We start from the raw sequence: 56,280 nt of genomic DNA on the forward strand, positions 1-56,280 counted from the left end.
AATCGCAGGTCGCTTCCAGCGGTGTGCGCTTAGGCGTTACGCTGTCGATTTCACCGGAAGTGGCTTCTCAAATGCCGAAGAACGGCAGTGTGCTGATTACGGTAACCGACGGGGAGTCGACGGTTCCGGTGGTTGTAAAGCAGGTGTCGGCAGGGGAGTTCCCTATGCGCGTTGAGCTGGATGACGGTAGCGCGATGATGCCATCGCGTTTGCTTTCCAGCCTAAAACAGGTAAAGATAACGGCCACTATCACCAGCAGTGATAAAATGGACAAGCTGCGGATGACAGGAGAAAGCCGCGTGTATCCGTTCACCGGGCAAGAGACTGTGGACGTGACAATTGAAAAAATTGAACAGTAAGCATCGCGGTGATAACGCCGAGATTTAAGGGAGAAGAACATGAAGCGCCGATTAGTCAGTTGTATATTCGCTGCGGCAATGCTGACCGGCTGTGCTAACAGCGGCAGCGTGAACGAAGACGGAACGAGGCCAGATCCTTTAGAAGGCTTCAACCGTACGATGTTTAACTTCAACTATAACTACATGGATCCGTACGTTGTGCGGCCAGTGGCGGTGGTTTGGCGCGACTATATGCCGCAGCCAGCGCGTACTGGGTTAAGCAACTTTACCAGCAACCTGGGTGAGCCGGCCTCAATGGTCAACAACTTCCTTCAGGGCAATATTTATGACGGCTTCCGCCACTTTAACCGCTTCTTTGTCAACACGCTGTTGGGAATGGGCGGTTTTATGGATGTCGCAGGCATGTCTAACGACAAGCTGAAAAAAGACTACAACAAAGAGTTTGGTCAGGTGCTTGGCCACTACGATGTGCCCTACGGCCCGTATGCCGTGCTTCCAGCCTACGGCTCAGCGACGCTGCGTGATGAAGGTGGCGGCTACGTTGACTATGTTTATCCGGTGTTAAGCTGGATAACCTTCTGGGGTTCTGTCGGCAAGTGGACCGTTGAAGGCATTGAAGGGCGAGCGCAGCTACTCGATCAGGATCAGATGTTGGCGAACTCGCCGGATCCCTATATTTTTGTGCGTGAAGCCTACTTCCAGCGCCATGACTTTTTGGCTAATGGCGGTAAACTGGATACAGAACAAAATCCAAACGCCGAAGCGCTTAAGGATCAGCTGGACGATATCGACTGATATCTACATAGACATATGTGTAAGAAATATAGCCGGTCTAGCGACTGGCTATTTTTTTGCTTTTTTAAACCGTTATTAAATGTGTCATCAGTGCAGGCCATAATAAAAAAACCGCCTGAGTATCTCAGACGGTTTTATCGGTTTCTACAGTCGAACGACTTAGAACGTATAGTTAAAGTTCACGCCGTACAGCCATGCTTTACCTTTTGATTCAAACTGGTACACCGGGCTATTGGGTGAGTTGTTTTGCTTTTCGTTAATTTTAACTTTCTGGCCGTGCATATAGGACAGGCCAACGTCAACTGAAGCGTCTGGCGTAAAGTTATAGGTTGTACCTGCACTCAACCAAAGGCGATCCTGATCTGGGATTGAGATAGAGCGGTTGCTGGCAGGAACTGCGCTATCGTCAAAGGCGATGCCTGCGCGCCATGTCCAGTTTTCATTGTGGTAGTAGGTTGTACCCAGAGCCATGCGATAGGCATCACGGAAGCCTTCATGCTTGTGGAACATGGTGTCGCCGTTGCTGTCTTTCGCCGTAAGCTCTTCAAACTCGCTCCAGCTGGTGTAGCTCAGGGTGTAGTGCATGGCCCACTTTGGCGCGACTTTATGGTAACCAGACAGCTCCCAAATTTCAGGTAGCGTGAGCGTCAGCTTGCCTGAACGAGTATTGCCATCGGTTCCCCAAGGGAGACCCGTCATAGACTGGTAGCCGTTCAGGCCGCTGCTCAGGTCGCTTTTATATTTTCCTTTAAAATCGATATCGACTTTTGAGCGGTAGCTCAGGCCGATGCGGTTGTCCCTGTCGATTTCATACAGCATCCCGGCGTTCCAGCCGTAGCCCCATTCATCGCCGTGAAGATAGGCTACGGTCGAGTTTGACTGAAGAGAGCCAGTGGCGCTTTCGCCCGCATAGCGTCTGATTTTTGCCTTGGCATAAACGGCGTTAGTGCCAAGACCCAGACTGAAGTGTTCATTAAAGCGGTACGCAGCACTCAGGTTAAAGTTCATGGTCTCCAGCTTGGTGGTTCCCGCCAGAGGGCCAGCTGCGTATTCATCGTTAAAATGTGTCGATAAACCGTAGTTAGTGGTGGCAAATGCCCCAGCGACCAGTTTTCGTTAACCGGAAGAATAAAGTGCAGATTGGGCACCCACTCGTTAGGGGTGACGTCATTAGCGTGAAGGTCGTTGCCCTTCGGAGACGTGCCAGTGATTTCTACTTCTGGCTGAACGTAAATCGCCCCACCTGAAACGGTGGCGCGGTTAAACATCGTCATTGATGCTGGGTTGCGGTTGCCGGAGGAGGCGTTATCAGCAATCGCACCTTCCCCTGAGAACGCCCGGCCAAGGCCGGATGCGGAAGACTCTTGCAGTTGGAATCCAGATGCGTACACATTGCTCGAAAGGGCGGCCACAGTGAAGGCCAATAGGGACTTTTTAAAATTCTTTTTTAAAAACATACAAATCTCAATGAGGCACAGGAATTATTACGAACTGTAATAATTGAAGGCCGCATTTTAAAAAGGAAAAGGTGCCCGACAGATTAGACCAGTTGTCTAAAAAGCGTGTTCTTAACGGCACGATCGGGATTATTCCCATAAAAATATGGAGTATTCACTCACTATGCAGTTAACGCTATTGCGAGGTGTTTAACAGTTAAATATATAAATCATATTTAAATCAGTGTGATAGATTTTATTTTTATCAAGAGAAACCGCCAACCTGTAGCCTCGGTTTAAGGATCGGTGGTAAAATTTATGCATGGCGCGAGAGGAAAGCGTAGTATAAAGAAAATCGCGAATTTTTGAGCTAGATCTCATAACAGCTTGGCCGTAAAGCGGAGATTATTCCGCCTTACCTTAGAGGAGAAAAAGAATGTCAGATTCATTAAAGTGCAATGCTCAGGAAACTGCTGCCTGCTGCTGTGTTGACGTTGGAACCGTGATGGATAATACCGACCTGACTGCGTCCTATAAGCGCGTATTTGATTCCCGCGCTGAAGCAGAAAGTATGCTGAATGCACTGACGGAAAAAGCGCGCGCGACAGAGTCAGATCCCTGTGACATTAAAAGCACTCTGGTTGATGTCGCTGGCGGCGTTGAGCTGACCATTGATTTTACTTTCTGCTGTCAGGCAGAAACGCTGATTTTTCAACTTGGGCTGCGCTAATCTTCCCTAGTGTTTGATGAGTGAGTTAACGCCGGTTTTTCCGGCGTTACTTTTTATTGCCAGCGCATTTATCCGGAGGCGTTAATGCGGGTGTTTATTATGCGGCATGGAGAGGCCAGTTTTCACGCTGAGAGCGACCCCGCTCGTCCGCTGACTGAACGCGGAGTAGAGGAGACATCGCAAATGGCACTGCGCCTGCACCAGATGGTGGGAGACATCTCGTGCGTTCTTGTGAGTCCTTATCTGCGCGCCCAGCAAACGCTGGAGACTATCCGCCGTGCGTTTCCGCTATCGGCTGACGTTTCTATTGAGACCGTTTCACAACTAATTCCCGGTGGCGATCCGGGATGGTGTGCCGACTATCTGACCGTACTGGCACAGCAGGGTGTCTCTGAGGTTCTGGTCGTCTCTCATTTACCCTTGGTGAGCTATTTGGTTTCTGAACTAAGCCAGGGCAGCGCATCGCCGATGTTTTCAACGTCCTCTGTTGCCTGCGTAACGCTGGATGATAAAACCCTAAGAGGGCGATTTGAGTGGCAAATATCGCCGGGCAGCTAGAGCTCTGGTCATCAAACTGACAATAAAAAAGCGATGCTTAACTAAGGCATCGCTTTTTTATAACTGATTTTCACTTAACGCTACAATCCAAGCCGGTGAGCCACGGTTTCTTCAAGCAGGGTAACCAGTTCAGGATCCATATACTGGTAGTCATCGGGAATATCCAGTACGTGGATGGGCTTATGCTCTACCAGCCGACGATACTCCGCAACGATGCGGCTTTTATGCTTTTGTTCCATCACACAGACGACGTCAGCCCACTGCAGCATTTCAGGCGTTAAGGGCTTTCTGGCGTTGCGGCTAGTGCCCGCAGAGCGAACGGAAAGCCCCTCATGTCGACGCCACACCTGCTCGGCCGTCGGGCTGCGCCACTGGTTGCGGCTACATATAAAGAGAACGTTCAGGCTTATATTCCTCCATGGCGCGACGGGCAAGCAGCCCGTTTCGCACTCTGGGATAGTCCATGCCCAGCTGCGCCGCTCGGGCGAGCTTCTCTGAGCGAATATACATCAGCTTCCAGCGCTTTTCTTTCGGAAAATCGCTGCGCGGTGGATGACTGTCTCGTGCGCGATTGCGTTTTTTCTGTGCGAGCCGCCAGGCTCGCGTGCGGTTGTTGTCCATTATGTCTTCTCTGATTGAATTTACCGGGGTTCAGCAGCCGCGGTAATACAGAGAGACCTAAGCCGCGCGTATCATAGCGCGGTTTGGCGAAAAGTACAGCGCGAATGTAGGTCTTACGGCCTGTCGGCGAAATAGAATCCCTTGGGGGTGATTAGCGCCATAATTGCCCCCGACAGTGTTCCTGGCGCGACGTAAAGGTTAAAGCGATGGAGAAGAGAGCCAGGCCGATCGGTACCGATGAGCACGTCCTGAACGCCGAATACGACGGTGAAAAAAAGGAGTGTTAGCACCGAGCCTAATATTGTGCAAAACGCCGTTCGGTACAGCGTAGACCGGTAATGCCTGACAGGAAGGCAGGCCGCGCCTATGCCTGTTAACAGTGCCGGAAGAACGCCAAGCGCATAGCTGATGAAAAACAGAATGGGGAAAAATGAGGCGGTAGTGGCCTTGTCTGTACTTCCGGGCAGCATCACGACAAAGGCGATGTATAAAAAGCCGACGATAGGTCCTATCAGCGAAAACCAGAAGGCGTGGCACAGGGTTCGATAGCCGAGCGTCATTGTGCTTCCCCTGGATCGGATACGCTGAGGTCGTTTCTGGATTGTGTTTGAAAAGGTAAATACATTAACGTCAATAACGCGCCAGCAGAGGCAAAAGCGCCAGAGAACGCGTAGAGGAAAAAGGTTAGAGACCTATCTCCAGCTAACATAGTCATACCCAAAAAGAGCGGCATAGGCAGTGAAATGAGCGCGCCAAATGCGATGATGGCGTAAGGGCGATAGGGGCCGCGGCTGATGAAGCTGGCGAAAATGCCGGTTAACAGGGCGGCAGGGCCGCCGGATATATAGGTGAGCAGGAGCGCAATAATCGGCTCTTCAATAAGAATCCCAATCGCGTTAAATGGCGTTTTACCCACCGTCTCTAATATGACGATACAGGCGACAAGCCCAAATAGAGGGCCAATGGCAGTGAACCAGAATACGTTAAGCAGTACGTGACGCGGCGTTGGCATAGTTTTTCTATTTATCCTGTGAATACCGTTGCGTTTATTTTTATAGGCTAATGCGGGTCTGTGAGCAGAAGATGAAGCGGGCGATAAATTATGCCTGCTGCTGAAGCCGGTCCTTTTTTCCGTAGGGGAAATAAGGCGCAATCAGGGCAGCCAATAAGGTCGAAAGCATGCCGATTCCGCCAAGCGTCGCGCTGATTGTGAGGTCTTCGATGAATTGACGGTAGATTAATCTGCGGACTATTCTTCCCTCTCAACCAGCAGCAGAATCGCCGCGTCGCCGCCGAACTCTTTTGGCGCCTGATGAAACGCTCGCACGTCAGGGTGCTGAGCTAGCCAGAGCGGGGTTTGCTTTTTCAAGACGTGCTTACCGTGACCGTGCATGACGCAGGCGCAGTGAACGTGTTCCCGACGGCAGGCGGCAATTAGTGCCCCCAGCTCTTGCTTAGCCTGCGCCTGCGTCAGTCCGTGAAGGTCGAGAAACAGCTCGGGCGTGTAGTCGCCGCGCCGCAGCTTTTTTAACTCATAATGGTCAACGTCAGAGCGCACATAGCGCATGGCGCCTTCTTCGTTTAATAGCGGCTGAAACTCGTCGGAAAAGTAAAACGATGCGTCTACTTGCTCCTGAATCAGACGCTCTTCGGAGACTTTCTTCACTTTACGGGCAGGTCGATGCACCTTTGTTGTTTGCGACAAAGGCTTTGTGCCCTGAACGGCGTCTTTAAACTGAGCGCTCTCTTCATGGGAGAGCATAAATTTCTTTTTAATCACAAAGTCGCACTACTGTAAATGAAACGAAAAACGACGCCAAACGCCGATCGGACAGGGGAAATTTTTCTCTAAGAATAAAGGATGGAGGCTGATTTGTCGCGTGTTTCATGGCAAACTGTTGGGCTATTTCCCGTCAGAGTCAGCGTTTCCCGGTGGAGGAATCATTGGATAAAATTGTTGTAGATGAAGCAGTGAATGAACTGCGCACCATTCAGGATATGCTGCGCTGGTCAGTCAGCCGTTTTAGCGAGGCGGAAGTGTATTACGGCCATGGCGCTAATAATCCCTGGGACGAGGCCGTTCAGCTGGTATTGCCAACGCTTTTTCTGTCACCGGATTCTCCTCCGGAAGTTTATCTCTCTCGACTCACCACCAGCGAGCGCCTGCGAATAGTTGAAAGAGTGGCGCGCCGCGTTGACGAGCGCCAGCCGGTAGCCTATTTAACAAACCGGGCATGGTTTGCCGGGCACGAATTTTACGTTGACGAGCGGGTGCTCATTCCTCGTTCTCCTATTGGCGAGCTTATTAATCAGCGCTTTTCGTCACTGCTGCCTCACGAGCCCCGCGCTATTTTAGACCTGTGCACCGGCAGCGGCTGCATTGCTATCGCCTGTGCTTACGCGTTTCCCGAAGCGGAAGTGGACGCAGTGGATATTTCTACCGATGCGCTGGAAGTGGCTGAATTCAACATTCAGTCACACCGCATGGAACATCAGGTGACGCCAATGCGCTCAGACTTGTTCCGCGATATGCCGTCAATGATTTACGATCTTATCGTGACCAATCCGCCCTATGTGGATGCGGAAGACATGGGCGATATGCCGTCGGAATACCACCACGAGCCAGAGCTAGGATTAGCCGCTGGGGAGGATGGTCTGGATCTGGTGCGCCGTATTTTGGCCTGTGCGCCGGACTTCCTGAGTGACGATGGCGTGCTGATCTGCGAGGTGGGTAACAGCATGGTGCATCTGGAAGACGCCTATCCGGACATCCCCTTTACCTGGCTAGAGTTTGAGTTTGGCGGCGACGGTGTCTTTATGCTGAATAGGGAACAGCTGCTGGCGTGCCGAGAACACTTTAGCGACTATCGCGATTAACGAACGCTATTTATTATTGATATCTGAATAAGCTAACGCCTGAGGAACTACCATGGCCGGAAACAGTATTGGACAACTATTTCGCGTAACGACGTTTGGCGAGTCTCATGGTGTAGCCCTCGGCTGTATCGTTGACGGTGTGCCTCCGGGGCTACCGCTCACTGAAGAGGATCTTCAGCAGGACTTAGATCGCCGCCGTCCGGGAACTTCCCGCTATACGACTCAGCGTCGGGAGCCCGATAGCGTGCGCATTCTTTCTGGCGTGTTTGAGGGCGTGACGACAGGCACCAGCATTGGCCTGCTGATTGAAAACACCGATCAGCGTTCTCAGGACTACGGCGCGATTAAAGATCTGTTTCGCCCTGGGCATGCGGACTACACTTATCAGCAAAAATACGGCATCCGCGACTACCGCGGCGGTGGCCGTTCTTCTGCCCGTGAAACGGCGATGCGCGTGGCGGCAGGAGCCATTGCCAAGAAGTATCTACAGGAAAAACTCGGCGTTCGCGTTCGCGGCTATATGTCGCAGATGGGGAACATTCAGTGTGAACTGAAAGACTGGGCGCAGGTAGAGCAGAACCCGTTCTTCTGCCCTGACGTTGACCGTTTGGAAGCGCTGGACGAGCTGATGCGCGAGCTGAAAAAAGCGGGCGATTCTATTGGCGCTAGCGTAACGGTGGTCGCCGAAGGTATTCCCGTTGGGCTTGGCGAACCCGTATTTGACCGTCTGGACGCCGATCTGGCCCACGCGCTGATGAGCATCAACGCGGTGAAAGGCGTTGAAATTGGCGATGGCTTTGGCGTTGTCGGCCAGCGCGGCAGTGAGCACCGTGACGAAATTTCACCGCAGGGTTTTTTAAGCAACCATGCGGGCGGAATTTTGGGCGGTATCAGCAGCGGCCAGCAGATTACGGCTCGTATAGCCCTTAAGCCGACCTCTAGCATTACCGTGCCGGGGCGCACTATTAACAAGCAGGGCGAAGCGGTAGAGATGATCACCCGCGGCCGTCACGATCCCTGTGTAGGCATTCGCGCTGTACCGATTGCTGAAGCCATGATGGCCATCGTGCTTATGGATCACTTTTTGCGCCATCGCGCACAGTGTGCTGATGTAACAACGGACGTTCCTCGCTGGTAATTAGCGGCAGTAAAACACAGCGAAGATAAGAGACAGACAAAGGACAGTGAAAAGGACAGTGAAATGAAATACGGTTTTTTAGCCGCCGTCATGCTGGCGGCGAGCGCTTTTTCAGTATCGGCTGCGACGCCGTGGCAACAGGTCAAAGAACCCGTTCCCGGCGCCGCACAGGCTATCGGTGGCTTTTCTAACGGCTGTATTATCGGCGCTCAGCCTCTGCCTCTGAAAGGGGACGGTTATCAGGTAATGCGCACCGAAAAGCGCCGCTATTTTGGCCACCCAGACTTGCTGAACTTTATTGATCGCCTGACGCAGAAAACTCAGGCGCAGAGCCTGGGTGTTGTGCTGATTGGTGACATGGGAATGCCTGCAGGTGGGCGATTCGCCACCGGCCACGCTAGCCACCAGAGCGGGCTGGATGTGGACATTTGGCTTCAGCTGCCAGCGTCGCGCTGGAGCAGCGCACAGCTAAAAAGTCCCAGAGCGATCGATCTGGTTTCTGGAGATGGTAAGAGCGTTGTAGAGAGCCTGTGGTCAGCAGAGGTGGCTGAGCTGGTTAAGCTTGCCGCCAGCGATCGGGACGTTACCCGTCTCTTTGTACATCCGGCCATCAAGCAGAAGCTGTGCCAAACCGCCGGAACCGATCGCACTTGGCTGAGAAAGGTTCGCCCGTGGTTCGGTCATCGCGCGCATATGCACGTTCGCCTGCGCTGCCCGGCAGACAGTCTGGAGTGTGAAGAGCAGGCGGCTATCCCTGCCGGAGACGGCTGCGGTGCGGAGCTGACAAGCTGGCTGGAAGCCCCAGCCAAGCTGCCTAATGCCAAACCGAAGCCGCCGGTGATCCCTGAGCCGCCCGCTTCCTGTAAGGCGCTCATTGTGAATAACTTTAAGGCAAAATAGTTGATGGAGTGGTTCCCGCTCGGTACAGAGGTTTACGTTATCCTGTTTTTCGTTGCGATGATTGCGGGATTTATTGACTCTATTGCCGGAGGCGGGGGCCTTATCGGGCTGCCTGCGCTGCTGTCTGTGGGGCTCCCTCCGGCGCAGGCGTTAGCCACCAATAAACTACAGTCTATTGGCGGTTCGTTTTCCGCCAGCCTCTACTTTATTCGCCAGAAAGCGGTGGACTTAAAGGGGCAACGCTGGACCATTCTGTTAACTTTTATCGGCGCCATGATTGGCGCCATTTTGATCCAGCACATTCAGGCGGACATTCTGCGAGCTGTGCTGCCGGTGTTGGTTATCGCCATTGGGCTGTATTTCCTGTTTAGCCCGAAAGTGGGTGAACTCGAACGCCAGCAGCGATTGACGGTGTGGCCGTTCGCGTTTTGTATTGGTTTTTGCATCGGCTTTTATGACGGCTTTTTCGGCCCCGGTGCGGGTTCATTTTTCGCGCTGGGCTATGTCACGCTACAGGGCTTCACCCTGACACGCGCCACGGCGCACGCTAAGGTGCTCAACTTTACCTCCAACCTGGCGTCGCTGCTGTTTTTCATTCTCGGCGGCAAGGTGATTTGGAGTATTGGGCTGGTGATGCTGTGTGGACAGGTCATCGGCGCACGCACTGGTGCAAGGATGGTATTAAGCAAAGGGCAAAAGCTGATTCGCCCAATGCTGATCGCCGTTTCGTTTATCATGAGCATTAAGCTTATTTACGATAGCCACGGCGCAGAAATACAGAGCTGGCTGAGCCAATTCTTCCGCTAGCTCTGACTGATAATAAACAAGAATAAGATGGATATTCATGACTGTAACGCAAAAACATAATCCACAGGATCTCGTCGACCTGTTCGCTCAGACGTTTAAAGCACAGTATCAAACCGAATTGGTTAACGACGGCGATGAGCCGGTTTACCTTCCGGCAGGGGAAGATTCCCCTTACCACCGCATCATTTTCGCCCACGGCTTTTACGCCAGCGCGTTCCATGAAATTTCCCACTGGTGCATTGCCGGTGAAGAGCGTCGCAAGCTGGTGGATTACGGCTACTGGTACTGCCCGGACGGGCGCAGCGCTGAAAAACAGGCAGAGTTTGAAGTGGTTGAAATTAAGCCTCAGGCGCTGGACTGGCTGTTCTGTGCCGCATCGGACTATCCGTTCAACGTGAGCTGCGACAATCTGGACGGTAACTTTGATCCCGACCGCGTGGCTTTCCAGCGTAAGGTTCACGCTCAGGTGGTGGACTATCTGACTCACCGTAGCATACCTGAACGCGCTTTTCGCTTTGTTGAGGCGCTAAGAGCCTTTTATCATACCAAGCCGCTGACGCCGAGCGACTTTCCCTATCCTGAATATCCTGCGGGCTGGCAGTCGCCGATGTCGCAGTAGCTGAGGTATCCCATGATTGCACGACTTGAACAGAACATTCTGGCGCTGATTGATGAAAACGTAGAGCACGCCAGTGATGACGAGCTGTTTGCCGGTGGCTATCTGCGCGGGCACGTGACTTTGGCTGCGGCTCTGGCGGAAGATCAGGGCAGCACGTCTCTGGACGCGTACTCTGTGCTTATCGAAAAGAGCCTCGACGACGCTATTAAAGCCGGTGAGCTTTCGCCGCCGGATCGAGTGCTGGTGTTTGAACTGTGGCAGTCGCTAAAGAGTAAAGTGGCCTAATTTTTCTCTCTCAAGGCGACCTTTTAGGTCGCCGATGTTTATTCTCTATAATCACTCTTGGCTACCGTTCGCTTTTGGTGGCAACGTTGCTCCCTTAAGCAGCCTGCGTACCCATAGCCTGTTGGGGTTTAGCGCTGCCGACAGTTTGGCGGGCAGCGGCAGCGGCTCACCAAAAATCTGCCCGGCCAGCGTTTCCGCCATCAGTGGAGCCGAGCACAGTCCGCGAGAGCCAAGCCCACCCAGTACATAAAGGCCCTTCACTACAGGCGCCGATTCAATTTCTTCTCTCTGACGGATTTTTATTGCCAGCACCCGATAGCGCTCCAGCAAAAGGCTGACGTCAGGAGCTGAACCAACCATAGGCAGATGATCCCGCACTGCGCTGCGAACGCCGCAGCGAGCCAGACCTGCACTAACGTCAACGCGCATTGGCCATTCAGCATCAGGCAGGCAGCGGATCAGGCGCTGGCGGTTTTCCTGCTGTTCGCTATCTCTGTATTCAGCATTGTGTTCCCCGCGCCCATAGCTAGCGCCGATGCAGTGAAGGCGGCCGTCTGCGTCGACTGGCGTCATGTAGCCGTCATAGCAAATCACCTGTTGAAGCTGGCGTAATTCATCCGACGTTGGAATCTGGCTAACCTGACCGCGAACCGGCGTTAGCGGAAGCTCGCGAGTCTGAATAAAGTCGGTCAGGCGGTGACCGTTGGCTAGCACGACGGTGGCGTGGTGAGTCTGAGTGCCGTGGCTAAAATGCAGCGTCCAGCCGTTTTCATCAGGGCAGAGCTCGCTGAGCTGATGACAATAGTGAAGCTGCATTCCACAACGCACCGCCTTGCTTAAGGCCTCTTGAGTCAACTGGCGGGGCGACAGCCAGCCACCGAGAGGATAGTGAATACCGCCACAGCCGGTTGGTAGTCCACACAGCGCCTCGGTCTGCTGCTGTGTGACGGCATAGGCGATTTCAGAAGGAGGTAAAGAGGCCAGCATATTGTCGATTTTTTGGCGGCTTTTATCATCATAGCCAAGCTGAGTGACGCCGCACCATTGATTATCAAATGCCAGACCGCGCTGTAGCAGCTTGTCATAGCGCCACCGTGCAAAAAGAAACGCGTGGAGAAACGTCTCACTCAGCGCGTCGTCTCGATTGGAAAGCAGTGGATACAGCGCCCCCTGAGCGTTGCCAGAGGCTCCCTGAGCTGGTCTATCGTCTGCACAGTAGAGTGTTACGTTAGCGCCTCGGCGAAGCAGCGCGAGGGCGAGAAGGGCTGACGCTACGCCGCCGCCGATAATAGCTACGTCGTTGGGAACTTCTGCTGCCGGGCAGTGATACCAGGGATATTGATCTTTTGGCGCTTCGGGCAACTCGGCGCGTCGAGTACCGACCAGCATTTCCCGCTTGTTGCCAAAGCCCTTGATGCGTGAAACGTCAAAACCGGCCTGCTGTAGACCCCTGCGAACAAATCCGGCGGCGGTAAAGGTAGCAAAAGTGCCTGACGATGAGGCCATTCTCGCCATGCTGTTAAACAGCTGTGGCGTCCACATTTCCGGATTTTTCGACGGCGCGAAGCCGTCAAGAAACCAGGCATTAACCTGACCGAGGGTGTCGTCACCAAGAGTCGGTAGGATCTGGTTTACATCGCCGAACCATAGATCGAGGGTGACAGTGTCGTTGTCCAGCAGCAACCGATGGCAGCCGGGCAGAGCAGGCGGCCAGGACTGCTGAAGCTCTTGGCAAAGCGGTGCAAACTGCGGCCACGCGCAATGCACTTCTTGCAGGTCGCGCTGGCTCAGTGGGTATTTTTCAAAGCTGATAAAGTGCAGAGCCCTTAGCGGTGCATCGGGATAGGTCGCTCGAAACTGGCGGAAGGCTAGCCACAGAGTAAGGAAGTTGAGCCCGGTGCCGAAACCGGTTTCTGCCACCGTGAAGCGGCGTGCAGAGTGTGTGGAAAATCGATCCGGCAAGCCGTTGCCGTGTAAAAAAACGTAATGGGTTTCTTGCGGTCCATCCTGATTGGAAAAATAGACATCATCAAACGCTCGGGATACAGGTGTACCCTGTTCATTCCATTCAAGGAAAGCGTGTTCAATGGAGGATATATTCACGTTAAGAGACCGTTTTTCAAGTGCTGACGAGCGTTTAATGATGACCGACTTACATAGAAATTAACATATTTAATTAGATCTATTTTGCTGATCGGACTTGTTCAGCTTACATCTGTAAGCTAATCTGTTAGCCAAACTCCGTTATATGATAACAAGTAGAAAGAGGTCATTGATGAAACGTGCAGTTATCACCGGTTTAGGTGTTATATCGAGTATTGGTAATAATAAAGAGGAAGTTCTGGCATCTCTGGAGCTGGGGCGTTCCGGTATTACTCATGCTCAGGAACTGCAAGACGCAGGTATGCGCAGTCACGTCTGGGGAAATGTAAAACTGGATACGGCAGGACTGATCGACCGGAAAATCGCCCGCTTTATGAGCGATGCTTCCGTGTATGCCTACCTTTCTATGCAGGAAGCGATTAAAGACTCAGGCCTGGCGGATGAAGATGTATCTAACGAGCGCACGGGGCTGGTTGTTGGTTCTGGCGGCGGCTCTCCGCGCAGTCAGGTTGCTGGTGCAGACGGCATGCGCGCGCGCGGTATCCGCGGCGTGGGTCCGTACATGGTAACCAAGGCGATGGCTTCAGGGGTTTCTGCCTGCCTCGCCACGCCGTTTAAAATTCGCGGCGTTAACTATTCCATCAGTTCTGCGTGTGCAACGTCGGCTCACTGTATTGGCCACGCCGTTGAGCTGATTCAGCTTGGTAAGCAGGACGTTGTGTTCGCTGGCGGCGGTGAAGAGATGTGCTGGGAACTGGCATGTGAGTTTGACGCCATGGGCGCGTTGTCCACCAAGTACAATGAAATGCCTGAAAAGGCTTCTCGTACCTATGATTCAGAGCGCGACGGTTTTGTTATCTCCGGCGGCGGCGGCATGGTTGTCGTTGAAGAGCTGGAACACGCGCTGGCGCGCGGTGCCCATATCTATGGCGAAATCGTTGGCTACGGCGCAACGTCTGACGGTGCCGACATGGTCGCTCCATCCGGTGAAGGTGCAGTGCGCTGCATGAAGATGGCGATGCACGGTGTTGATACACCGATTGACTATCTGAACGTTCACGGCACCTCTACGCCGGTTGGCGACGTGAAAGAGCTTGGTGCGATTCGTGAAGTGTTTGGTAACAATACGCCTGCCATTTCATCGACTAAAGCAATGACCGGCCACGCGCTGGGTGCTGCGGGCGTTCATGAAGCCATTTACTCGCTGCTGATGCTGGAACACGGCTTTATTGCTCCTAGCATTAATATTGAGCAGCTGGATCCGGAAGCAGAAGGCATGAACATCGTAACCAAGACGACGCGTCAGGCTCTGACGACAGTCATGTCTAACAGCTTTGGCTTCGGCGGTACTAACGCAACGCTAGTGATGCGTAAATATCGTTAACCGGCCTCTACGTTAACCAGTTTCACTGAATACCGGCGATTTCTCGTCGGTATTTTTTTATCTGCGGGGTAAAACCCAGTCCTTTAATCGGGTATCATAGACTCAACGCTTATTATTCCTCTCGTTGAGCGCGTTTTTTGCCCACAAATAGAAAACGCGGCTGAGTGTATTTATGCCTTTAAATATGAAAAAGTCACCGGTACTTGTACCGGTGCTATTGCTGCTCGTTGCTATGCTTTCTATTCAAAGCGGAGCTTCTCTTGCTAAAACGCTGTTTCCAGTTATCGGTGCGCAGGGAATGACGGCACTGCGCCTGTGCCTGGGAACCATTATCCTAATGGCATTTCTGCGGCCTTGGCGTAAAAATGCGTCGCGTACGCCTGGCCCCGGGGCTCGCGGCTGGCTGGTAGCCTATGGGCTTTCTCTGGGCGGCATGAACCTGATGTTTTATATGGCGCTACAGACGGTGCCGCTAGGCATCGCGGTCGCCTTGGAGTTCATTGGTCCTCTGACCGTCGCCATGTTTTCTTCTCGTCGCGTCGTCGACTTCCTTTGGATTGCGCTAGTTATTGCCGGGCTGGCACTGCTGCTGCCGTTAAATCAGTCTGTTGACGGCGTGGATCCGGTCGGTGCGGGCTACGCGCTAGGGGCAGGGGTGTTCTGGGCGCTGTACATTATTTTCGGACAGCGGGCTGGGGAAAATTACGGCACTCGCTCTGTGGCCTTTGGCGCGATGATAGCAACGGTGATTGCTTTACCGGTTGGCGTTATGCATGCCGGAACCGATCTGTTTTCTTTAGCTATTTTGCCTACCGCTATCGGCGTGGCGATCCTGTCGACGGCGCTGCCCTATTCGCTGGAGATGGTTGCGCTTACGCGACTTCCGGCTCAGACCTTCGGCACGTTGACCAGCCTTGAGCCCGCGATGGGGGCGCTGTCTGGGCTGATCTTCCTCAATGAAACCCTGTCGCTAATACAGTGGCTGGGGCTGCTGGCTATTATCGTCGCCTCCATGGGGGCCTCATTGACGATCAGGCCAAAGGCGAAGGTCAGATCGGTGAAAAAGGCGCAAGCGACCGCTGAGTCTTAACATATAAAACGCCGCAGCTTGAACTGCGGCGTTTTTCCTATCAAGCCTATCAAGAACGTTAACGTGACTAGAGTTCGCTCAGCTGTTGCTGAAATTCACTGAGGTCGCCAATGTTTTTCTGCACCCATTCCGGGCAGTAATAGGTGTCCAGATAGCGCTCGCCGCTGTCGCACAGTAGGGTCACGATAGCGCCCTGTTCGCCGCGTTCTTTCATCCTTTTGGCTAGCTGAAGCGCGCCCCAGACGTTGGTGCCGGTAGAGGCGCCGGTCTTGCGGCCAAGGATTTTTTCTAACCAGAGGACGGTGGCGATACTGGCGGCATCCGGCACGTGGATCATTTCGTCAATGACCTGTGGGATAAACGACGGCTCCACACGCGGCCGCCCAATGCCCTCAATGCGGCTACAGGCAGTAGCCGGTGAACGATCTCCGGTTTGGTAGTAGCGATAGAACACTGAGCTTTCCGGATCGACCACGACGAGCTTTGTGTCATGTCCCTGATAGCGGATATAGCGACCCAGAGTGGCCGAAGTACCGCCGGTTCCGGCGCTCATGACGATATAGTCCGGCGTGGAATAGGGCTCTTTTGCCATCTGGCGGAAAATGCTGTCGGCAATGTTGTTATTGCCGCGCCAGTCGGTAGCCCGTTCAGCGTAGGTAAACTGATCCATGTAGTGGCCGTCAAGGGAGCTAGCTAGCGCTTTTGAGGCGGCGTAGATTTCAGACGGGTGTTTAACAAAGTGGCAGCGACCGCCGTAGAACTCAATCAGCTCGATTTTCTTTCTGGCGGTACAGTCAGGCATTACAGCGATAAAGGGCAAACCAAGCAGGCGTGCGAAGTAGGCTTCCGATACGGCGGTGCTGCCCGATGAAGCTTCAATAATCGTCGTATCCTGTTTTATCCACCCATTCGAGAGGCCGTATAAAAATAGGGAGCGCGCTAGGCGGTGCTTAAGGCTACCGGTGGGGTGCGTACTTTCATCTTTCAGATAAAGGTAAATACCGGGAAACTGGGGCAGGCACAGGCGAATAAGGTGCGTATCTGCTGAGCGCTGAAAGTCTGCTTCGATTTCACTGATGGCCTGTTTGGCCCATGGGCGCGTCATGGCTTTTCCCCTTATACTGTATTGTGTTTTGTCGATAGAGTGTCTATGCCATAGCGTAATCAGAACTGAGGAAAATGTTATTGCTATTTTCTCTGCCTTATCGCTAAATGAGAGAAAATTTTTCTCTTCGGTGGCGATATGCTAGATAAAATAGACCGCAAGCTTTTGGCTATGCTGCAAAAGGACTGTACACTTTCTCTACAGGCGCTGGCGGATGAGGTCAATCTGACGTCGACCCCCTGCTGGAAAAGGCTAAAGCGCCTTGAGGACGAAGGCTTTATTCGCCACCGAGTGGCGCTGCTGGATGCTGAAAAGCTGGGCTTGGCCTGACGGCGTTTGTTTTGATAAAAACTCAGTGCCACAGCAGCGAGTGGTATCAGCAGTTTGTGACCAGCGTGAGCGATATACCAGAAGTGATGGCGTTTTACCGTATGGCGGGTGAATACGACTACCTGATGCGGGTGCAGATAGCCGATATGAAGAGCTACGATCGCTTCTACAAGCGTCTGGTTAACAGCGTCAGCGGTCTTAGCGACGTGACCTCAAGCTTCGCCATGGAAGAGATAAAGTTTACTACCTGCCTGCCGCTCTCTGAGTGTAAATGAGAAATTGTTTCATTTAGAGCCGGTAAAAATGGTATTCTTACGGGTTCTATTAGTATCAATTTAGTGTCAATGCGTCATCAATGTGGCGAGCAGGCATCGCCGAGTAAATCAATACTGTGAAACTTTTTTCCCAACTGCGCTGGTTCTTTGTTCAAGAGTGGCGGCGCTACGTCGGCGCGGTTGCGCTATTGACCATTATTGCTGTGCTTCAACTGTTGCCTCCGAAGCTGGTAGGCATTGTCGTTGACGGCGTAACGCAACGAGAGATGGGTGTTAGCACACTGCTGATGTGGATCGGCGCCATCATTGGTACGGCGCTGGTTATTTATCTGCTGCGCTACGTGTGGCGCGTTTTGCTGTTTGGTGCGTCTTATCTACTAGCCGTTAAGCTTCGGCGGCAGCTTTATACACAGCTGAGCCGACAGTATCCTGACTTTTATTTGCGTCACCGAACCGGTGATTTGATTGCTCGCGCCACCAATGACGTCGATCGCGTGGTGTTCGCGGCGGGGGAGGGGGTGCTGACGCTGGTTGACTCTCTAGTGATGGGCTGTGCGGTGCTGGTGGTAATGAGTAGCCAAATCAGCTGGCAGTTGACGCTGTTTTCCCTGTTGCCGATGCCGATTATGGCCATCTTTATCAAGCGTTACGGCGCACAGTTACACCATCGCTTTCGCGCCGCTCAGGCAGCGTTCTCTTCACTCAACGATAAAACTCAGGAAAGCCTGACCAGCATTCGCATGATTAAGGCCTTTGGTCTGGAAGAGCATCAGGCCTGCGCCTTTGCCGACGTGGCGGCCGATGCGGGTAAGAAAAATATGCTGGTGGCGCGCGTTGACGCCCGTTTCGACCCGACAATTTATCTTGCCGTTGCCTGCGCCAATATGCTGGCGGTCGGCGGCGGCAGCTGGATGGTGATCCATAACCATATGACGCTGGGGCAGTTGACTAGCTTTGTCATGTATCTGGGATTAATGATCTGGCCAATGCTGGCGCTGGCGTGGATGTTCAACATTGTTGAGCGCGGTAGTGCAGCCTATGCCCGCGTTTCGGCGCTGATGGAGGAAACTCCCAGTGTGATTGACGGTGAAGGTTCTTTGCCCGAAGGGCGAGGCGCTCTGGATATTAATGTGCGTCGTTTCTGCTATGCGGGATCGGAGCGCACTGCATTAGAAAACGTCAGTGTGCGGCTAGAGCTCGGTGAAACGCTGGGTCTGTGCGGACCTATAGGCTCGGGGAAAAGCACACTGCTGGCTCTTATTCAGCGGCAGTTTGACCCTACAGAGGGCGAAATTTGTTTCCAGGGCGTGCCGCTGACTCAAGTGTCCCTGTCTGAGTGGCAGTCCAGACTGTCTGTTGTGAGCCAAACGCCGTTTCTATTTTCTGCCAGCGTGGCGGAAAACATTGCCCTAGGCCGACCAGAGGCTACACGAGAAGAAGTGGAGCGTGCCGCTGCTCTGGCCTGCGTGCATGAAGATATTCTCAATTTTCCTCAGGGATATGAGACTGAGGTTGGCGAACGGGGCGTGATGCTCTCCGGCGGGCAAAAGCAGCGTATTTCTATTGCCCGCGCGCTGCTGGTGGAAAGCGAAATCCTGATTCTCGACGATGCGCTGTCCGCGGTGGACGGCCGGACGGAATATCAAATTTTGCAAAACCTTCGCCAGTGGGGAAAACAGAGAACGCTTATCGTGAGCGCTCACCGTCTGTCCGGACTGGTGAATGCCGGAGAAATTCTGGTTTTGCAGGAGGGGGCAGTTTCGCAGCGCGGAACTCACGCTCAGCTGACCGAGGAAAAGGGCTGGTATCGCAATATGTATCGCTATCAACAGCTGGAGGCCGCGCTGGATGAGTAATACCGCTTCAACGCCGCGCCAGCTGTGGCCAACGCTAAAGCGCCTGTTTTCCTATGGGCTTCCCTACCGTCGCCCGCTGTCTCTGGCGGCGCTGCTGCTGTGGTTAGCGGCCGGGGCAGAGGTATGCGGCCCGGCGCTGATCAGCTACTTTATCGACAATATGGTGGCGAAAAACCAGATGCCGCTGGATAAAGTTCTGCCTTTGGCGGCAGTTTTTCTGCTGCTGCAAATTCTAGCCGCCTCGTTGCGCTACAAGCAGGCTCTCTTGTTTAACGGTGCGGCGGTTGGCGTCGTGCAAAACGTGCGCAGCGACGTGATGGCTGCGGCGCTGAAGCAGCCGCTGTCGGTGTTTGACACTCAGCCGGTCGGGCAGCTTATCTCAAAAGTTACCAATGATACCGAGGTGATTAAAGACCTCTACGTCACGGTTGTTGCCACATTGCTTCGCAGCGCTGCCCTGATCAGCGCCATGCTGATTGCTATGTTTAGCCTGAGCTGGCGAATGGCGCTGATAGCGCTGGCGATCTTCCCTGTCGTTCTGGTGCTGATGATCCTCTATCAGCGCTTCAGTACGCCGGTTATCCGTCAGGTAAGAAGCCTGCTGGCCGATATTAACAACAGCTTTAATGAGGCCATCGGCGGCATGGCGGTATTGCAGCAGTTTGGTCAGCAGAAGCGATTTGGTGAAAAGCTGGAAGAGGTGAATCTGGCCCACTATCGGATGCGCCTGAAGTCACTGCGGCTGGAAAGCCTATTGCTAAGGCCTCTGCTAAGCCTAATCTCGGCGACCATATTAAGCGGGCTGCTGCTGACGTTCGGCCTTAGCCCTGAAGGCAGTATCGGCGTCGGCGTGCTGTATGCCTTTATCAACTATCTCTCGAGGCTGAATGAACCGCTGATTGAGCTGGCTTCTCAACAGGCGATGCTGCAGCAAGCTGTAGTGGCCGGTGAACGTATTTTTGACCTTATGGACGGCGAGCTACAGCGCTACGGTGACGATGAGCGACCGCTGTCTTCTGGAAAAATTGACATTCAGGGTCTGAGCTTTGCCTATAGTGAAGAAAAGCCAGTGCTTAAGAACATTAACCTGTCTGTTCCTTCTCGGCATTTTGTCGCACTGGTTGGCCATACCGGCAGCGGGAAGAGCACATTGGCACACCTGCTGATGGGCTACTATCCCATCACGCAGGGTTCAATAACGCTAGACGGCAGGCCGCTGCCCAGTTTGAGCCATCGCACGCTGCGCGACGGTGTGGCGATGGTGCAGCAGGATCCCGTCGTTCTGGCGGATACCGTCTACGCCAACGTGACCCTAGGACGAGACGTCAGCGAGTCGCGAGTGTGGGAGGTTTTAGAACAGGCCCAGCTTGATGCGCTAGTAAGGAAAATGCCTCAAGGGCTGAAAACGGTTTTAGGCGAACAGGGTAACAACCTCTCGGTAGGGCAGAAGCAGCTGCTGGCGCTGGCTAGAGTGCTGGTGAAAACTCCTCAGGTGCTGATTTTGGACGAAGCGACAGCCAACATTGATTCGGGTACAGAAAGAGCCATCCATCATGCCCTTAATGCTATTAGGCACCAGACAACGCTGGTGGTGATTGCTCACCGACTGTCGACTATTGTGGATGCGGACAGCATTGTCGTGCTCAATCGCGGTGAAATCGTGGAATCCGGTACCCATGCGCAGCTGCTGAAAAGCCAGGGGCGTTACTATCAGATGCATCAGCTACAGCTGGCAGCGACTGCGTTAGGTGAGTCAGTGACTACTGTCTGATGCTGGAGCGATTTTGTGATAGTCGTTTTGGCTTTTTGCACTCGCGGTAAGAATTAAATTATCGACAAAGTATGACTGCAGTTACAGGCCGTACGTTTTTTAATCTTCTGATTTTTCTTTCTACTTTCAAATAATAAGAGAAATGAGCGATGGACAATAAGCGACTTTAGCCGCTTTACTCTGTCGCTTCCTCTCTTACTTTCCACATTCTGCTTTCGTTATTCAATGAATTTATTGGCTATTTTCTCCCGATGTGAAAGATCGCGAAGTTACAAATTATTTACATGGGAATTACTTTATTTTGACTCACTCTGACGGTCTGAGGTCTATGCTTTAAACCAGATTTAACGAGAACCTATGTGGCGCTAAATCAGACGTTAGGGGCGGAAGCGTTCCGTACCGTAAATAACTTGTCGTCAATAAAGTGTATTCCCTTGAGGATGTTACCTATGAAAAAGCTGTTACCGTTAGCTGTTGCTTCACTGTTTGTTCTGTCTGGCTCTGTTTTTGCTGCGGAAACTGCCGCCGCGCCAGCCGCTGCCGCTGAAACCCAGCAGGCTGCAGCACCGGCTCACCATAAGGCCGTTGATAAGAGCAAGCAGCATAAAAAACACGCTAAGAAAAAAGCAGAAGCGCAAAAGCCCGCTCAGCCTGAAGCTCAACAGCCTGTCGCCAAGTAATTGATCAATTGGCGTCACAGCCTTATGTACATATAGCGTTTGAAAACTCTCAAAACCCGGCCAACGTCGCCGGGTTTTTTTATGCACTATTTTAGTGCTGACTGAGGCTGACCGCGCACTTCTGAGGCGATACCTCCCATGAATGTGGCGGTGGTTATTGGCGTTAGCGCTAGATCATTGCATGCGAATAAATAAATTCCTCTAGGTTATCAATTGGCTGCTTGTTCGGCAGCCTCTTTCTCACTCTCTTTTTAACTCCGTATCTAAACGCTGGCATACAAATTGCTGATGTCTTAATGGCAGGCGAGTTGCCGCCAGGGGGTGGTTTTTAAATGAGGGGGAAAGCGCAATGAAACTGGTTACTGTCATTATCAAGCCGTTCAAGCTAGAAGACGTCAGAGAGGCGCTGTCAACGATAGGCATTCAGGGGCTGACGGTTACAGAGGTGAAGGGATTTGGTCGCCAGAAAGGCCATGCAGAGCTGTATCGCGGCGCAGAGTACAGCGTTAACTTTTTACCAAAGGTAAAGATTGATATTGCGATGACCGATGAGCAGGTTGAAAGTGCCATCGCAGCCATTACTGAAGCAGCCTATACCGGCAAGATTGGCGATGGGAAAATCTTTGTGACGGAGCTGCAGCGGGTGGTGCGGATCCGCACCGGCGAGACGGATGAAGGGGCGCTGTGATATTCGCCGTTGGCATGACTTTTTAGGGGAGAGGGCAATGAAAACATATGTATCCTGTTCTGTGGCAGTGCTGTTGGCGACGCTTCCCGGTGTCGCAATGGCAGAGGCCGTGGCTGACAAGGCGGACAGCGCCTTTATGATGATAAGCACCGCACTGGTACTGTTTATGAGTATTCCCGGTATTGCGCTGTTCTATGGTGGCCTGCTGAGAGCGAAGAACGTGCTTTCTCTGCTGACTCAGGTGATAGCCAGCTTTTCTTTAGTAAGCGTGCTGTGGGTAGTTTATGGCTATAGCCTCGCCTTCGGTGAGGGGAACGATATTATCGGTAACCTGAACGGTCTGATGCTGAAAGACATTCATCTGACTGACGTCACAGGGACGTTTTATAAGCTGATTCATGTAGCGTTTCAGGGCTCGTTTGCCTGCATTACCGTTGGGTTGATTGTTGGTGGTTTTGCTGAGCGGATCCGGTTTTCTGCGGTAATGCTGTTTGTTCTGATCTGGTTTACGCTGGCCTATTTGCCGATGGCGCATATGGTGTGGGGCGGCGGTTACCTGTTTAAGCTGGGAGCTATCGACTTTGCCGGTGGTACCGTGGTGCATATTAACGCGGCCATTGCGGCACTGGTGGGCGCCTATATGCTGGGGAAACGCCGTGGAATAGGGCGAGAAGCCTTTAAGCCTCACAGCCTACCAATGGTGTTTATCGGAACGGCCATACTTTACATCGGCTGGTTTGGCTTTAACGCTGGTTCAGCCAGCAGCGCGAATGAAATCGCGGCCCTAGCCTTTATTAACACCATGACCGCAACGGCGGGAGCCGTACTGGGGTGGCTGGGAGCCGAGTGGACGCTGCGGGGGAAGCCCTCGCTTCTGGGAGCTTGCTCAGGCTGTATTGCCGGGCTGGTGGCTATTACGCCGGCAGCGGGGTCGGTAGGGATTGGCGGCGCTCTGGTGCTTGGCGTTGTCGCTGGCATAGCCGGGCTTTGGGGCGTTGTGGTACTTAAGTCGTGGCTGAAGGCTGATGATACCTGTGATGTATTTGGCGTACACGGTGTCTGCGGGATTGTTGGATGTATCGGAACCGGTATTTTAACGTCAGCCGCTCTGGGTGGAACGGGCTATGCCGAGGGTGTGACAATGCTCAAGCAGGTCGGCATACAGGCTGCTAGCGTAGTGGTGTGTCTGCTGTGGTCGGGCATAGTGGCCTTTGTGGCTTACAAAATTGCGGATATCTGTCTGGGACTGCGCGTATCGGAAGAAACGGAGCGGGAAGGGCTGGACGTCAACAGCCATGGCGAAAGCGCTTACAACCCGTAGTGAGCATGATAAGTGATGAACTGGTTACCCCGTGCTTGGCGCGGGTAACTCTTTTCAGCGGAAAAGCTTTAGCGCTAAAGCGCCTCGTTCTGGTGAAGGCGAATGACGCCTTCCTGAGCGGTTGAGGCGATAAGCAGTCCTTGACGGGTAAAAAATTGGCCGCGAACAAAGCCACGAGCACCGCTGGCAGAAGGGCTATCAACGGCGTAGAGGATCCAGTCGTCAAGGCGAAACGGCCGATGGAACCAGATAGAGTGGTCGATGGTGGCAACCTGCATACCCGGTTGAAACAGCGCCACACCGTGAGGCTGAAGCGCGGTTAGCAGAAAATGAAAATCAGACGCATAGCCTAACAGGTATTTATGTATGCCCAGATCGTTGGGCATATCGCCGTTAGCTTTGAACCAGGCGTAGCGCACCGGCTTGTCAACTTCTGCCTTATGCATGGGATAAAGCTTCACCGGTCGGATCTCCAGCGGCATTTCCTGACAGAAAGGGTTGTTAAGCCCGCCGGGCAGGAACTGAGCCATCTTTCTGGCAATTTCTGTTTCTGAAATAAGGGATTCCGGCTGTGGCACGTCCGGCATTGAAGGCATTTGGTGATCAAAGCCGGGTTCATCGCTTTGGTAGGAGGCCGTCATATAGAACAGCTTTTGCCGGTTCTGATAGGCGCTGACGCGCCGCGTGCTGAAGCTGTTGCCATCGCGAATAGTTTCTACTTCATAGTCAACAGGTTGAGTACCGTCTCCGGGGCGCAGAAAATAGCTGTGGCATAAGTGCACGCGTCTTTCAGGAAGAACCGTTTGCTTGGCGGCGGAAAGCGCCTGCCCAATAACCTGACCGCCAAACAGCTGCTTTAATCCAAGGCTTTGGCTTTGGCCACGAAACCGCGTTTCATCTATTTTTTCCAGCTGTAGTAGTGTTAAGAGGCTTTGTAAAACGTTACTCATTAAAACTCAATCCCGTGTAGTGCCAGCGGTGCGCTGGATTTTATGAGAACAATCGAGACGTTAAGTGTAGCGCCATTTCCCGCCTGAGGGGAATATAGGGGCTTTTTTACGATCCCACCAATTAGCGTTTAATGACGTTTTTTTTACATAATTTAAAAAAATCATTCAATTTTTGACGTTAATTTAGACGGCTTAACTGAGTTTTTGCATTTTTTGGGCTATAGTTGAGGCTGTAACCTGATGTAACAAGGAGATTGAGATGCATTTTTTAAAAGTATTAAGTGGTGCAGCACTGGCTGCGGCTCTGGTTGGATGTAGCGCAGCAGATCAAGCGCCTACAGGCCCGCAGGTTACCGGATCGGTGGCCTATCGTGAGCGCATTGCGCTGCCAAAGAATGCTAACGTGACCGTTACGCTGGCTGATATTTCACGCGCAGACGCTCCGGCGAGAGTGCTTTCTTCAGTGACCTTCCCTGCGAAAGGCAAGCAGGTACCGTTCAGTTTCTCACTGCCCTATAAGCCAGAACAGCTGGTAGGCGCACAGACAGTTTCTCTGTTTGCCACTATCTCTGTTGACGGCAAGCTTCTTTACACCTCTACGTCGGTTAACGAAGTGCTGACTAACGGCAGCCCGGCGGAGCGTAACGTACTGCTGGAGCGCGTTCAGCCTTAAGCTTAAGCGCTACGTGGCAGAGCCCGGATATTCTAGGGCTCTGTCAGCCAACCGTATTTTTTAAAGCTAATGCGTCCGCTTTGGCTAAACAGTATCCCCTCAGCAAGCAGCGCGTCTCTTTGCCGAATAAAGTCCGGCCCGGTCAATGATATTTTTCCCTGTGAGTTGATAACCCGAAACCACGGTAGCGTGCTGCCCTGAGGAAGCCGACTTAGTAGTGTTCCGACGTGGCGGGCATAGCCAGGAAATCCCGCCAGCCGAGCAATGCTGCCGTAAGTGGTCACTTTCCCTTCGGGAATAGAGGCAACAACGGTATAAACCTGAACGGGAAACGATGTCTCGTCAAACTCCATGATGAATCGCTCCTTAGGGGCGGGCTCTGCGGATAAGTGAGCTCTATTTTGCCGAGGAGTTTGCCTTTGGGCAAGAAAGCGGCACCTGTTCCTCTGCGGCTTGCAATTACTGTCGGCATGCCTGATAATGCCCACCGCTTCGGTTTTCCGGAGTCGTCAATGGGGGCTCTGTTGGTTCTCCCGCAACGCTAACTTGTGAACTCGGTCAGGTCCGGAAGGAAGCAGCCGCAGCAGGCGTCGCGTGTGCCGGGATGTAGCTGGCAGGGCCCCCACCCATTTAGCGCTTTCGCGCTGTCAATTCCCACTCTTTTTCTTCTTATCTATGGCTCTTTTTGGGCTAACCGGCTTAGTAAAAATGCTCACGCGCTGCCGATAAACAGACCCGTAGCAAAGACTAACAGACCGCCAATGACTACCTGAAACGAAGCCTGTAGCAAGGGCGTATCCATATAGCGATTGCGTATCCATGAGATGGCCGCCAGCTCAACGATGACTACGCCGATAGAGACGGTCATGGCTGTCCAGAAGTGGGTTATCAGGAAGGGGAGGGTATGTCCCAGTCCGCCTAGCGTTGTCATAACACCGCAGGCCGCACCCCGAAGCCAAGGGTTTCCCCGCCCGGTTAGTGAGCCGTTATCGGAAACCGCTTCGGCAAAGGCCATCGAGATCCCCGCGCCTACCGATGCTGCAAGGCCGACCAAAAATGCCTGCCAGCTGTCTTTGGTTGCCAGCGCGGCGGCAAAGACCGGCGCTAGCGTGGAAACAGAGCCGTCCATGAGGCCTGCCAGAGAGGGCTGAACGATTTGAAGAACGAACAGCCGACGGGAAGACTTTTCTTCTTTTTCTTTAACAGCAGGGCTAACGAACTGCCGTTCAAGACATTCGGCCTTTTGCTGATGGCGAAACTCTTCGGCAGACAGGTCTCCCAGCAGCTGGCGGATATGCACGTTGGTCGCTTTCTGTGCCGCCTGAGAGTAAAAGCGCTGGGTTTCCATCTCCATCACTTCTGACTGCTTACGCACGCTGTCGATACTCAGTGGCCGGCTGAGCCAGATGGCTTTTCGTTCCACAAATCCTTTGACGTCCTGACGGCGAATAAGCGGAATATGGTCGCCAAACGTTTCTTTATAGAGGGTAAGAAGTCGATGGCGGTGGCTGTCTTCTTCTTTGGCCATGAGGGAAAAGATCCGCGCGGAATCGGGGTAGGTTTCCCTTAACCCTTCGGCAAATTCGCGATAGATTTTATTGTCTTCTTCTTCCAGGGAGATCGCGAGCGCCAGAATTTCCCGTTCAGAAAGGTCGGAAAAGTTCTTCATATGCTTCGTCCGTTTTGAATGTACAAATAACTGATGACACTGCCTAATTAATAGTAAACCCAGAACGAGAGAATGCAAAAAAACGGGGCCGCGTTTGCGGCCCCGTTGTGTAGTCAATAGCGCGTTGTGGACTTGCTAATACTAAGCGCTATGCTCGGTATGGTTGACCGGATGAGAGTGCTCAATGTCTTCACCGCGCTTGCTGAAGCGGCGGCGGACGACGACGAAGAACACCGGTACGAAGAAGATAGCCAGAATGGTCGCACTGACCATGCCGCCCAGAACCCCGGTACCTACAGCGTTTTGTGCGCCGGAACCTGCACCGTTGCTGATAGCCAGCGGCAGAACCCCTAGCATAAAGGCCAGTGAGGTCATCAGGATTGGACGCAGACGCATACGAACAGCTTCCAGCGTTGCTTCAATCAGCCCTTTACCCTCTTTGTCCATCAGGTCTTTGGCGAATTCAACGATAAGTATGGCGTTCTTCGCCGACAGGCCGACGGTGGTCAACAGGCCTACGATAAAGTAGACGTCGTTTTCCAATCCTCGCATCGTCGTGGCAAGCAGCGCACCGATAACCCCAAGTGGAACAACCAGCATAACGGAGAACGGCACTGACCAGCTTTCATACAGCGCGGCCAGACACAGGAACACCACAATCAGCGAGATGGCGTACAGAGCCGGTGCTTGGTTACCCGCCAGACGTTCCTGATAGGACATACCGGTCCAGTCGTAGCCAATGCCTTCAGGCAGTTCGGAGGCCAGCTTTTCCATCAGGGCCATAGCGTCACCGCTACTCTTACCCGGTGCGGCTTCCCCCAGAATTTCCATAGACGGCAGGCCGTTATAGCGTTCCAGACGCGGTGAACCAAACTCCCAGTGAGCGCTAGAGAAGGCCGACATCGGCACCATCTGACCGTTCGCACCGCGAACGTACCAGTTGTTGATATCCTTCGGCATCATGCGGTATGGCGCCAGTGCCTGAACGTACACCTTCTTGACGCGGCCGCGATCGATAAAGTCGTTCACGTAGGAGCCGCCCAGCGCAGTGGAAAGCGTCTGGTTAATGTCGCTAATTGAAACGCCCAGCGCCTGCGCTTTCTCTTGGTCAACAGTCAGTTTGAACTGAGGCGTGTCTTCCATGCCGTTCGGACGAACCTTAACCAGCATGTCTGGGTGTTCAGCAACTTTACCCATTAGCTCATTACGCGCCTGAGTTAATCGATCGTGGCCAAGCCCAGCCTGATCTATCAGCTGGAAGTCAAAGCCGGTCGCGGTACCCAGTTCAACGATAGGAGGAAGGTTAAAGGCGAATACCAGACCGTCCTGAATTTTTGAGAATTCCTGACTTGCCCGAGCCGCGATGGCCGGCACCTTGTTCTCTTCACCTTTACGCGCGTTCCAATCCTTCAGGCTGACGAAGGCCAAACCGGTGTTCTGCCCCTGACCGCTGAAGCCGAAGCCGCTAACGGTAAAGATAGACTCAACGTTGTCCTTCTCTTTCTCCATAAAGTACTGGCTGACCTGATTGAGCACATTTTGCGTTCTTTCCTGAGTCGCCCCCTGCGGGAGCTGAACCATGGTCAAGAATACCCCTTGGTCTTCATCCGGAAGGAAGGAGGAGGGCAGGCGCATAAACATGTAAACCAGACCAATACACAGTACCAGATAGATAAGAATATATCGGCCAGTGCTGCGCAGGATATTGGCAATACTGTTGGTGTAGTGGTGAGTATTTTTCTCAAACAGGCGGTTAAACCAGCCGAAGAAACCGGTAGTAATACCGTGGCTGCCTTTGGCGACCGGCTTGAGGATCGTGGCGCACAGTGCTGGCGTCAGGATCATTGCCACTAGAACCGACAGCACCATGGCAGAAACAATGGTGATCGAGAACTGACGATAGATAGCACCGGTAGAGCCGCCCATAAAGGCCATGGGGATAAATACCGCAGAAAGCACCATGGCAATACCGACCAGTGCGCCCTGAATCTGCCCCATCGACTTGCGGGTTGCCTCTTTCGGCGGCAGGCCTTCTTCCGCCATGATACGCTCAACGTTTTCAACCACAACGATGGCGTCATCCACCAACAGGCCGATGGCCAACACCATCGCAAACATCGTTAGGGTGTTTATCGAGTAGCCAAATGACGAGAGAATGGCGAATGTCCCCAACAGAACCACCGGTACGGCGATTGTTGGGATAAGCGTGGCACGGAAGTTCTGCAGAAACAGGTACATAACCAGAAATACCAGCAGAATGGCTTCAACCAGCGTTTTTACCACTTCGTTGATAGAGATTTTAACGAATGGCGTTGTATCGTAGGGATAAACGATCTTCAGGCCTGACGGAAAGTACTTTGACAGACTTTCAAGTTCACCCTTCACGGCTTCAGCCGTATCCAGCGCGTTGGCGCCGGTAGCCAGTTTGATACCCAGACCGGATGCTGGCTGGCCGTCAAAGCGGGCAATAACGTTATAGCTTTCGCCGCCTAGCTCAATTTCAGCAACGTCTTTCAGGCGAACCTGAGAACCGTCCTGATTGATTTTCAGCAGGATATTGCCGAACTGCTCGGTGCTTTGCAGACGCGTTTGAACCACGATAGACGAGTTCAACTGCTGGCCTTTGACCGGTGGAGTACCGCCCAACTGACCTGCGGCGATCTGGTTGTTCTGAACCTTAATGGCGTTGTTTACGTCGATAGGCGTCAGGGAGAAGCTGTTTAGCTTGTTAGGATCGAGCCAAATACGCATGGCGTACTGGGAACCGAAAAGCTGAACGTCGCCGACGCCGGAAGTCCGGCTAATAGGATCTTTAATGTTAGAACCCACGTAGTCCGCGATATCGTCCTGAGTCATTGAGCCATCGGTGGAGATAAAGCCCGCAACCATCAAGAAGCTGCTGCTGGCCTTTTTAACGCTGATCCCCATTTGCTGGACTTCCTGAGGCAGCAGGGGCGTTGCAAGCTGAAGCTTGTTCTGCACCTGAACCTGTGCGATATCCGGATCGGTACCGGCTTCGAAAGTCAGGGTAATGGAGGCGTTACCGGCCGAGTCACTGGTCGATGACATGTACATCAGGTTATCGATACCGTTCATGTTCTGTTCGATAACCTGCGTCACGGTATCCTGTACCGTCTGGGCGTTAGCACCCGGATAGTTTGCGGAGACCGATACCGCCGGAGGGGCGATAGTCGGATACTGGGCAACCGGCAGCTGAACAATCGCCAGAGCCCCCGCCAGCATGATAATGATAGAGATTACCCAGGCAAAAATCGGGCGATCAATAAAAAATTTGGCCATCTGCTACACTCAATATGGTTTATTACTTCGCTTCGGGCTTTGCTTCGCCTTGAGGCGCTGCGCTTTCTTTCGGCTTATCGGAAAACTCCGACGCGCTGACTTCTACCCCAACTCGAATCTTTTGCAGACCAGTAACGATCACTTTCTCGCCGCGCTCAAGCCCGCTGGTGACCAGCCAGTTGCTGCCAACGGATTGACCCGTAACAATAACTTTCTGCTCAACCTTGTTGTCTTTATTGACAACCAGTACCGTTGCTTCACCGCGCTGGTTACGCGTTACGCCCTGTTGAGGAGCCAGTAGCGCGTCAGGGCGCAGGCCCTGATTAACCTTAGCGCGAACAAACATGCCCGGCAGGATTTGGTTTTTCGGGTTAGGGAACACGGCGCGCATAGTGATTGAGCCGGTGGTTTCGTCAACGGTAACGTCTTCAAATTCCAGCTTGCCCGGGTGCTCGTATACAGTGCCGTCGTCAAAGACTAGGCTTACCTGAGCCTTGGCGCCCTGTTCTTTGGTCAGCGTGCCGTTGGCCAGCTCTCTTTCCAGCGCCAAGTAGTCGTTGCTGGACTGAGTGATATCCACATAGATGGGATCAAGCTGCTGAACTGTCGCGAGGGCGGTAGCCTGGTTAGCGTTAACCAGAGCGCCTTCTGTTACGCTGGATTTCCCGATTCGTCCACTAATAGGGGACATCACCTTGGTGTATTCCAGATTGATGCGGGCAGTATCCAGCGCCGCTTTTGCTGCCTGCACTGCGGCGTCTGACTGGCGCGCGTTAGCGACAGCAGTATCGTAGTCCTGGCGGCTGATAAAGTTGGTGCCGACCAGAGGCTTATAGCGCTTAACCGTCAGGTGATTCAGGTTGGCGCTGGCCTGCGCTTTCGCCAGATCGGCTGCTGCGCTGTCGTAAGTGGCCTGGTAGGTCGCCGGATCGATTTGATACAGCGACTGGTTTTCTGTAATCGTGCTGCCTTCGGTAAACTGACGCTTCAGGATGATACCGCTGACCTGAGGACGCACTTCAGCAATGCGAAAGGCCGCAGTACGCCCTGGAAGTTCAGTCGTGATATTGACGGGCTGTGACGAAATGGTCACTACCTCAACTTTGGGTGCAGACCTTTGAGCGCCTTCTCCAGACTGGTTGTCGCATCCCACAAGCGCTAAACCGCTGGAAAGCATCAGCGCTGCTGCCAGAGGCTTCAGCCCTCTGTATTTACTCATAGATAAACCTCAAATTTTCAATATCAGTTACCGTAAATAATAGGCAAATATGCTTGGGTAACTACATAGTTAGGATAAAAATCTCAGCGTGCTATAATACAAACATTCATGTATGTATGTAAGTCATCGCAAAACGTACCGCACAGAAAGCATAAAACATGGGCCGCAGCACGAAACAGCAGTCATTAGAGACCCGTCAACATATTCTTGACGCCGCCATACAGGAGTTTTCCCGTCGCGGCGTTACGAGCACGTCGCTGAATGATATTGCCTTGGCTGCGGGCGTTACGCGCGGGGCAATATATTGGCATTTCAAGAATAAAGTCGATATTTTCATCGCAATGTGGGCTCAGGTAGAGTCTAGCATTGATGATGAAGCCCTGCGATACAGAAATGAGTTTTCTTCCGATCCCATACGGGCGCTGCGACAGACACTTATTTATGTTTTACAGCTGACAGAAACAGACATTCGGCGTAGAAATTTACTGGCGATATTATTCCATAAGTGCGAGTTTGTTGGCGAGCTTATTTCCCTTCAACAAATACATCAATCCCTCTATTTACAAAACGAAGAGCGCATCGAGAACGCGTTGCGTGAATGTGTTGAAAAGGGGCAACTTCCGGAATCGCTGGATTTGCGTTTGGCTGCCATTTCCATGCGGTCTTATATTTGGGGGCTGATGGGCAGCTGGCTGTTTATGCCACAGGCTTACAGTCTGGCCAAAGAGGCACCCAGACTGGTTGACGCCTATCTGGATTCACTAAGACACAGTAGCGCTCTGGCTCGAGTGGTGACAAAATAGCCGCTTGTCGTCTAGGGTTTTGCGCAGATGGTTTTGCATAGAGAGTTTTTCAGGAGTTAAGTAATGCAACGTATTTTAGTTATCGCCAACGGCGCTCCTTACGGCAGTGAGCTGTTGTTCAACGCGCTGCGCCTGTCCATTGCGCTGAAAGAACAGCCTGCAGAAATCGAGCTAAAGGTGTTTTTGATGTCTGACGCCGTTAGCGCCGGGCTGCGCAATCAGAAGCCTCACGAGGGCTATCATCTCCAGCAGATGCTGGAAATTCTTACTGCGCAGGGCGTAACGGTTAAGCTGTGTAAAACCTGTACCGACGCGCGCGGCATTAGCGGTCTACCGCTAATTGAGGGTGTTGAAATCGGAACGCTGGTAGAGTTGGCACAGTGGACGCTGGAGGCCGAGAAGGTCTTAACCTTTTAAGACTTGTTAGCTTGGCGGCGTGGGAGCATGGATGAACCAGAAGACCTCTGCGAGAACGGCATTTAGTCAAATTGTACATGTCACAGTCGTATTAGTGCTGGTGCTGCCTCTTTGCAGCCAGGCGCTGGCGTTTCTGTGCTCAACGCTGGTGGATTCAAGCTGCTGGTTTAGCCGCGATCTGACCTATGAGGCGAAGCTGCTGTTAAGCCGCGATGCACAGGTTGATTTCACTAAGTGGTTTTGTCTGGTAGTTTTCTGCCTAGGGGTTCTCTTTATGGGGAATCTCTATGGGCGATATGCTGCACTGCCCGAGCGGCGCTGGGTTTGCTATGGGCCGTTCGCGGTATTTATTGCCTATAGCGCGGCGATCTACTGCCTGTCGTTAGGGCTTCTCGGCGCTGTAGGGCAAGAGACTATCGAAACTGCACTGCTGCCGTTTTTCTGGCGCCATGCCTTTTACTATCGGCCCACACTGCTGGCGCTGATGGCGTTTTTAACCTACCTACTATTTACGCTAGGCGTAGTGCTGACGCGCTATCGTCAGTCAGCATCTAGCGAGACGCTTGAGCCTCAAGCTTAGCCTGAAAATCCCTTTCAACGATCTTAAGCGCCGAGAGGACAGTTGCCGGGGCTATATCGTGCGTTTCAAGAAGATAAATCAAATCGACGGCCAGCTTTACGTCTTCTGGCGCCTGTTCTAACGATTGATCGGGTGGTGTCATGGTGTCGTCTCACAGCTGAGTATTCTTTATTATTTTAACGGATTTTAGCCGCAGTCATTATTCCTGATAGCGGTAGCCGGATCCGTGAACGGTGCGGATTAGCGTCGGGCTGGCAGGGTCAGTTTCAATCAGCTTGCGCAACCGGGAAATATGCTGATCCAGCGTTCTGCTGTTAGGTAGATGATCGCAGCCCCAGGCTGAGTCAATCAGGGTATCTCTCCCAACAACCTGATTTCTATGCTGGTACAGGCAGGTCAGGATCCTGATGTCTCTCAGTGACAGCTCAATCGTCTGCTGCCGGCGCTTAGCGCACAGCTCTGAAGGAAAAATTTCCAGATCGCCAAAGGGGAAGGGGAGCTCTGGTGCGAGACGCTTGGCTCTCAGACAGCGACGGGCGATAGTTTTTATCCGCGCGCGCACCTCATGGATGCCGAACGGCTTGTTGATATAGTCATCAGCGCCAAGTTCGAGCCCCAAGACCTTATCGATCTCTTCTCCCTTGGCCGATAAAAAGATCACTGGCGTATGTTCATCCTGCCCTCGAATGGCCTTGCAGACGGAGTAGCCGTCCATTTCTGGCATCATGATGTCAAGAATAACAAAGTCAGGCTGTTCCTGATGGTAAAGCGCCAGTGCGATCTTTCCGTTTTCTGCGGCGAGAACGGAATATCCCTCACGGCTGAGCATGTCTTTGAGCCCGTTGCGAATGTGGAAATCGTCTTCTGCAATAAGAATTTTCACATCAGGCCTCCGCGCCCTGTTTCGGCAGGGTCAAAATAAACGCCATGCCGGGTTCCCTGTTTTCTGCCCTTAGCGTACCGGACAGGCTCTCTGCAAGCTGTTTAGCGATGGTCAGGCCGATGCCGGTACCGCTGACACCTTCGGTAATGGATGACTTCACGCGGTAAAACGGCTGGAAAATAACTCTCAGCTCTCTTTCCGGCAGCCCTTTGCCAAAGTCTCTAACGCCAAGATAGACGCGCTCGCCGTCTTGTTGGGCATAAAGCTCGACGCGTTTGCCGTCGGCAGCGTACTTTTCTGCGTTGCTGAGCAGATTACTGACAATCTGTGTGACCCTGTCAGCATCGCTATACACCTTGATATCGCCGTCAATATGCAGCTCTAACGTCAGGCCTTTAGCGTCGAACACCGGAGTAAAAATATCTTTTACCTGTTCAAGCAGTGTTCCGACATGGATTTCCTGTCGGCTGATTTTGGGCGCTTTGGTAAACGTCAGCACGTTTTGTATCAGCCTTGAAAGGCGCTGGCTCTCGCTAACGATAACGTCAAGATAGTGAACGCTGGCGCTTTCCTCTTCCTGAGCCATTTCTTTCAGCATCTCAGCGTAGAGGGTGATGTTGGTCAGCGGCGTTTTCAGCTCGTGGGATACCTGCCCGACAAAGTCCACCTGTCTGCGCGCCAGCTGCGTTGCCCGGTTAAACTCTCGGTACAGCAGAAATGCCACAACGATGACGATGGCAATCAGAAGAACTATCAGGGCCATTCCTGCATAGAGCAGCGCTGAACGATCTTCCACGCTGGCGTAATAGTCTACTCTCCAGTTGTGGAGAGGATAGGGCAGCGCCTGACCGTAAGTGGGCTGAGCCTGACGGTCTATTTTCCCCTCGGGCGCATACTGATACAGAAGCTGCCCGCTGTCGGAAATGGTGATGCTGTCCGGCGTGTAGTTTATGTCGACGTTGGCGACAGTGTCTGCCAGCAGTTTGGCGTAGCTGAGCTTGATGCCGACGGTGTCTTCACCGTTCTTTTGCCAGTAAAGCAGCAGCGGGTGACCGCTTTCCTGCATCAGATACCAGCCCGCGGTTGGCGTGCTGTCGTCTGAAATATGCTGCTTACCGATAAGCTGTGACGGATCTTGCAGCACAGGCGTTAGGGATTCGATAAAGCGGGATTCTTTTTGGCTAATAGGGCCGTGGGCGTCAGGGAAGACCAGTTTTCCGGCTTTGAGGATAAATATGGACTCAATGTCGCTGTCCTGAGCAATAAGTAAACGGAGCGCGTCAGGATCCTGACTCAGGTAGGACAGCATGGCGCTTAGACGAACCTGCTTGTGATCTAACTGCTGTAGGATAAACCCTTGCGTTTGGGCTACACGGCTCTTGGCCAGCTGTTCCGCCTGATAGTCATTAACGGTTTGTTCCTGATTGAGTATGCGAAAGCCGAAGCTGCCGATAAGCCCTATCAGCAGCAGAGTGATAAATATGAACAGATAAAAGGGGCGTCCGGCTTTCATTCCTTCTCCAAGATGAACAATGACGGCGCAGCAGGCTACGCCGTCATCGGGGTAGGGCTATTTTGATTGCTGTTTTTGCGTTTTATACGTGCTTTCCTTCAGGCTCTTGCGAGAGGCTGCACCGCCTTTACTTTCAATATCATCCGCTAGACGGGAGTTATCAGACTGAGTCTGGAGTGCTTTGTTTTTGGCTTCTGGACTGCTCACTTTATCGTATAGAGCACCCATGCTGGCCGCATTACGCTGCAGGATTTGGTTCGCTTCGTCTTTTTTACCTTCATCCAGTAGCTGAATAGCGCGCACGTTTTCCAGATTGGCTTTTTGAATGGCAGAGTCAACGACAATTTCTTCCTGCGTTGCGTCTTTAACGGCTTTCTCTGATTTACTGTAAGCGATATCCACGCGATTGTTAACGTTATCTTTCTTCTGGGTTTGCAGGTTTTCATAGGTAACGCTTACGTTTGCAATCTGCTTTTTCTCGTTTTCTTTACCCTTCGGCGGCTCCAGCTCTAACAGAACGTATTTTTCTTGATTAGAGTACAGCTGGTTGAGCTTGACGGTTACCTGATTGCCAGTAATGTCACCTTCACGGCCTAACAGACGCAGCGGCTTTACGCCGTCCTGTAGGCGAATGGTCACAGTGACTTCCTGTGCCACAACCGACATTACGTCTTTAAATTCTTTAATAAAGGCAGCTTCCAGATCGGAGGATTTTTCAACAAACGCGTGGTTGCCGTCGCTGTAGCTTGCTAAAGCCGTCATTAGGTCTTCGTTGTAGCTGGTACCTAGGCCAATAGTGGTGACGGCGATCCGCTGTTTGGCGGCAACGACCCCGAGGTCAGCCAGCTCTTTTGTTGAGCTGGGGCCGACGTTGGCCTGCCCGTCAGACAGCAGAATAATGCGGTTAACCTGATCTTTTTTCAGGTTCTTATTGACCTCTTTAAGGCCTTTGCTGACTCCAGCAAACAGCGCTGTCCATCCCTGAGGCGTCACTTTATCGTTGATAATTTTGATAAGCTTTTTCTTATCATTAGCTTTAGTGGCGGGGATCAGAACGTGAGCGTCGTTATCGTAGGCAATGATGGAGATGATGTCGTCGTCTTGCAGCATATTGACGGCCAGAATGGCCGCTTCACGGGCTTTTTCGATGCGGTCGCCGCTCATTGACGTTGAGCGATCAATGACCAGCGCCAGGTTAATTGGCGTGCGCTTTGCGGTATCCTGCTGGTAGCCAGTCAGAGACACTTTTAGGTAGTTGCTGTCTTTACTGTTTTCAAGGATCACCGGCGAGGCCAGCTCGGTTTTCACGTTGACGTGAAGCGGAACCGGGGAAACGGCAAAGGCCGAAGCGGACAGCATAGCCAAAGAGGGAAGCAGATATTTCAAATTCATCATATAACTCCTTTTATTGTGGGTGTTCCGTCATTATTCGCGAATGATGTTTTGAGTTGTCTGTTTCGTGCCTCTAAGTGTAACAAAATGTAAATATCTAGCTGCCATTTTCGCGACGAGCAATCTGTCGCTCAATTTTTGCTAGCGCCTGACGGCAGCGCATTAGGCGGCCCTCCAGCGCGGCAAGTTCTTTTTGCAGCCTCTGCTGCTCTGAAAGGGTTGTTTGGCGGCTTAGCAGGCTTTCTTTGTCTCTTCGCATGGCAACCAGCCGCCGCTCATAGTCCTGATGGCGAGCAAGAGTTTGGTAGATGTCCTGTTCAACCTTAACGTTAAAGACGTTTCGCTCTCGCACAGGGAGTGTCGCTAGCTCTCTTTGCAGCGCCTCTATTTGCGCGACAATACGCTCGGCCAGAAAGGCTACCTGTTGCTGCGCGCGCTTTTCTACTGCCTGAGACAGCAGCTGTAGATTGTTTTCTACCTCGCTTTGACAGTGGCTAAGCCGGGGATCGCGAGTGTTGAACAGCCGATCGTCAAAGCGGGGTTGCATAACGGCGGATGCGGGCGCATCGGCGATAGCGCTGGCTAACTGGTTAACCTGCTGCTGGAGCGTATGTAGTAGGGCGCCAGTATTCATCGTGAGCCTGCCGAAGTAAAAGAGGAGCGTGGCGACTATCATATCCCAGACAGTAAGGGGCGAGAAAGGATGACGTGTTTTACAGAGAACTGATTATCATTTACTGGCAGGTAAAGGCGTTTTTGATTAGGCTAGGAGATTCAACAGAATCCTTTGATTGGATATCAGGCAGAAGGGCATGACGTAAAAATGCGACTTCAGGACGGCAATTAACGATGATGCGGCGCGATGTATAGGCTTTTTCTTCTTGGTCTCGGCTGGCTTTCTATTGGCCTCGCCGCGCTGGGCGTGCTGCTGCCGATATTGCCTACGACGCCGTTTCTGCTGTTGGCGGCCTGGTGCTTTGCCCGCTCTTCGCCGCGCTTTCATGACTGGCTGCTGTATCGTTCTTGGTTTGGCCCCTATCTGAGACATTGGCAAACTCACCGCGGGCTGCCGCCGGGAGCAAAAGGTCGCGCTATCCTGCTGATTGTCTGTACATTCGCCCTTTCACTGTGGCTGGTGCCAGTACTGTGGGTGCGGGTGCTTTTATTGACGCTGATGATCGTTTTACTGATTTTCATGCTGCGCCTGCCAGTCGTGGATGTGGAAAAATAGCCTCCATCCTTGTGTAAAATAAGCGAGCAGTCTCACCTGTATATTTTGCCAAATGTGATAACTAGCGGTTGCATTTCCCTGCGCCTTTGCATAGATTTGGGCGTTTTTCGTTGGTAACCGCGTGTGATTAACTGACCAAGCGGCTACTCGAAGTCTGCAATTCCGCTCGCGGTTAACGAGTATACGGACACTGAATTTATGACGACAACTGAACAGCAGCAACTGATCAAGGACAGCATCACCACCATTCCCGATTATCCTAAAGCGGGGATCCTGTTTCGCGACATCACAACCCTCTTGGAAAATCCGGCTGCGTTTTCCGCCACTATTAGCCTGATTGTCGAGCGCTATAAAGATAAAGGCATCGATAAAGTAGTTGGCACCGAGGCGCGCGGCTTTTTGTTTGGCGCACCGGTTGCGCTGGCGCTGGGCGTCGGCTTTGTTCCTGTGCGTAAAAAAGGCAAGCTTCCCCGTGAGTGTCTACAGGAAACCTACGATCTGGAGTACGGCACTGACGTGCTGGAAATCCACGCAGACAGTATTCAGCAAAATGAAAACGTGCTGGTTATTGACGATCTACTAGCCACTGGCGGAACCATTGAGGCCACAGCCAAACTTATCCGCCGCCTTGGCGGTATTGTTCACGACGCTGCGTTTGTCATTGAACTCCCTGAGCTGGGTGGCCGCGCGCGCCTGGTTTCTCAAAAGATAGACTGCTACAGTCTAGTCTCTTTCGACGGCCACTAAGAGCGGCGGCTGACGGGCGACAGAGATCGTCGTCTTCGCCGCGCTGTGGTAAGATGCGCTATCCGTGTTAAATGACGTTGCCTTATATCGATGAGCTATCAAGTTCTGGCGCGTAAATGGCGCCCCCAAAGCTTTGCAGACGTTGTCGGTCAGGAACATGTCCTGGCCGCCATCGCCAATGGCCTGTCGCTCGGTCGGATTCATCACGCGTATCTTTTTTCCGGCACGCGCGGCGTAGGGAAAACCTCTATCGCACGCCTGCTGGCAAAAGGGCTGAACTGCGAAAGCGGCGTGACGGCAACGCCATGCGGCAAGTGTGCTAACTGTCGGGAAATCGAAGAGGGGCGCTTTGTCGACCTGCTTGAGATTGACGCCGCGTCCCGCACCAAAGTTGAGGATACCCGCGAGCTGCTGGATAACGTCCAGTACGCTCCTGCCCGAGGGCGGTTTAAGGTTTATCTCATCGACGAAGTTCATATGCTTTCCCGCCACAGCTTTAACGCGCTGCTGAAAACGCTCGAAGAGCCGCCAGAGCACGTTAAGTTCCTGCTTGCCACCACCGATCCGCAAAAGCTCCCGGTGACGATTCTGTCCCGCTGCCTGCAGTTTCATCTAAAGGCGCTGGACGTAGAACAGATCAAAGGCCAACTGGAAAAAGTGCTGCTGGATGAAAAGATCCCGTCAGAGCCTAAAGCGCTAAGCCTGCTGGCTCGCGCCGCTCAGGGCAGTATGCGAGACGCGCTGAGTTTGACCGATCAGGCTATTGCCATGGGCAGCGGTAGCGTATCGACTGACGCTGTTAGCGCCATGCTGGGCACGCTTGATGAAGAGTACACGCTGTCTTTGCTGGAAGCGTTAGAGCAGGGTAGCGGCGAAACGCTTATGGCACAGGTAGGGCAGATTGCCGCTAAGGGGATCGACTGGGAAAGCCTGCTGGTGGATACACTGGCGCTGCTGCATCAGGTTGCCATGATCCAGCTTTTACCTTCTGCTCTCGACCCGCTTAAACACAGCGAATCCCGTATGCGCGAGCTGGCACGGCGTATCTCTCCGCAGGATTTACAGCTTTATTATCAAACGCTGCTGGTAGGGCGAAAAGAGCTGCCCTACGCGCCGGACAGACGCATGGGCGTAGAAATGACGCTGCTGCGGGCGCTGGCTTTCCACCCTAAACGCGTCGGCGCGCTGGCTGAAAGTGCACCAGTAGAAAGCGCTCCGGCGGTATCTGAATCGGCACCATTAATGCCGCAGCCGTCATCGGTACAGGCTAATGACCGGTTTGCTGCCGCTTCGCACGCTGAAGCCAGAGTGGTAGAGCAGACGAATACGCCAGCTCGAAGCGTACAGACACCGCCTATCCAGCCTCAGACGCAGGTTTCTCAAGAATCGTATCCAGAAAGCGATGCGTCGGCAGGTCTGCCGACCACTACGGCGCAAATGCTCCAGGCGCGCAGTCAGCTGCGTCGCCAGCAGGAGAGTAGCGAAACAAAAAAGAGTAAGCCGGCCACGTCTGGGAGCGTGAAGCCGGCATCCTCCGTCCTTGAGCGCCTAGCGGCCGCGACGGAGAAGAAGGGCGACTCCCCAGCCCGCGCGGCGAAAGCGCCCGGTAAAGAAGAAAAAAAGGATAGTTACCGCTGGAAGGCACAGCACGATTTTGAAGCCGTCAGTAAGCCTGTGGCAACTCCGAAGGCGCTGCGTTCGGCTCTTGAGCACGAAAAGACGCCAGAGCTGTCTGCAAAACTGGCCGAAGAGTCGCTGGTGCGCGATCCCTGGGCTGCTGAAATCGCCGAGCTTCCTTTGCCGAAGCTGGTACAGCAGCTGGCGTTGAACGCCTTTAAACAGCAGGTGTCTGATGATGAGGTCTGCCTGCATTTGAGGCCCGGTCAGCGCCACCTGAATTCTCCATCAGCGCAGCAGGCGCTGGCAGAGGCGATGAGCCAGAAAGCCGGGCGGTCTATTACGCTGACGGTCATCGAAGATGACGATCGTTCGGTAAAAACGCCTCTGGAGTGCCGCCAGGCAATCTATGAGGAAAAGCTGACACAGGCTAAAACGTCGATCGCTGAAGACAGCCATATTCAAACGCTTTGCCGCTATTTTGACGCACAGCTGGATGAGGACAGTATCCGGCCGGTTTAAGGCAAAGTCCTAGTTAATACAATTATTATCCCCTAGCAAAGAGAGAGACAAACATGTTTGGTAAAGGTGGAATTGGCAACTTAATGAAGCAAGCTCAGCAGATGCAGGACAAAATGCAGAAGATGCAGGAAGAGATTGCTCAAATGGAAGTCACCGGTGAATCCGGTGCTGGCATGGTGAAAGTCACCATTAACGGCGCACACAACTGCCGCCGCGTAGAAATCGATCCGAGCCTGATGGAAGACGATAAAGAGATGCTGGAAGACCTGATTGCCGCCGCCTTTAACGACGCAGCTCGCCGTGTAGAAGAGACACAGAAAGAGAAGATGGCTCAGGTGTCTGGCGGTATGCAGCTGCCTCCTGGCTTTAAGATGCCGTTCTGATGCAAACCAGTCCTTTGCTCGAATCGCTGATGGAGGCGCTGCGCTGCTTGCCCGGTGTAGGCCCCAAGTCAGCGCAGCGTATGGCATTTCAGCTGCTGCAGCGCGATCGCAGCGGCGGTATGCGTTTGGCGCAGGCGTTGACTCGCGCCATGTCAGAAGTGGGCCACTGCCGCGACTGCCGAACGTTTACCGAAGAGGACGTATGTACCATCTGTAATAACCAACGGCGTCAGAGCAGCGGTCAGATCTGCGTCGTGGAAAGCCCTGCGGATATTCACGCTATTGAACAAACCGGGCAGTTTGCCGGTCGCTATTTTGTCCTGATGGGGCATCTTTCTCCTCTGGACGGCATCGGGCCGAACGACATCGGACTCGATCGTCTGGAAGAGCGTTTGGCGGCAGAGACGATCAAAGAAGTGATCCTTGCCACTAACCCGACCGTGGAAGGGGATGCGACTGCTAACTTTATTGCCGAGATGTGTGCATCCTACGGCGTTATGGCCAGCCGCATTGCTCACGGCGTACCGGTCGGCGGTGAGCTGGAAATGGTCGATGGCACAACGCTGTCCCACTCTTTAGCCGGGCGGCAGCGGATAGGAAACTAACCGTATTTATCTGAAAAAGGCGCCAAGAACGGCGCCTTTTTTTCACCTATTGCATTGTGGCGTAGGGCTTTTTACGTCATCATTTTTATATTGCTGCTTGAAAATGTTCGCCTTCATCCCCATCTGGTTACCATTCCCAATTCGCGTACCGGGCGCGTAGCCATTCCGCCCAGATACATCAACACGTAGAGGTAAGCCATGAGTATGAAAGGTCAAGAAACCCGTGGATTTCAGTCAGAGGTTAAACAGCTGCTGCATCTGATGATCCATTCTCTCTATTCAAATAAAGAAATTTTTCTGCGTGAGCTGATTTCTAACGCTTCCGACGCCGCTGACAAGCTGCGCTTTAGAGCGCTTTCTCATGCGGATCTTTACGAGGGAGACGGTGAGCTGCGCGTTCGCGTGTCGATAGACAAAGAAAAGCGCACGCTGACGCTTTCCGATAACGGTATCGGTATGACGCGCGATGAGGTCATCGACAACCTTGGCACTATCGCTAAGTCCGGCACTAAGGCGTTTCTTGAGTCGATGGGCAGCGATCAGGCAAAAGACAGCCAGCTTATTGGCCAGTTTGGCGTGGGCTTTTACTCCGCCTTTATTGTGGCGGATAAAGTGTCCGTTCGCACTCGCGCAGCGGGAGTGAGCGCCGAAGAGGGGGTATTCTGGGAGTCTGCCGGTGAAGGGGAATACACCATTGCCGACATCACAAAAGCCGACCGCGGTACTGAAATTACGCTGCATCTGCGCGACGGTGAAGACGAGTTCCTCGACGACTGGCGCGTGCGCTCCACTATCGGTAAATACTCAGACCACATTGCGCTGCCGGTTGAAATTCAGGTTACCGAAGAGAAAGAGGGCGAAGCTCCGGTAACCCGTTGGGAAAAAATCAACAAGGCGCAGGCGCTGTGGACGAGAAACAAGTCCGACGTTAGCGAAGAAGAGTACAAAGAGTTTTATAAGCACGTTTCCCACGACTTTAGCGATCCGCTGATCTGGAGCCACAATCGGGTTGAAGGCAAGCAGGAATACACCAGCCTGCTGTATATCCCTTCTCAGGCGCCATGGGACATGTGGAACCGCGACCACAAGCACGGACTGAAGCTTTACGTGCAGCGCGTCTTTATCATGGACGATGCCGAGCAGTTTATGCCCAACTACCTGCGCTTTGTTCGCGGCCTGATTGATTCCAACGATCTGCCGCTGAACGTATCGCGTGAAATTTTGCAGGACAACCGCGTGACTCAAAGCCTGCGCAGCGCCTGTACCAAGCGCGTACTGCAAATGTTGGAAAAGCTGGCGAAAGACGACGCGGAAAAATACCAGACGTTTTGGCAGCAGTTTGGCCTCGTGTTGAAAGAAGGCCCTGCGGAAGACAGCGCTAACGCGGAAACCATCGCTAAACTTCTGCGCTTTGCCTCTACGCACAGCGACAGCGCGGCACAAACCGTTTCGCTGGAAGAGTACGTTAGCCGCATGCAGGAAGGCCAAGAAAAGATTTACTTCATCACTGCCGACAGCTATGCCGCCGCCAAGAACAGCCCGCTGCTTGAGCTGTTCAACAAGAAAGGCATTGAAGTTCTGCTGCTGTCAGATCGCATCGACGAGTGGATGATGAGCTATCTGACTGAGTTTGACGGCAAGTCTTTCCAGTCTGTTAGCAAGGCGGACGAGTCCCTGAATAGCCTAGCGGATGCTGACAGCGAAGAGCAAAAAGAGGCGGATAAGGCGCTTGAGCCGTTCGTTGACCGCGTGAAGACGCTGCTCGGTGAGCGAATTAAAGAGGTGCGTTTAACCCACCGTCTGACCGATACGCCAGCGGTAGTGACGACCGATGCTGACGAAATGACAACGCAGATGGCCAAGCTGTTCGCCGCGGCGGGGCAGAAGATGCCGGAAATCAAATACGTGTTTGAGCTTAACCCAGAGCATTCGCTGGTTAAGCTGGCATCTAACGTGACTGATGAGGGGGAGTTTGCCGAGTGGATTAAGCTGTTGCTCGATCAGGCGCTGCTGGCTGAGAAGGGCGGCTTAGAGGATCCTAATCAGTTTATCCGCCGTATGAACAAGCTGCTGATAAAATAGCTGTGTGATACAGGCTAAAGCCGGAAGAAATGCGATCCTCTTCCGGTTTTTTTATTCTCATGAGGGCGGGCGATTGACGTGCCAGACAGCCGTCTCAGGCTAACTGCCTCTTGAGGATTGAGGCGTTGAATGATAAGGTTCACGGGTTTTCTTTCATTTCTATACAAAAAGCAAAATTTCTAGGGGATTTACGCAATGCGTATCATTCTGCTCGGCGCTCCCGGCGCCGGTAAAGGCACTCAGGCTCAGTTCATCATGGCGAAATACGGTATCCCGCAGATTTCTACGGGCGACATGTTGCGCGCAGCGGTTAAGTCCGGTTCTGAACTGGGTCAACAGGCGAAATCGCTGATGGACGCAGGCAAGCTGGTAACTGACGAGTTAGTTATTGCGTTAGTCAAAGAGCGCATTGCACAGCCGGACTGCAAAAACGGCTTCCTGCTGGACGGTTTCCCTCGCACTATTCCTCAGGCTGACGCCATGAAGGAAGCAGGGATTCAGGTTGACTACGTGCTGGAATTCGACGTGCCTGATGAAGTCATCGTTGAGCGCATTGTTGGTCGCCGCGTACACGCACCGTCAGGCCGCGTTTACCACGTAACGTTCAATCCGCCGAAAGTGGAAGGAAAAGACGACGTTACCGGTGAAGAGCTAACAACGCGTAAAGACGATCAGGAAGACACAGTACGTGCGCGTCTGGTGGAATACCACTCGTTGACTAAGCCGCTAGTGGAATACTATGGCGCTGAAGCTAAAAACGGCAATACGCAGTATGTGAAGCTGAACGGCACGCGTAAAGTTGCCGAAGTCAGCGAAGAGCTGGTGAAGATTCTGGGCTAAAGCCTGCCGCATTATGAATTTAAGGCGACCATTTGGTCGCCTTATTTTTTACCGCAACTTTCCTTTAAAAACATCTCACTACGCTTATAGTTTTATGGTGAAACTATATGGCGTATAATTCGCCTCCGCATGTTAAACGACACGTTAAACAGAAAGCAGATCGTAGAGAGAGATTTTTACCGGCTGCTTCACGACAGGAGGTCTTGAGAATGGCGATTGTCATTGAGCAGCCGATAAAGATAGTGCTGAACGAAATAGAGATTGACGATCGCATTCCGTCCGTTAATTTCGATCTTTATATCGGGGTGAATCACCTGATGTATTCTACGGAATACAAGGGAAATATATGGATCCCGTGCCGCGAGCTGGATAGCTTTATCTCCTCTTTTAAAAACGGCGACGCCGCGTTCTCTTTGTCGGATACCTTTGGCAATCAGTTTATAACGCTTAAGCAGGTCGACGATCGCGGCTATCAGTTCTGCGTGGCTAAGAGCAGAAAAACCGTCAATAACTCCGCATTTTTGGTTTCTTACTCTGAAATTATATGTCGAGACGTTTTCGACGCGATAAAAAGCAAATTCATCGACTATCCCACTATGTGGTAAGGCCCACGCTTACCTTTCCTCTTTTTGCCTATATCCATACGCATCGGGGAAGCGCGCTCTGGTTTTCTTTGATACGTGGAGGTAGATAAAACAGATAAGCGCAATGGCTGATATGACCAGAGCGTCAATGTTCCATGATAGAAAGTGGGCGCGAATTAAATCGTCGGACGTAAGGAAGCTTTGTAGCAGCTTAATAAGCATGGCTACGGTATAAATGCCCAAATTGATGCGGGCCAGAAAAATCCATGCGCTTTTTTTGCACAGAATCATCACGCCGCAAAGCAGTCCAAACAGCGAAATAGCGTTGAATAAAAACGATATGATACGCCTGTGCAACTGCCCACTCATGCCATATACATTAAATGGTTCAGGGTTGGCCAAGCTGTAGCAAATGCTCAGTATGGTCAGAGCGCCTAAGGCGAGCATATACAGGCATACGGCAATAAGGCCCGCGGGAAAAGGGGGCTTGCGGAAGGTATTAACGCTGTTGGTCATTATTCTTTGCTTCAGGCGATGCGTTCGCCTTCTCCTTGTAATGGAAATTGGCGCATAGGATAAATTGAGATAACCTCATTTTTTATCCATTTTGAGTGGGCGGCTTGGGGCATCCTGAATATTACGATAATCGCGCAGAGCTTCATATAGCGGAGATAAATTCCCAACCGGTCAATGTTAGGCTGATAATAGCCTTGGCTAATTACAGCGTTTGGCGCATTCGCTCGACTCTGGCATAGGCAGCCCGGCGGCAAGCTGCTAGTATTACCGCTATGTTACTCATTGAAAAAGCGGCGATAGAAGCGACTATGTCACAACAGCACACCGGCGTTCTCCTCGTTAACCTTGGCACCCCCGATGCGCCGACGGCGCCTGCGGTAAAGCGCTATCTTTCTCAGTTTCTGCGCGATGGGCGGGTGGTTGACATCAACCCTCTGCTGTGGTGCTTTCTGCTTAACGTCGTTATTTTGCCCCGCAGGGCGCCTAGAGTGGCAAAGCTTTATCAGGAAGTTTGGACGCAGGAAGGCTCCCCTCTGCTGGCCTACAGTCGCCGCCAGTGCCAGGCTCTGGCAGAACGTCTGCCTGAGGTACCCGTTGAGCTGGCGATGACCTACGGTTCCCCTTCGATAGACGACGCGCTGAATCGACTTCAGTCGCAGGGCATCAAGCGCATGATTGTACTGCCGCTGTATCCCCAGTACTCCTGTTCGACCACAGCGGCTGTGTGGGACGCGCTGTCAGCGGCGTTCTCCCGTCGCCGGGATTTGCCGGAAATCGCGTTTATTCGGGACTATGCAGAACACCCGCTGTACGTAGCCGCGCTGGCGGAGTCAATCCGCTTGTCGTTTGTCTCTCACGGAGAGCCTGACCTGCTGCTGTTTTCCTACCACGGTATTCCACAGCGCTACGCAACAGAAGGGGACGATTACCCTCAGCGCTGCGAAGCAACGACGCGCGCAGTAGTAAAAGCGCTAGGGCTGACGGAAGAACAGTACAAAATGACCTACCAGTCGCGCTTTGGCAAAGAAGTTTGGCTACAGCCCTATACCGATGAAACCATGCAGTCGCTGCCTTCGCAGGGCGTTAAGCGCGTGCAGGTTATCTGCCCCGGCTTTTCTGCCGACTGCCTGGAAACCATTGAAGAGATCGATAAACAGAATCGAGAGTTCTTTATGGAAGCCGGAGGAGAAAGCTACCACTATATTCCGGCGCTAAACGACTCATCGGCCCATATCGATATGATGCAGGCGCTGGTTGAGAAGTATTTGTAGGCTGTTTCTCTACATCAGTCGCGTAGTAGATCCGTGATAAAACTAAATATCGAGAAGTAACTAATGAAACATGTTAGGTTTGCATCCGGTACTGTAATCATTGCCTGTATGCTGCTTAGTAGCTGTGCCAATAGCGACAACCAGCAGTTAAACGAGCGTATTGATAGGCTGCAGCAGGAGGTGAATGCTATGCGCTTAGAAGTCCAGTCGATAAAACTGACAGCAGAGAAGGCCAATGGGCGTCTTGACTATATTAACACTTGGCAGAACCCTATTTATCGCCCTCTTCTGTAGGAGAAGAAAGGTTGCTGTACTTCTGGAAGAAGATTGCTTTTTCTTTTTCTATAAAACATAAAAAATACCGAGCATTAGCTCGGTATTTTTTATGTTCAGCAAAGCTTGATTATATCGGGCAACCTTCCGGTACTTTTTTATCTCCGCTCAGAATGCCGTTATACATCTCGTCCAGCATGGTCTGGGCGATTTCACGCTCGCCCATAATCACGTGGTCAGCGCCGCGCTCGGAGATGTACTCCACTTCGTCATCGTAGTGGGCGCGGGCGATAATCAGCAGGTCAGGGCGCTGGGCGCGGGCGTAGGAAACGATTTCACCGGCCTCGTAGCCGTTTGGCGTGGTGACAAACAGGCAGCGGGCGCAGTCGAGGCGCGCCAGACTGAGGATGTCGTGGTTACCGGCGTTGCCCAAGACTGTGCTGATATCACGTTCACGCAGCATTTCCACGCGAGACAGGGAGTTCTCTACCACTACCAGAGGCACGTCAAGGATGTGCATGCGATCGCACAGGATGCTGCCGACTCGGCCATAGCCTATAAGGATCACGTGGTTACACATATCCACCGGCACCTGAGCCACTTCTTCTTCCACTACTTCTTCAATAATCTGGTCTTCGATGGTTTCAGTTTTGCTTAAGTACTTACCGACCAGATTGAACACCAGCGGGTTTAGCAAGATTGATAGGATGGCACCCGCCAAAATCAGGCTTTGCGCGTCTTTGTCGAGCACGCCGAGTGCGACACCCATCGTTGCCAGAATAAAGGCAAATTCACCGATTTGCGCCAGGCTGGCGGAAATAGTCAGTGCAGTGCGTTTGGAGTGGCCGAACAGTCGCACGATAAAGAACGCCGCCAGCGACTTACCGAAGACGATAATCACCAGCGTGGCCAGCACGGCCAGCGGCTGCTCGATAAGGGTCATTGGTTCAAACAGCATGCCGACGGAAACAAAGAACAGTACCGCGAAGGCGTCTCGCAGCGGCAGGGTGTTTTGCGCCGCGCGGTGGCTCAGCTCGGATTCGTTAAGCACCATACCGGCAAAGAAAGCCCCCAGTGCGAACGACGCCCCAAACAGCTGCACGGAGCCGTAGGCAATGCCCATGGCGATAGCGAGTACCGATAGGGTAAACAGCTCGTTGGAACCGGTACTGGCGCTTTTAGCCAACAGCCAGGGCACTACGCGGCGGCCGACGACAATCATCAGGACGATAAAGGCAATCACTTTACCCAGGGTTATTCCCAGAGAAATTGCCAGGCTGGTGAAGTCACTGTTCCCCTGCTGCATGATGCCGGTCACCGCAGGCAGCAGTACCAGCGTCATGACCATCGCCAGATCTTCCACAATCAGCCAGCCGATAGCGATTTTCCCCCGCTGGCTTTCAATCAGCTGCCGTTCTTCTAAGGCACGCAGAAGAACAACGGTACTGGCGGTGGAGAGGCAGAGGCCGAATACAATGCCGTTAAACAGTCCCCAGCCTAAAAGATGTGCCAGCCCCATCCCCAGAAGCGTCGCGACGGCAATTTGCGCAATCGCGCCGGGAATGGCGATTTTTTTTACCGACAGCAGATCTTTTAGTGAAAAATGGAGCCCCACCCCGAACATCAGCAAAATGACGCCCACCTCAGCCAGCTGGTTTGCCAACGCTTCGTCGGCAACGAATCCTGGCGTATGTTTGCCCGCGACGATGCCCGCAATCAGATAGCCGACCAGCGGTGAAATCTTCATGCGATTGGCTATCATGCCGAACAAAAAGGCGAGAACGAGGCCGCCAGCAATGGTGGTAATGAGGGGGGTAGCGTGGGCCATCAATATACCTTCTAGCTGAGAAATGGGGGAATAGGTCAATTTTATGGTATTTGCTGACTTTTTGCTCTAGAAAATTTGTATTTTTTGAAAAATAGTGTGCAGTTCTTACTGAATCGATTAAAGACCGGCATTTTTACAAGGTTATGACTGTATCATCAGGCAGTATAAGGAATTTCCCCGAAGAAAAAATTCTTTTCTCTTCGGGGAAAGTGTTGGTTACCGACGGCTATGTTCTATATTTGGCAAAAGTGCGGTAAGAATGCCGAGTAGAGGCAGGAAAGAGCAAATATGATAAACCGTTTCGATACTGCTGTGGTCAGCAACGTAGCCTAACGCGGCGGCTCCGAGGCCACCCATACCGAACGACAGACCGAAGAACAAACCTGATATCATGCCAATCTTACCGGGAATAAGCTCCTGTGCATAAACCAGTATGGCGGAAAAGGCCGAGGCGATGATAAGACCAATGATCACCGTCAAAATACCGGTCCAGTAGAGAGATGCATAGGGTAAAAGCAGCGTAAAGGGTGCTGCGCCAAGAATTGACGCCCAAATAACATATTTCCTACCTATCTTATCCCCTACAGGCCCGCCAATAAAGGTTCCGGCGGCAACGGCGAAGAGGAAAACAAATAGATGAACTTGAGCATTTTGCTGACTTACGCCGAACTTATCCATTAAATAAAAGGTGTAATAGCTGCTAATGCTGGCCAAGTAGAAGTATTTTGAAAAAATCAGCACCAGCAGGATGCTTAGAGAGAAAATAATGGTGCTTTTAGGAAGATGGCTTACCGGAGCAGCACGGAAAGGTTTTCCGCCGTTACTGCGCTGCTGCGCCTGATACCAGCGGCCGATTTGTAGCAGAACGACAATCGCCAACAGCGGCGCGACGGCGAACCAGGTCAGAGAGCCTTTGCCATAAGGAGTGATAAACGCCGCTGCCAGCAGAGGCCCTAAAGAGGAGCCGAAGTTCCCGCCAACCTGAAACAGTGATTGCGCCATACCGTGCCGCCCGCCAGAGGCCATACGCGCTACCCGTGACGATTCCGGATGGAAAACCGACGAGCCAGTGCCCACCAGCGCAGCGGCCAGCAGAACCATCTGGAAGTTTCCCGCAAAGGCCAGCAGGATAAGCCCCACCAGCGTGAATCCCATCCCGATCGGCAAAGAGTAGGGCTGAGGGTGTTTATCAGTGTACAGGCCAATAAGCGGCTGTAGCAGCGAAGCGGTGAGCTGATAGGTGAGGGTGATAAGCCCGATCTGGCCAAAGGTCAGCGTAAACTCTCCCTGCAACATCGGATAGATGGCGACAATCAGCGACTGCGTCATGTCGTTTAGCATGTGGGAAACGCTGATCGCGCTGAGAATGCGGAAAGAAGTTTTGCGCGTGCTGTCGGCGGCCGGAACCGAGGCCGTATTGCCTGTTTGATTCGTCATGGTAGTCGCGGGTGTTTCCGAACGTTGTGGTTTGGCGAAGCGCCAGAAGTCCATAGGGCAGAGCCAAACGGCACTTTGCCCCTGAGACTGATAAAATCGTCTTGATGCAACACTAGTATAGTGTGGCCGCTTTGCCCATTAAAAGCGACTTGTGGCTCACGTTGACACTTTTATCTCTAAGGAGCAGCGATGGGTGCGAAGATCCCCGACGTCAGGCTGCAAAGATCGGCAGGAGCAAGTTCGATATCTAACCCGCGCTTACCGCCCGAGATGTACATAGTTTCAAAGGCTTCAGCACCTGCGTCGATAACCGTAGGCAGCCGTTTTTTCTGCGCTAGTGGGCTAATGCCGCCGACCAGATAGCCCGTAACGCGCTGCGCCAGAGCGGGATCCGCCATGTCGACTTTCTTGACTGACAGCGCCTTGGCCATCTTTTTCAAGTCCAGCATACCCGAGACGGGGACAACGGCAACTGCCAGCTTTTTCTCATCGCCGTTCAGGCTGACCAGCAGCGTTTTGTAGACTCGGTTGGCATCCAGGCCAAGCTTTTTAACCACTTCATCGCCAAAGTTGGTTTCATTCGGATCGTGATCGTAGGGGTGAAGGCTGTAGTTTACCTTTTGCTGTTTTAGCAGGCGAACGGCCGGTGTCATGGCGCTTTCCTTTTCTGTCAGTGATTCATAATGTGACTATGATAACGCGTTGGTGTGGCGTTTTCTCGCCGTCTTTATCGTGAGGGCACTTTTATGCTCAGAGGGCGAAGAACCATCAGGGGGATACGCGTAATATCTCGGGCAGGCTCTGTTCGCCGAACAGGTGCAGGGCGCCAACCACGACAACATAGTTGCCTTTAGGCAGCGCGTTCAGCCGCTTTGCCCAGTCACGGTTGCGTTCGGTCACCATAATGCGATAAATCTCATCCCCCATGCCGTAGGGAAGCTGCAGCGTCTCGCGCTGCGGCTTTTCGTTAAGCCACCAGCGCACCATAATAAGCATCAGTCGCTGGTTGGCGCGCCAGTGAGTCAGTGTATCGCGCAGCAGGGGCAGCCCTTCTTCGGGCAACCGTTTTAGCAGCGCCATCTGTTTGTCTGCGCCTTCAAGCTCTATAACGGAAAGCGCCTTCTCGCGGGCGGTCAGGATGCTCTGATAGTCGATGCCGAACTCGCTTTTAAGCCCGGAACGTTCGGCCTGCATGGCCTGTAGCATGAGGGCTATGTGCCACGCGGGCTTGCTCTCAAAGCTTTCTTCGCGAAGGCCAACCTGCCGACTGCGCTTAAGGAGCTGCTGGTATTCCTGCCCGCTGAGTTTTTCCGTTAACGGTATGCTCGGAGGCTGAATATCAAAGTCTATGGGCTGAGAAATGTCGACCTCAACGATAAGCGCATCGGCCTGTGCTATTCGCTGGCGCAGTGAAAGGGGGGAGCAGGGCCATCTCTCGGCTGCCCATATGAATGCTGCCGACCAGATGAAAGCGGCTGCCGCCGTCGGTGACAACGTCAAATGCCGGATAGGCATACGGCAGCGAGGGCACCAGCCCTAACATGACGGCCAGACGTCGGAGAATACGTTTCATGGCAGGCCTTAAGCAGTGAATCTACTTTAAACGTATTATCAGGTAATGACGAATCAGACAAGGAGATATGATGAGTTGTAGAGGTTAGCGGCGCCCAGCTAGTGTTATTAACAGGCTGTAAATAAGGTTGATCATGTCATTTGTGTGCGAAGTGAAATTATTATTGTTGTGACTTTTTGTTATTTACTTTAGATTTTTCCTCGGAAATTGGAAATCATTAAGTCTAGGTAAGGATCCGAGAGTGAAAGCTTTTACCATTGTTGCCGCCTGTTTGTTTTTGTTGACCGGTTGCTCAACCATCACAACATATAACCAAAGCCTAAAAGACTACGAAGGGGACGATCGCGTCGGCATTGCCTTTGGGATGACGTTCACTTCTACCTTTTCTAAATTCGATAGGCAAGTTCGGGTTTATCCTGAAACGTTAAGATGTATAGACCTTTACTCTGAGCGTAACGGCTTTGTATCAGGAAATCTGTATGGAGATTCGGTTCCCGATAATAAATTCATCGGCGTTCCTGAGGTTGAAGGGATGTCGAAGAATAGGGCTGAGTTTTGGGTTAGCGCTAAGGATAATATTTCGATCAGAACTATATACACTGGCTTCGTGAAACAAGAAGGGTCGTTTCCTAATATAAGTAAAGTATCCGAGAGCCTAGTGTCGTTTAAACCCGAAGCCGGGGCGTTCTATTACGTGATGGTTGATATGGAGAAGGTAGATCCGATCACGTTGAAATATTTGAGAGTGTATAAAATAACTGAAGATGCAGAGGGTAAGCTGACGTTAAAGCACGTTGACAATATCCCTCAAATTAACAACTGCCCGGGCCAACAGCCGTGGTTTACCAAAATGGCCGCGGTTATCTGATTTTTTTACCTTTTCCTGAGGCATTGGGAGAATGCAAGAGCCGCCATCCTTGGTAAAAGATGGCGGCTTTTTTCGTTTTTGTAGGCCGTTCGCTGTCTGTCAGCGATTGGGCTTAAACCGCAGCAGCCGGTTAGCGTTGCCAACCACGGTAATTGACGACAGCGCCATGGCGGCACCCGCTACAACCGGGTTAAGCAGCGTGCCCGTCAGGGGATACAGCACGCCTGCGGCGATAGGAATGCCCAGTGAGTTGTAAACAAAGGCACCCAGCAGGTTTTGCTTCATATTGCGCAGCGTTGCCTTAGACAAGGCAAGCGCGTCGGCAACGCCCTCAAGGCTGTGGCGCATCAGCGTAATAGCTGCCGTTTCGATAGCGATATCGCTGCCGCCGCCCATGGCGATACCGACGTCAGCCCGAGCCAGCGCGGGAGCGTCGTTAATGCCGTCTCCTACCATCGCAACTTTGTGCCCCGCCTGCTGTAGGCGCTCAATGGCCGCGGCCTTACCGTCCGGCAGTACGCCAGCAATGACTTCGTCGATGCCTGCCTGTTGAGCAATGGCATTGGCTGTAATCGGGTTGTCGCCGGTCAGCATCACCAGTCGATAGCCCTGCTGGTGGAGGCGATTCAGCGCAGACACGCTGTCAGCCCGCAGCGGATCGCGAACTGCCAGCACCGCCGCCAGCTCGCCGTTCACCGCCAACAGCACCGGCGTTGCGCCAAGCGCGGCCTCTTTGCCAATCGCCTGTGCCGCAGCCTGTGTATCGACTCCCTGCTCTTGCAGCAGTCTTTCGTTACCGAGGATTAGCGTGGTGTTGCCAATCTTACCGGTTACGCCAAGCCCGCGCAGGGTGCGGAAGTCGCTAACGTCAGGGAGATCCGCCCCCTGAGCTTTTGCCATAATGGCGTGAGCCAGTGGATGGCTTGCTCCCTGTTCCAGAGCGGCGGCGAACTGAATGACCTGAGCGTCGTCATGATGGCTAAACAGGTGAATATCGCTGACTAGCGGCTTGCCCTCGGTCAGTGTGCCGGTTTTATCAAACACCACAGTATCTACGCCGCTGGCCTGCTGGAGCGCATCGGCATCGCGTACCAAAACCCCCAGCTCAGCGGCTCGCCCAACGCCGGAGATAATCGACATCGGCGTCGCTAGCCCTAGCGCACAGGGGCAGGCGATAATCAGCACAGTGGTGACGATAACCAGCGTATACACCAGCTGCGGCTGTGGGCCTACCAGATACCAGATCAGGCCGCTTAGCAGTGCAATGGCGACCACAACCGGGACAAACACCGAGGAAATTTTGTCCGCCAGTCGGCCGATTTCCGGCTTGCTGCTCTGCGCCTGCCGCACCAGTTTGATGATGCGAGCCAGCGTGGTTTGATTGCCAATGGCGTTAGCGCGAAACAGGGCGCTGCCGTCTTGAACAACGGTGCCCGCGTGCAGTGAGCTACCGACGGACTTTTGCTGCGGCATGGCTTCACCGGTGAGCATGGCTTCGTCCATCCAGACCTCGCCCTGTAGCATTTCTCCGTCAACCGGCACCCGGTCTCCCGTCGTCAGTCGCAGAGTCATGCCCAGCTGAACTTCCGACAGCGGCAACACTTTCTCTCCCTGCTCAGTAACCACTCTGGCGGTCGGCGGCGTCAGATCCAGCAGCCGCTCAAGGGCTTTGGACGATCGCTGACGCGCCCGCTGTTCCAGCGCGTGACCGAGATTGATCAGGCCGATAATCATAGCGCTGGCTTCAAAATAGACGTGCCGAGCCTCGTGAGGGAAGAGCGAAGGCCAGATAGCGACACTAATGGAGTAAATCCAGGCGGCGCCGGTGCCCAGCGCAATCAGGGTATCCATAGTTGCGCTGCCGTTTTTCAGGCTGCGGGCTGCGTTAACATAAAAGTGGCCGCCTGCGGCAATCATCACGCCGAGCGTGACTAGCCCAGCGACAATCCAGAAGGTCTGGTTGTTAGCGGTCACCATCATGTTGTTGTCAAACATGCCCCACACCATCAGCGGGACACCCAGGGCTAAAGCCAGAGCAGACTGCCAGCGGTAGCGGCGAATGTTTTGGCGCGACGTCTCGTGTTGACGCGCGCGGCGAGTTTCTTCGTCCTGAATGATTTCTGCACCGTAGCCCGCTTTTTCAACCGCGCTGACCAGCTCGTCAAACTTCGGATTACCGAACGCCATAGCGCTGCGCTCAGCGAGGTTTACTCGCGCCTGTGCGACGCCGGGCACGCTTTCCAGCGCTTTTTGCACTTTACTGACGCAGCTGGCGCAGCTCATGCCGTTAATGAGTAACTGAACACTGTCTTCATCATCGGACGGTGTCGCCGGAGTAAGAGTCTCTGCCGCTATCGCTGGTTCCGGCGTGTCTGATGCAGGAAGCGGCTCAGATTTTGGGCTGACGGCTCCGTCACTAATGGCGGCCTCGTACCCCGCCTGAACAACGGCGTCAATCAGTGACTGAGGTGATGCACTACCGGTAACGGTCGCGTGAGTCACGCTCACGTCAGCGTGGCTTACGCCCTCTACGGACTCCAGCGCTTTTTTAGTGACGCCGACGCAGTGCTGACAGGTAAGCCCCGCCAGTGCCAAATGGACGGTTTGCTCAGAGGCACCTGCGACGGAAGCTTCATAACCCGCCTGTTTCACTGCATCGATCAGCGCTTCTGCCGCTGCTGTTCCGTAAATCTCAGCCTTATCCAGCGCGACGTCAGCGGCAATCACACCGTCGACCGCTTCCAGCGCTTTGGCGGTTCTGCCAGTGCAGTGACCA

General features: G+C 52.9%; 55 protein-coding genes, 1 other RNA gene and 2 pseudogenes (2 of these 58 only partly in view). 34 read left to right on the forward strand and 24 right to left on the reverse strand.

What is annotated here, in order from left to right:
- Both ccmI and mlaA read left to right on the forward strand, forming a co-directional pair.
- Window positions 1-359 carry the final stretch of a c-type cytochrome biogenesis protein CcmI gene (gene ccmI / locus DQM29_RS05565; protein WP_111739676.1) on the forward strand. 847 nt of this gene lie to the left of the window's left edge, so 359 of the gene's 1,206 nt are visible here — the last part of the coding sequence; its start codon lies beyond the left edge, outside the window; the stop codon is at window positions 357-359.
- 39 nt (window positions 360-398) lie between these two features.
- On the forward strand, window positions 399-1,154 hold the full coding sequence (gene mlaA / locus DQM29_RS05570) for a phospholipid-binding lipoprotein MlaA (RefSeq protein ID WP_111739677.1): 756 nt from the start codon (window positions 399-401) through the stop codon (window positions 1,152-1,154).
- 159 nt (window positions 1,155-1,313) lie between these two features.
- Here the strand turns inward: mlaA and fadL are convergent.
- Window positions 1,314-2,611, reverse strand: a pseudogene (gene fadL / locus DQM29_RS05575) (long-chain fatty acid transporter FadL).
- A 415-nt stretch (window positions 2,612-3,026) separates the two neighbouring features.
- Between fadL and DQM29_RS05580 the strand changes: the two are divergent.
- Together DQM29_RS05580 and sixA are read left to right on the forward strand one after the other, a co-directional pair.
- On the forward strand, window positions 3,027-3,320 hold the full coding sequence (locus DQM29_RS05580; protein WP_111739678.1) for a YfcZ/YiiS family protein: 294 nt from the start codon (window positions 3,027-3,029) through the stop codon (window positions 3,318-3,320).
- Window positions 3,321-3,404: 84 nt separating this feature from the next.
- On the forward strand, window positions 3,405-3,878 hold the full coding sequence (gene sixA / locus DQM29_RS05585) for a phosphohistidine phosphatase SixA (RefSeq protein WP_111739679.1): 474 nt from the start codon (window positions 3,405-3,407) through the stop codon (window positions 3,876-3,878).
- A gap of 80 nt (window positions 3,879-3,958) precedes the next feature.
- Here sixA and DQM29_RS05590 read toward each other — a convergent pair whose 3' ends face one another.
- The 5 genes from DQM29_RS05590 to smrB form a co-directional block, all read right to left on the reverse strand.
- The gene (locus tag DQM29_RS05590) at window positions 3,959-4,282 is read right to left on the reverse strand and encodes a low molecular weight protein tyrosine phosphatase family protein (RefSeq protein WP_111742006.1); all 324 of its coding nucleotides are present in this window, start codon (window positions 4,280-4,282) and stop codon (window positions 3,959-3,961) included.
- Window positions 4,260-4,499 (reverse strand): hypothetical protein, encoded by a 240-nt coding sequence (locus tag DQM29_RS05595; RefSeq protein ID WP_111739680.1) that lies wholly within the window; start codon window positions 4,497-4,499, stop codon window positions 4,260-4,262. The genes DQM29_RS05590 and DQM29_RS05595 overlap by 23 nt, the downstream gene beginning before the upstream one ends.
- Before the next feature lie 113 nt (window positions 4,500-4,612).
- Window positions 4,613-5,059, reverse strand: a complete 447-nt coding sequence (gene cbrB / locus DQM29_RS05600) for an inner membrane protein CbrB (protein WP_111739681.1) — start codon at window positions 5,057-5,059, stop codon at window positions 4,613-4,615.
- On the reverse strand, window positions 5,056-5,511 hold the full coding sequence (locus tag DQM29_RS05605; RefSeq protein ID WP_111739682.1) for a hypothetical protein: 456 nt from the start codon (window positions 5,509-5,511) through the stop codon (window positions 5,056-5,058). Before DQM29_RS05605 ends, cbrB begins: the two co-directional genes overlap by 4 nt.
- Before the next feature lie 237 nt (window positions 5,512-5,748).
- Window positions 5,749-6,276 carry an endonuclease SmrB gene (gene smrB / locus DQM29_RS05610; RefSeq protein ID WP_111742007.1) on the reverse strand — a complete coding sequence of 176 codons (528 nt, stop codon included), beginning with the start codon at window positions 6,274-6,276 and terminating at the stop codon, window positions 5,749-5,751.
- Between the two features lie 167 nt (window positions 6,277-6,443).
- On the opposite strand from smrB, the gene prmB reads away from it, so the two are divergent.
- From prmB to DQM29_RS05640, 6 genes are all read left to right on the forward strand, one after another.
- Window positions 6,444-7,376, forward strand: a complete 933-nt coding sequence (gene prmB / locus DQM29_RS05615) for a 50S ribosomal protein L3 N(5)-glutamine methyltransferase (RefSeq protein WP_111742008.1) — start codon at window positions 6,444-6,446, stop codon at window positions 7,374-7,376.
- A gap of 52 nt (window positions 7,377-7,428) precedes the next feature.
- A complete protein-coding gene (gene aroC, locus DQM29_RS05620) occupies window positions 7,429-8,514 on the forward strand; it encodes a chorismate synthase (RefSeq protein WP_111739683.1) in 1,086 nt (361 codons plus the stop codon).
- A gap of 63 nt (window positions 8,515-8,577) precedes the next feature.
- The gene (mepA, locus tag DQM29_RS05625) at window positions 8,578-9,414 is read left to right on the forward strand and encodes a penicillin-insensitive murein endopeptidase (RefSeq protein WP_111739684.1); all 837 of its coding nucleotides are present in this window, start codon (window positions 8,578-8,580) and stop codon (window positions 9,412-9,414) included.
- Window positions 9,415-9,417: 3 nt separating this feature from the next.
- On the forward strand, window positions 9,418-10,221 hold the full coding sequence (locus DQM29_RS05630) for a TSUP family transporter (protein WP_111739685.1): 804 nt from the start codon (window positions 9,418-9,420) through the stop codon (window positions 10,219-10,221).
- Between the two features lie 37 nt (window positions 10,222-10,258).
- Window positions 10,259-10,840, forward strand: coding sequence for an elongation factor P hydroxylase (locus DQM29_RS05635; RefSeq protein ID WP_111739686.1), 582 nt, complete (start codon window positions 10,259-10,261; stop codon window positions 10,838-10,840).
- Between the two features lie 12 nt (window positions 10,841-10,852).
- Window positions 10,853-11,125 (forward strand): YfcL family protein, encoded by a 273-nt coding sequence (locus tag DQM29_RS05640; protein WP_111739687.1) that lies wholly within the window; start codon window positions 10,853-10,855, stop codon window positions 11,123-11,125.
- A gap of 51 nt (window positions 11,126-11,176) precedes the next feature.
- Here the strand turns inward: DQM29_RS05640 and mnmC are convergent, their stop codons facing one another.
- A complete protein-coding gene (gene mnmC / locus DQM29_RS05645; protein WP_111739688.1) occupies window positions 11,177-13,228 on the reverse strand; it encodes a bifunctional tRNA (5-methylaminomethyl-2-thiouridine)(34)-methyltransferase MnmC2/FAD-dependent 5-carboxymethylaminomethyl-2-thiouridine(34) oxidoreductase MnmC1 in 2,052 nt (683 codons plus the stop codon).
- A gap of 172 nt (window positions 13,229-13,400) precedes the next feature.
- Here mnmC and fabB point away from each other — a divergent pair, with 172 nt between their 5' ends.
- Together fabB and rhtA are read left to right on the forward strand one after the other, a co-directional pair.
- Window positions 13,401-14,612 carry a beta-ketoacyl-ACP synthase I gene (fabB, locus tag DQM29_RS05650; RefSeq protein ID WP_111739689.1) on the forward strand — a complete coding sequence of 404 codons (1,212 nt, stop codon included), beginning with the start codon at window positions 13,401-13,403 and terminating at the stop codon, window positions 14,610-14,612.
- 172 nt (window positions 14,613-14,784) lie between these two features.
- The gene (rhtA, locus tag DQM29_RS05655) at window positions 14,785-15,702 is read left to right on the forward strand and encodes a threonine/homoserine exporter RhtA (RefSeq protein WP_111739690.1); all 918 of its coding nucleotides are present in this window, start codon (window positions 14,785-14,787) and stop codon (window positions 15,700-15,702) included.
- 67 nt (window positions 15,703-15,769) lie between these two features.
- Here the strand turns inward: rhtA and DQM29_RS05660 are convergent, their stop codons facing one another.
- Window positions 15,770-16,807 (reverse strand): PLP-dependent cysteine synthase family protein, encoded by a 1,038-nt coding sequence (locus tag DQM29_RS05660; RefSeq protein WP_111739691.1) that lies wholly within the window; start codon window positions 16,805-16,807, stop codon window positions 15,770-15,772.
- Window positions 16,808-16,945: 138 nt separating this feature from the next.
- On the opposite strand from DQM29_RS05660, the pseudogene DQM29_RS05665 reads away from it, so the two are divergent.
- The 6 genes and pseudogenes from DQM29_RS05665 to amtB all read left to right on the forward strand — a co-directional run bounded on the left by DQM29_RS05665 (window position 16,946) and on the right by amtB (window position 23,728).
- A pseudogene (locus DQM29_RS05665) lies at window positions 16,946-17,412 on the forward strand (Lrp/AsnC family transcriptional regulator).
- 116 nt (window positions 17,413-17,528) lie between these two features.
- On the forward strand, window positions 17,529-19,268 hold the full coding sequence (locus DQM29_RS05670) for a SmdA family multidrug ABC transporter permease/ATP-binding protein (RefSeq protein ID WP_111739692.1): 1,740 nt from the start codon (window positions 17,529-17,531) through the stop codon (window positions 19,266-19,268).
- Window positions 19,261-21,039, forward strand: a complete 1,779-nt coding sequence (locus DQM29_RS05675) for a SmdB family multidrug efflux ABC transporter permease/ATP-binding protein (RefSeq protein WP_111739693.1) — start codon at window positions 19,261-19,263, stop codon at window positions 21,037-21,039. Before DQM29_RS05670 ends, DQM29_RS05675 begins: the two co-directional genes overlap by 8 nt.
- A 449-nt stretch (window positions 21,040-21,488) precedes the next feature.
- Complete coding sequence (locus tag DQM29_RS05680) at window positions 21,489-21,719, forward strand: hypothetical protein (RefSeq protein WP_111739694.1); 231 nt, start codon at window positions 21,489-21,491, stop codon at window positions 21,717-21,719.
- Window positions 21,720-22,068: 349 nt separating this feature from the next.
- Window positions 22,069-22,407: a P-II family nitrogen regulator gene (glnK, locus tag DQM29_RS05685; RefSeq protein WP_111739695.1), complete on the forward strand. Its 339-nt coding sequence runs from the start codon at window positions 22,069-22,071 to the stop codon at window positions 22,405-22,407.
- A gap of 37 nt (window positions 22,408-22,444) precedes the next feature.
- A complete protein-coding gene (gene amtB / locus DQM29_RS05690; protein WP_111739696.1) occupies window positions 22,445-23,728 on the forward strand; it encodes an ammonium transporter AmtB in 1,284 nt (427 codons plus the stop codon).
- A 74-nt stretch (window positions 23,729-23,802) separates the two neighbouring features.
- Here the strand turns inward: amtB and tesB are convergent, their stop codons facing one another.
- The gene (tesB, locus tag DQM29_RS05695) at window positions 23,803-24,678 is read right to left on the reverse strand and encodes an acyl-CoA thioesterase II (protein WP_111739697.1); all 876 of its coding nucleotides are present in this window, start codon (window positions 24,676-24,678) and stop codon (window positions 23,803-23,805) included.
- A 259-nt stretch (window positions 24,679-24,937) separates the two neighbouring features.
- Between tesB and DQM29_RS05700 the strand changes: the two genes are divergently transcribed.
- Complete coding sequence (locus tag DQM29_RS05700; RefSeq protein ID WP_111739699.1) at window positions 24,938-25,351, forward strand: YbaY family lipoprotein; 414 nt, start codon at window positions 24,938-24,940, stop codon at window positions 25,349-25,351.
- Between the two features lie 32 nt (window positions 25,352-25,383).
- On the opposite strand, the gene DQM29_RS05705 is transcribed toward DQM29_RS05700, so the two are convergent.
- Window positions 25,384-25,704 (reverse strand): MGMT family protein, encoded by a 321-nt coding sequence (locus DQM29_RS05705; RefSeq protein WP_111739701.1) that lies wholly within the window; start codon window positions 25,702-25,704, stop codon window positions 25,384-25,386.
- Between the two features lie 169 nt (window positions 25,705-25,873).
- Here DQM29_RS05705 and ffs point away from each other — a divergent pair.
- Window positions 25,874-25,970, forward strand: an RNA gene (gene ffs, locus DQM29_RS05710) — signal recognition particle sRNA small type.
- 93 nt (window positions 25,971-26,063) lie between these two features.
- Here ffs and mbfA read toward each other — a convergent pair.
- The 3 genes from mbfA to DQM29_RS05725 all read right to left on the reverse strand — a co-directional run bounded on the left by mbfA (window position 26,064) and on the right by DQM29_RS05725 (window position 31,539).
- The gene (mbfA, locus tag DQM29_RS05715) at window positions 26,064-27,020 is read right to left on the reverse strand and encodes an iron exporter MbfA (RefSeq protein WP_111739703.1); all 957 of its coding nucleotides are present in this window, start codon (window positions 27,018-27,020) and stop codon (window positions 26,064-26,066) included.
- A gap of 141 nt (window positions 27,021-27,161) precedes the next feature.
- Window positions 27,162-30,320, reverse strand: a complete 3,159-nt coding sequence (locus DQM29_RS05720) for an efflux RND transporter permease subunit (RefSeq protein WP_111739706.1) — start codon at window positions 30,318-30,320, stop codon at window positions 27,162-27,164.
- 22 nt (window positions 30,321-30,342) lie between these two features.
- Window positions 30,343-31,539, reverse strand: a complete 1,197-nt coding sequence (locus DQM29_RS05725) for an efflux RND transporter periplasmic adaptor subunit (protein ID WP_111739708.1) — start codon at window positions 31,537-31,539, stop codon at window positions 30,343-30,345.
- A 158-nt stretch (window positions 31,540-31,697) separates the two neighbouring features.
- Between DQM29_RS05725 and acrR the strand changes: the two genes are divergently transcribed.
- The 3 genes from acrR to DQM29_RS05740 all read left to right on the forward strand — a co-directional run bounded on the left by acrR (window position 31,698) and on the right by DQM29_RS05740 (window position 33,339).
- Complete coding sequence (acrR, locus tag DQM29_RS05730; RefSeq protein ID WP_111739710.1) at window positions 31,698-32,342, forward strand: multidrug efflux transporter transcriptional repressor AcrR; 645 nt, start codon at window positions 31,698-31,700, stop codon at window positions 32,340-32,342.
- Between the two features lie 63 nt (window positions 32,343-32,405).
- A complete protein-coding gene (locus DQM29_RS05735) occupies window positions 32,406-32,759 on the forward strand; it encodes a DsrE/DsrF/TusD sulfur relay family protein (RefSeq protein WP_111739712.1) in 354 nt (117 codons plus the stop codon).
- Between the two features lie 31 nt (window positions 32,760-32,790).
- Complete coding sequence (locus DQM29_RS05740; RefSeq protein WP_111739714.1) at window positions 32,791-33,339, forward strand: hypothetical protein; 549 nt, start codon at window positions 32,791-32,793, stop codon at window positions 33,337-33,339.
- On the opposite strand, the gene rsmS is transcribed toward DQM29_RS05740, so the two are convergent.
- The 5 genes from rsmS to priC form a co-directional block, all read right to left on the reverse strand.
- Window positions 33,311-33,481, reverse strand: coding sequence for a pleiotropic regulatory protein RsmS (gene rsmS / locus DQM29_RS05745; RefSeq protein ID WP_111739717.1), 171 nt, complete (start codon window positions 33,479-33,481; stop codon window positions 33,311-33,313). The two genes, DQM29_RS05740 and rsmS, sit on opposite strands and share 29 nt — an antisense overlap.
- Window positions 33,482-33,538: 57 nt before the next feature.
- Window positions 33,539-34,222 carry a response regulator transcription factor gene (locus tag DQM29_RS05750; RefSeq protein ID WP_111739719.1) on the reverse strand — a complete coding sequence of 228 codons (684 nt, stop codon included), beginning with the start codon at window positions 34,220-34,222 and terminating at the stop codon, window positions 33,539-33,541.
- A gap of 1 nt (window position 34,223) precedes the next feature.
- A complete protein-coding gene (locus tag DQM29_RS05755) occupies window positions 34,224-35,735 on the reverse strand; it encodes a sensor histidine kinase (protein WP_111739721.1) in 1,512 nt (503 codons plus the stop codon).
- Between the two features lie 57 nt (window positions 35,736-35,792).
- A complete protein-coding gene (locus DQM29_RS05760; protein WP_232054863.1) occupies window positions 35,793-37,130 on the reverse strand; it encodes a vWA domain-containing protein in 1,338 nt (445 codons plus the stop codon).
- A 94-nt stretch (window positions 37,131-37,224) separates the two neighbouring features.
- Complete coding sequence (gene priC / locus DQM29_RS05765; RefSeq protein WP_111739725.1) at window positions 37,225-37,761, reverse strand: primosomal replication protein PriC; 537 nt, start codon at window positions 37,759-37,761, stop codon at window positions 37,225-37,227.
- A 228-nt stretch (window positions 37,762-37,989) separates the two neighbouring features.
- Here priC and DQM29_RS05770 point away from each other — a divergent pair, with 228 nt between their 5' ends.
- The 8 genes from DQM29_RS05770 (at window position 37,990) to DQM29_RS05805 (ending at window position 45,759) form a co-directional block, all read left to right on the forward strand.
- Complete coding sequence (locus DQM29_RS05770; protein WP_111739727.1) at window positions 37,990-38,358, forward strand: DUF454 family protein; 369 nt, start codon at window positions 37,990-37,992, stop codon at window positions 38,356-38,358.
- 198 nt (window positions 38,359-38,556) lie between these two features.
- On the forward strand, window positions 38,557-39,105 hold the full coding sequence (gene apt, locus DQM29_RS05775; protein WP_111739729.1) for an adenine phosphoribosyltransferase: 549 nt from the start codon (window positions 38,557-38,559) through the stop codon (window positions 39,103-39,105).
- A gap of 90 nt (window positions 39,106-39,195) precedes the next feature.
- On the forward strand, window positions 39,196-41,244 hold the full coding sequence (gene dnaX, locus DQM29_RS05780; protein WP_111739731.1) for a DNA polymerase III subunit gamma/tau: 2,049 nt from the start codon (window positions 39,196-39,198) through the stop codon (window positions 41,242-41,244).
- A gap of 53 nt (window positions 41,245-41,297) precedes the next feature.
- Entirely contained in the window at window positions 41,298-41,627 is a 330-nt protein-coding gene (locus DQM29_RS05785; RefSeq protein WP_111739733.1) for a YbaB/EbfC family nucleoid-associated protein, read from the forward strand.
- The gene (gene recR / locus DQM29_RS05790; RefSeq protein WP_111739735.1) at window positions 41,627-42,232 is read left to right on the forward strand and encodes a recombination mediator RecR; all 606 of its coding nucleotides are present in this window, start codon (window positions 41,627-41,629) and stop codon (window positions 42,230-42,232) included. Before DQM29_RS05785 ends, recR begins: the two co-directional genes overlap by 1 nt.
- A 204-nt stretch (window positions 42,233-42,436) precedes the next feature.
- Window positions 42,437-44,314 carry a molecular chaperone HtpG gene (gene htpG, locus DQM29_RS05795; protein WP_111742009.1) on the forward strand — a complete coding sequence of 626 codons (1,878 nt, stop codon included), beginning with the start codon at window positions 42,437-42,439 and terminating at the stop codon, window positions 44,312-44,314.
- 195 nt (window positions 44,315-44,509) lie between these two features.
- On the forward strand, window positions 44,510-45,154 hold the full coding sequence (gene adk / locus DQM29_RS05800; RefSeq protein ID WP_111739736.1) for an adenylate kinase: 645 nt from the start codon (window positions 44,510-44,512) through the stop codon (window positions 45,152-45,154).
- Between the two features lie 209 nt (window positions 45,155-45,363).
- Window positions 45,364-45,759, forward strand: coding sequence for a hypothetical protein (locus tag DQM29_RS05805; protein ID WP_111739738.1), 396 nt, complete (start codon window positions 45,364-45,366; stop codon window positions 45,757-45,759).
- 9 nt (window positions 45,760-45,768) lie between these two features.
- On the opposite strand, the gene DQM29_RS05810 is transcribed toward DQM29_RS05805, so the two are convergent.
- Window positions 45,769-46,254: a hypothetical protein gene (locus DQM29_RS05810; RefSeq protein WP_111739740.1), complete on the reverse strand. Its 486-nt coding sequence runs from the start codon at window positions 46,252-46,254 to the stop codon at window positions 45,769-45,771.
- Between the two features lie 308 nt (window positions 46,255-46,562).
- Between DQM29_RS05810 and hemH the strand changes: the two genes are divergently transcribed.
- Window positions 46,563-47,525 carry a ferrochelatase gene (hemH, locus tag DQM29_RS05815; RefSeq protein ID WP_111742010.1) on the forward strand — a complete coding sequence of 321 codons (963 nt, stop codon included), beginning with the start codon at window positions 46,563-46,565 and terminating at the stop codon, window positions 47,523-47,525.
- A gap of 63 nt (window positions 47,526-47,588) precedes the next feature.
- Complete coding sequence (locus DQM29_RS05820) at window positions 47,589-47,819, forward strand: LPP leucine zipper domain-containing protein (protein WP_111739742.1); 231 nt, start codon at window positions 47,589-47,591, stop codon at window positions 47,817-47,819.
- A 109-nt stretch (window positions 47,820-47,928) separates the two neighbouring features.
- Here the strand turns inward: DQM29_RS05820 and ybaL are convergent, their stop codons facing one another.
- The 4 genes from ybaL to DQM29_RS05840 all read right to left on the reverse strand — a co-directional run bounded on the left by ybaL (window position 47,929) and on the right by DQM29_RS05840 (window position 52,578).
- Window positions 47,929-49,626 (reverse strand): YbaL family putative K(+) efflux transporter, encoded by a 1,698-nt coding sequence (gene ybaL, locus DQM29_RS05825; RefSeq protein WP_111739744.1) that lies wholly within the window; start codon window positions 49,624-49,626, stop codon window positions 47,929-47,931.
- 216 nt (window positions 49,627-49,842) lie between these two features.
- On the reverse strand, window positions 49,843-51,063 hold the full coding sequence (locus tag DQM29_RS05830) for an MFS transporter (protein WP_111739746.1): 1,221 nt from the start codon (window positions 51,061-51,063) through the stop codon (window positions 49,843-49,845).
- A gap of 176 nt (window positions 51,064-51,239) precedes the next feature.
- On the reverse strand, window positions 51,240-51,716 hold the full coding sequence (ybaK, locus tag DQM29_RS05835; RefSeq protein ID WP_111739748.1) for a Cys-tRNA(Pro)/Cys-tRNA(Cys) deacylase YbaK: 477 nt from the start codon (window positions 51,714-51,716) through the stop codon (window positions 51,240-51,242).
- A gap of 115 nt (window positions 51,717-51,831) precedes the next feature.
- Window positions 51,832-52,578 carry a TraB/GumN family protein gene (locus DQM29_RS05840; protein ID WP_232054864.1) on the reverse strand — a complete coding sequence of 249 codons (747 nt, stop codon included), beginning with the start codon at window positions 52,576-52,578 and terminating at the stop codon, window positions 51,832-51,834.
- A 299-nt stretch (window positions 52,579-52,877) separates the two neighbouring features.
- Here DQM29_RS05840 and DQM29_RS05845 point away from each other — a divergent pair, with 299 nt between their 5' ends.
- Window positions 52,878-53,504 carry a hypothetical protein gene (locus DQM29_RS05845; RefSeq protein ID WP_111739750.1) on the forward strand — a complete coding sequence of 209 codons (627 nt, stop codon included), beginning with the start codon at window positions 52,878-52,880 and terminating at the stop codon, window positions 53,502-53,504.
- Window positions 53,505-53,603: 99 nt separating this feature from the next.
- Here the strand turns inward: DQM29_RS05845 and copA are convergent, their stop codons facing one another.
- Window positions 53,604-56,280, reverse strand: the 3' portion of a protein-coding gene (gene copA, locus DQM29_RS05850) for a copper-exporting P-type ATPase CopA (protein ID WP_111739752.1). It continues 236 nt past the right edge of the window; 2,677 of the gene's 2,913 nt are visible here — the last part of the coding sequence; its start codon lies beyond the right edge, outside the window; its stop codon occupies window positions 53,604-53,606.

Origin of the sequence: Leminorella richardii (genome assembly GCF_900478135.1) — a bacterium.
Lineage (GTDB): Bacteria > Pseudomonadota > Gammaproteobacteria > Enterobacterales > Enterobacteriaceae > Leminorella > Leminorella richardii.

Bases quoted from the DNA above. Each gene is read 5' to 3' on its own strand.
- DQM29_RS05635 (WP_111739686.1), top strand. From the start codon at position 10,259: ATGACTGTAACGCAAAAACATAATCCACAGGATCTCGTCGACCTGTTC.
- DQM29_RS05760 (WP_232054863.1), bottom strand. From the start codon at position 37,130: ATGATGAATTTGAAATATCTGCTTCCCTCTTTGGCTATGCTGTCCGCT.
- dnaX (WP_111739731.1), top strand. From the start codon at position 39,196: ATGAGCTATCAAGTTCTGGCGCGTAAATGGCGCCCCCAAAGCTTTGCA.
- glnK (WP_111739695.1), top strand. From the start codon at position 22,069: ATGAAACTGGTTACTGTCATTATCAAGCCGTTCAAGCTAGAAGACGTC.
- DQM29_RS05725 (WP_111739708.1), bottom strand. From the start codon at position 31,539: ATGAGTAAATACAGAGGGCTGAAGCCTCTGGCAGCAGCGCTGATGCTT.
- DQM29_RS05680 (WP_111739694.1), top strand. From the start codon at position 21,489: ATGAAAAAGCTGTTACCGTTAGCTGTTGCTTCACTGTTTGTTCTGTCT.
- hemH (WP_111742010.1), top strand. From the start codon at position 46,563: ATGTCACAACAGCACACCGGCGTTCTCCTCGTTAACCTTGGCACCCCC.
- DQM29_RS05755 (WP_111739721.1), bottom strand. From the start codon at position 35,735: ATGAAAGCCGGACGCCCCTTTTATCTGTTCATATTTATCACTCTGCTG.
- DQM29_RS05810 (WP_111739740.1), bottom strand. From the start codon at position 46,254: ATGACCAACAGCGTTAATACCTTCCGCAAGCCCCCTTTTCCCGCGGGC.
- rhtA (WP_111739690.1), top strand. From the start codon at position 14,785: ATGCCTTTAAATATGAAAAAGTCACCGGTACTTGTACCGGTGCTATTG.
- priC (WP_111739725.1), bottom strand. From the start codon at position 37,761: ATGAATACTGGCGCCCTACTACATACGCTCCAGCAGCAGGTTAACCAG.
- DQM29_RS05675 (WP_111739693.1), top strand. From the start codon at position 19,261: ATGAGTAATACCGCTTCAACGCCGCGCCAGCTGTGGCCAACGCTAAAG.
- amtB (WP_111739696.1), top strand. From the start codon at position 22,445: ATGAAAACATATGTATCCTGTTCTGTGGCAGTGCTGTTGGCGACGCTT.
- rsmS (WP_111739717.1), bottom strand. From the start codon at position 33,481: ATGACACCACCCGATCAATCGTTAGAACAGGCGCCAGAAGACGTAAAG.
- ybaK (WP_111739748.1), bottom strand. From the start codon at position 51,716: ATGACACCGGCCGTTCGCCTGCTAAAACAGCAAAAGGTAAACTACAGC.
- aroC (WP_111739683.1), top strand. From the start codon at position 7,429: ATGGCCGGAAACAGTATTGGACAACTATTTCGCGTAACGACGTTTGGC.
- apt (WP_111739729.1), top strand. From the start codon at position 38,557: ATGACGACAACTGAACAGCAGCAACTGATCAAGGACAGCATCACCACC.
- DQM29_RS05785 (WP_111739733.1), top strand. From the start codon at position 41,298: ATGTTTGGTAAAGGTGGAATTGGCAACTTAATGAAGCAAGCTCAGCAG.
- mbfA (WP_111739703.1), bottom strand. From the start codon at position 27,020: ATGAAGAACTTTTCCGACCTTTCTGAACGGGAAATTCTGGCGCTCGCG.
- fabB (WP_111739689.1), top strand. From the start codon at position 13,401: ATGAAACGTGCAGTTATCACCGGTTTAGGTGTTATATCGAGTATTGGT.
- mepA (WP_111739684.1), top strand. From the start codon at position 8,578: ATGAAATACGGTTTTTTAGCCGCCGTCATGCTGGCGGCGAGCGCTTTT.
- DQM29_RS05700 (WP_111739699.1), top strand. From the start codon at position 24,938: ATGCATTTTTTAAAAGTATTAAGTGGTGCAGCACTGGCTGCGGCTCTG.
- DQM29_RS05720 (WP_111739706.1), bottom strand. From the start codon at position 30,320: ATGGCCAAATTTTTTATTGATCGCCCGATTTTTGCCTGGGTAATCTCT.
- htpG (WP_111742009.1), top strand. From the start codon at position 42,437: ATGAAAGGTCAAGAAACCCGTGGATTTCAGTCAGAGGTTAAACAGCTG.
- DQM29_RS05740 (WP_111739714.1), top strand. From the start codon at position 32,791: ATGAACCAGAAGACCTCTGCGAGAACGGCATTTAGTCAAATTGTACAT.
- acrR (WP_111739710.1), top strand. From the start codon at position 31,698: ATGGGCCGCAGCACGAAACAGCAGTCATTAGAGACCCGTCAACATATT.
- DQM29_RS05830 (WP_111739746.1), bottom strand. From the start codon at position 51,063: ATGACGAATCAAACAGGCAATACGGCCTCGGTTCCGGCCGCCGACAGC.
- adk (WP_111739736.1), top strand. From the start codon at position 44,510: ATGCGTATCATTCTGCTCGGCGCTCCCGGCGCCGGTAAAGGCACTCAG.
- mlaA (WP_111739677.1), top strand. From the start codon at position 399: ATGAAGCGCCGATTAGTCAGTTGTATATTCGCTGCGGCAATGCTGACC.
- ybaL (WP_111739744.1), bottom strand. From the start codon at position 49,626: ATGGCCCACGCTACCCCCCTCATTACCACCATTGCTGGCGGCCTCGTT.
- cbrB (WP_111739681.1), bottom strand. From the start codon at position 5,059: ATGACGCTCGGCTATCGAACCCTGTGCCACGCCTTCTGGTTTTCGCTG.
- DQM29_RS05770 (WP_111739727.1), top strand. From the start codon at position 37,990: ATGTATAGGCTTTTTCTTCTTGGTCTCGGCTGGCTTTCTATTGGCCTC.
- DQM29_RS05660 (WP_111739691.1), bottom strand. From the start codon at position 16,807: ATGACGCGCCCATGGGCCAAACAGGCCATCAGTGAAATCGAAGCAGAC.
- DQM29_RS05840 (WP_232054864.1), bottom strand. From the start codon at position 52,578: ATGCCTATCCGGCATTTGACGTTGTCACCGACGGCGGCAGCCGCTTTC.
- tesB (WP_111739697.1), bottom strand. From the start codon at position 24,678: ATGAGTAACGTTTTACAAAGCCTCTTAACACTACTACAGCTGGAAAAA.
- DQM29_RS05630 (WP_111739685.1), top strand. From the start codon at position 9,418: ATGGAGTGGTTCCCGCTCGGTACAGAGGTTTACGTTATCCTGTTTTTC.
- DQM29_RS05805 (WP_111739738.1), top strand. From the start codon at position 45,364: ATGGCGATTGTCATTGAGCAGCCGATAAAGATAGTGCTGAACGAAATA.
- DQM29_RS05705 (WP_111739701.1), bottom strand. From the start codon at position 25,704: ATGGAGTTTGACGAGACATCGTTTCCCGTTCAGGTTTATACCGTTGTT.
- DQM29_RS05595 (WP_111739680.1), bottom strand. From the start codon at position 4,499: ATGGACAACAACCGCACGCGAGCCTGGCGGCTCGCACAGAAAAAACGC.
- DQM29_RS05580 (WP_111739678.1), top strand. From the start codon at position 3,027: ATGTCAGATTCATTAAAGTGCAATGCTCAGGAAACTGCTGCCTGCTGC.
- DQM29_RS05820 (WP_111739742.1), top strand. From the start codon at position 47,589: ATGAAACATGTTAGGTTTGCATCCGGTACTGTAATCATTGCCTGTATG.
- recR (WP_111739735.1), top strand. From the start codon at position 41,627: ATGCAAACCAGTCCTTTGCTCGAATCGCTGATGGAGGCGCTGCGCTGC.
- sixA (WP_111739679.1), top strand. From the start codon at position 3,405: ATGCGGGTGTTTATTATGCGGCATGGAGAGGCCAGTTTTCACGCTGAG.
- DQM29_RS05735 (WP_111739712.1), top strand. From the start codon at position 32,406: ATGCAACGTATTTTAGTTATCGCCAACGGCGCTCCTTACGGCAGTGAG.
- DQM29_RS05640 (WP_111739687.1), top strand. From the start codon at position 10,853: ATGATTGCACGACTTGAACAGAACATTCTGGCGCTGATTGATGAAAAC.
- DQM29_RS05605 (WP_111739682.1), bottom strand. From the start codon at position 5,511: ATGCCAACGCCGCGTCACGTACTGCTTAACGTATTCTGGTTCACTGCC.